Genomic DNA, 57,671 nt, shown 5'->3' with positions numbered 1-57,671 from the left:
AAGGCAAATTTGGAAGATGCGAACTTGAGCGGTGCTTTAGTCGATCGCGCCACTATGGATGGTGCTAACCTGAAAAATGCCATCTTTACTGAAGCAACTTTGACCCGCAGCCGTTTTTATGATGCTGATGTCACTGGTGCTGATTTTACCGATGCTTTAATTGACCGCTATCAAGTGTCGCTGCTGTGTGAAAGAGCCGATGGCGTAAATCCAGTTACGGGTATGTCAACGCGAGATAGTTTGGGTTGTAGGTGAAGAATCTCCGCGTTGAGCATAAAAACAGAGACATTTTTGCGAAAAAATGGAAAATACAAATTCTTTATTAAAATATGTACTATTCGCTATCGATTTGATTTTAATTTGGGATTTGGTCAGAGATAAAAAGATACAAATTTATGAGCAAACACAAAATAAGCTTAAGTTTATTGTTCAACCGAAGTTACTTAGATTTATTGGGTTCTTTATTGGACAAATAGGTATAATTTATTTATATGCTATTTTTATGTTTATACCTGTCACCCAACTTGATTGTAACCGTGTTTTACAAAATATAGATACTTCAAATATTGAGCAAAAGTCATCAAAAATTATATGTCAACTGATAGAATTTGATTTTTTTGGTCATCCAAAAAGCCAAAAACAAATTTCTGGATTAATTGAAAGTCGTTTAGAAAAACAAACTAAAACTGATACAGAGGGAAAAATAATATATAAATATCAAGTTCAGTTATTAACTAAAACAGAAAGCCTTCCGTTTAGACGAACTACTTACAGTGATTATTTTTCTGAAGAAGCGGAGTTTATCATATTAAAAATTAAGAATTTCTTAGTACAACCTTTAGAAAAAAGTTTAGTAGTTAAGCAAGATGATACTTTAGTCGGCTACGCTGCAATTGGCATAACCATATTTTGGCTATTATTAGGTTTATTAATTATAGCGTCAGGTTCATTTATCGACTTTAATTTTGATAAAGAGTCAAATAGCTTAAGTATCAGCCGCTATAAATGGTTTGGAATATTGGGAAAAGTAGTTTTGATGTATTCGTTGAATGAAATTGTTGATATTAAAGTTAAAAGCTTTAATTCTGGCGAAGATACTACAGATAATCGAGTTACCTTAATTTTAGAATCTGGTGAAAGCGTACTTTTGATTGGTTCCTATGATTCTGGGGGCTATAGTTCTGGGTTTAAAGAAAAACAAGAAATAGTTAAAATAATCAAAAATTTTCTCGCTTCAAATTAGTACCTGCTTGTACGAATTCTGCCACTTTCTCAACATCAACTCTGCGATCGCATCCCAAAAAACGATCCTAAACTCTAAAGAAAATAAATTATTATATTGATTCAGGTGTTGATGTATTAGTCTATTATGATGCCTTCGGGGAACGGAGGAAAACTCTATTTATCCTGGCTCCCCTATTTAAAATTGAGTGAAATTGTCAAAAATCAGTAGCCTCTAATTATCAATGGGAATTTGAATTAAAAACTCCGTTCCTTCTCCTGGTTTAGACGAACATTTCATCTGACCATGATGTTTCTCAACTACTATTTGATGGCTAATAGACAATCCTAACCCCGTACCTTTACCAGGTGCTTTGGTAGTGAAGAAGGGATCGAATATATGCGATCGCACCTCTTCTGGAATCCCCAAACCATTATCAGCTATTTTAATTACAATCTGGTTCTGAACTACTTGCGTATTAATCCAGATAGTCAAAGGTATTCTCGGACACGTTTGTAATAATTTCAAATACCTTTGCTGTATAGTGTTAAATTTTTCCTCTAATGCATCAATACTGTTACTCAAAAGATTCATAAACACTTGATTTAATTGCGCGGGATAGCATTCGAGCAAAGGTAAATTATCATATTGTTTAATAATCTCAATGGCTGGGCGATCGTTATTATTTTTGAGGCGATGCCCTAAAATTAGCAAAGTACTATCCAACCCTTCATGAATATCTACTGGCTTTAATTCAGCCTCATCTGTACGAGAGAAGTTTCGTAGTGATAGCACAATATCACAAATCCGCTCTGTTCCCACTTTCATAGACTCAAGGGTTTTCGGTAAATCTTCGATGATAAAGTCCAAATCACTCTTGTCGATTTGCTCTTGGATAGTTGGAAATACTGAGGAGTTTTGACGGTAAAGTTTCACTACTTTTAGCAGTTCTTCGGTATATTCATCTAAATGGATAAGATTGCCAAAAATAAAACTGATAGGATTATTGATTTCATGTGCAACTCCAGCAAGTAGTTGTCCTAAACCTGCCATTTTTTCACCCTGAATTAACCTAGTCTGAGTTTGTTTTAATTCTTGCAGAGTTTGAGAAAGTTCTAAGGTTTGACGTTTAGTTTGCTCGAGTAATTCTGCTTGCTGAATCGCAATTCCTAATTGCACCCCAACTTGAGCCAGTAAATTAATTTCCTCTTCTTTCCAATAACGCGGCTGCGAATTTTGATAAGCAACTAATAATCCCCATAATTTTTCACCTTCCCGAATCGGCACAAAGGTTTCGTTACGTGGAAGTTCGTTATCGTCGTCTGTGTCCTCAAAAGTTTCTATAATCATTGGTTGGTCTTGTAAAACAGGTTTCCAACCATCTTTAAAGGAATCTGCCACAAATTTACCACTCCAATCCGGGTTAAAGCGGTAAATTGCAATTCGCTCGACTTCGAGCAACTCTCGTACAGCTTGAGTAGTGGTTCTAAAAATAGTTTTAATATCGAGTGACTGGCGGATTTTATCAATAGTTGCAGCCAGCAGTTCTTGACGTTCCATTGCTTTTTCCCGTTCAGTGGCTTCTGCTAACTGGACAACCTGCATTTGAACTTGCTTTAAATAAGAATCCTGTTTTAATGCGACTCCTAATTGTTCGGCGATTTGACTGGCAAATTCAATCTCAGAAGCTTGCCAGTAACGAGGAGCGGTGCATTGGTGAATACACAGCAATCCCCAAAGTTCACCTTTTTTCAATAGAGGTGCAACCATATTTGCCCGCACTTGAAATTTTTCTAAGATTTGGACGTAGCAACCGGGGAACTTTCCTTGATAAATGTCAGCGATCGCATTTACTCGACCTTGGGCGTAAAGGGGTGCAAAGTTTTCCCCAAAGCAATAGTCATAAACTTTTTCTGCCATTACCGAGTTACACTCAGGTACAAAATCCTCAGAAATAAATTCTCCTTCCCAATCTTTTTGCGGGTCAAAACGAAAGACTGCCACTCGGTCTGCTTGCAGCATTTGCCGGGCCTCGGTGACAGTAGTTTGGAAGATTGTATCTAAATCTAGAGACTCCCGAATTCGAGTAATTACACTAGTTAATGTCTTTTGTTGCTCTGCTTGGTACTGAGCGTATGCCAGCAACTTATGGTGTCGAACTGCTACACCAATTTGTGTGCCGATTTTGATCAGTGATTCGACTTCATAAGATTGCCACTCTCTAGGTGAAGCATTTTGGTAGGCAGCGATGATTCCCCAAAGTTGATCTCCTTGGAGAATAGGGGCAGTTGCAAAGGCTTTTGCCTGGAATTGCTCCAACAGAGTTATATGGCAGTTTGTTAATCCAGCTTGATAAATATCATTAACTATAAAAGTCTGGTTATTAACGTAACGCCCGCCTTGCGTCTGTTGTAAATAAGTATCAGCGATCGCAGGCTCAACCCCAACTAAGGGAGTCCAGCCTTCCGTAAATGATTCCGCAACAAAGTTACCACTCCAATCGGGATTGAAGCTAAAGATGGAAACTCGGTCAGCTTGCAACAGCTTGCGTATTTCTTGAGTTGTGGTTTTAAAGATAGTTTCAATATCAAGAGGCGAGCGAATTTCATCGACAATTTTAGCTATTACTTGGTCGCGCTGAACTGCTTGAGCCAATTTTGCAGCTTGCAATTTGACTTCATGGAGATGCTTTGCTTGTTGAATCGCAACAACAAGATGGTCAGCAATTTGACGAATAAACTCAATTTCCGATTCTTTCCATTCACGAGTCTCACTGCACTGATGAATGCAAAGCAATCCCCACAGTTCTTGCTTCCGCGATAGAGGGACAACGAGGTTGGCCTGTACCTGAAATTTACTCAAAATTGCCAGATGACAATCACTCAGTCCCGCCTTGTAAATATCTGGTACTGCTTGCACTCGACCTTGTTGATAACTGGCAGCAAATTGTTCTCCAAAGCAATGGTCGTAAACTTTTACTGCCATTGCTGAGTCCCAGCCAATTGCAACATCTTCAGAAACAAATTCTCCCTGCCAGTTTTGTTCGCGGTCGAACTGGAAGACTGCTACTCGGTCAGCATTAAGCAACTGACGCACTTGTGTAACAGTCGTTTGAAAAATTTTTTCTAAGTCAAGAGATTCCCGAATTCGGACAATTACACTCGCCAGAGCTTTTTGTTGCTCTAGTTGCTCTTGAAGTTGAGCGCTTGACAAAAGAAGTTGATTTTCTGTGAAATTTGAATTGGGTTCCATTGCTTTGGATTATCTAGTTTTTTATACAAGGGTTCCTCACACCAAAGTTCATGGGTTAAGAAGTGTCAACAATATGACAAACTGCAAAGTTTTACAGTCTTCAATTGGCCGCGTCCAGGATTCACCAATTTCAGATGGATAGCAACTTGTTGGGGTAGGGACGAATGGGCGCTTTGGGACTGAGTACTGGGTACTAGGGAATAAAATATGAGTAAAATTTGTTTGGGATGCAAATCTCGCTCGATATCCAGTCTCTAGTCTCCAATCCCCAATCCCTAATTCAACTATTTCCCAGAAGATGGTTATTGTTATAGTTCCCCTTTCTCGATCTATCCTTGTAATTGGTTAAAAAATAATTTTGGCTGGTACACAACAGAGGAAATGACTAAGTACACAATTTGGTCAATTCGCAGTCAATTGAGGGTTTAATTTGAAACACATAGGAGCGCAAAGTTTATTTGAGTATATTCACTACAAACTTAAGCAAGGCTGTCACTAAGTTATTGTTGTCGAGGCAAATCAGAAAATCGGTCTGACCCCTTTGAAATCGCGATTTAACTTACTTGTAATTCGCTGTATTATCGCAATCTCAGGAATTTAATTTTGAGCGTAGGCGTAGTCCGTCTTAGCCCGGATTTCTCACGCATAGTGTAGGCTTCAGGGGAAGAGGAGTGTGGGGAGTGTGGGGAGTGTGGGGAGTATGGGGGGTAAGACTTCTTCTCCATCCTCCCACACCTCCCACACCTCCCACACCCTTTGGATTTCTCAGAGAAATCCAGGTTAGGCATCGCTTTGCCTTTGTTCTTAGCGTAGGCATTTAAAATTACTAATTTGTCAAAATTTACCTGACAGACTGTGGAATTTCAGGTTAAATGTTTAAAAGTATGCACTCTGCAAGAGTTGTCGGGTATTATTCGTGACACAACAAGATCAAAAACCCTCTCGTTCTTTCGCTGGAATTGCTGGCATTGTTGCCGCAGCCACATTAATTAGTAAAGTCTTCGGTTTAGTGCGGCAGCAAGCGATCGCTGCCGCATTTGGTGTTGGTGCTGCTGCCACTGCCTATAGTTATGCCTATATTATCCCTGGCTTTCTATTGATATTACTTGGCGGTGTGAATGGGCCATTACACAGTGCAGTTGTCAGCGTTTTAGCCAAGCGGCGGCGAGAAGAAGCGGCTCCCCTAGTGGAAACCGTGACAACGCTGGTAGCTGGATCGCTGTTGGTGGTGACAGTGGCTCAAGTGTTATTTGCGGATGCGATCGTTGATTTAGTCGGTCATGGTTTGGAAGCGACAACTAGAGCGATCGCTATTCAACAACTCCGCATTATGGCACCAATGGCTTTATTTGCCGGTTTAATTGGCATTGGCTTCGGTACTCTCAATACAGCCAATCAATATTGGTTACTCTCCATTAGCCCTTTATTATCCAGTATTACCGTTGTTGGCGGTCTTGCGATCTTGGCGATGCAACTGGGCAAGGACATTATTAAACCGGAGTACGCATTAATTGGGGGAATGGTTTTAGCTTGGGGAACCTTGGCAGGAGCGATTCTCCAGTGGGTAGTGCAGCTAATTGTCCAGTGGCGGTTAGGATTGGGCACATTACGCCTGCGGTTTGATTTTAAATCTCCAGGCGTTCAAGAAGTAATTAAAATCATGACTCCGGCAACAGTTTCCTCTGGAATGATGCCAATTAATGTTGCCACTGACCTTTATTTTGCTAGTCCTATCCCTGGTGCAGCGGCAGGATTTAACTATGCCAATCTATTAGTCCAAACTCCCTTGGGGATTATTTCTAATATCATTTTACTGCCCTTATTACCGATATTTGCCAAACTTGCTGGCCCCGAAAATTGGCAGGATTTAAAATTACGGATTCGTCAAGGACTGCTACTCACTGCTTTTACCATGTTACCGCTAGGGGCACTGATGGTGTCGCTATCAGTACCCATTGTGCAGGTGGTATATGAGCGTGGGGCATTCAAACCAGAAGCTACAGAGCTAGTTTCATCTTTGCTAGTCGCTTATGGAATTGGGATGTTTGTCTATTTAGGGCGTGATGTTTTGGTGCGGGTATTTTATGCTTTAGGCGATGGACAGACACCTTTTCGCATCAGTATTTTTAACATCTTGCTCAACATCATATTAGATTGGTTTTTCGTTAAACCTTTTGGCGCTCCCGGTTTGGTATTAGCAACAGTGGGTGTAAACTGTAGCTCAATGTTAATGCTGTTATGGTTGCTCGATCGCAAACTCAATGGTTTACCTTGGCGCGAGTGGGGTTTGCCGATTCTGGGTTTGGCTGCTGGTAGCGTAGTTGCTGGGGTAGCAAGCTATGGGACATTGGTTGGTTCTCAGCACTTGTTAGGTAAAACGGGTTTACTGATTCTAGTGTTGCAGTTGTGTATATCTGGCTTCGTAGGGATTGCGGTGTTTGCTGCGATCGCTTCATTAATGAAAATACCAGAGGTGAATATTTTTATCTCTCGTCTACGTCAGCGCTTTTTGAAGAAATAACTGTTATTTAAATAGAATTCAGGAGTCAGAATTCAGCATGAACTTAGAGTCAGAGAAAGCGGATAGCGCAGCGTAAAGACAAGAGCGTGGTGGATCTGAATCTTCCACTTTCTTGTTCTGAATTCTGAATCTTGAACTCTGACTCCTAAATTCTGACTCCTGAATTCTTCAATAAAATATTTCAGTTGTTACACCCAGGTGGGTGAGAAATAATTCAACCACTTGGGTGAACCAGATGCGTGAGGTTACATTTTGTAAAAAAAGAGATTCTAGTACTAGAGAACATTGATTTTACTTAACTCTAGTGAGAATAATTCTATGAAATTTACAAAATTAGCTGCCTCTGCACTTGCTGTTGCTTCCATTGTCCTCTCAGCCGGCATTGCATCTGCTCAAACAGCAGGTACTAACGGTAACTACATCGGTGCTGGTGTTGCTGTTGGTGCAACCAGTGGCGGACAAGGAAACGATGAAGCCCAAATTGGTGGTAATATTCAAGGACGATACGCCGTACCCAATGCTCCGGTTTCACTGCGGGGTTCTGTATTGTATGGTGGCGATGCTGCTGCAATTATGCCCATAGTGACTTATGATGCGCCCATCGCCAAAAATACTAACGTTTACTTCGGTGGTGGTTATTCCTTTGTAACTGATGAAGGTCAAAAAACTCCATTGGGCAATCGGAATTCACCTGTAGTCACCCTTGGGGTTGAATCAGAAGTTAGCAAAAATGTCATTGCCTACGGCGATACTAAATGGGGTATTGACGCCTACAAAAATAGTGATGCTGATGCCGTCAGCTTCCAAGCTGGATTAGGCTATCGTTTCTAGTGATTACCACCTAGAAAACGGCTTATTCGGAAGCTAAAGCAATGATATTTTCCAGCCGTAATAGTAATTCATTCTTTCATGCCCAAGTATTAATACTTGGGCATGAATCATTTTTAGTGATTATTTTAATAAAAAATGATATTGGCTGATATTGCTACTTTATCTTAAAGTGAAGCAAATACATATACGTATAAGATATTACTCATGAAAAAGATTAATCACATTCCAGAAATAGTTGGTGAAACAACTGACGTAGAATCCTGGTTGATGCGAGCAGGGCTAAGATTTTCAGACTTAGGTGACGATGCTGCAAGTATTGCAATCCGTAGGCAATGGCGAGAGTATCAAGCCGCAGTTCATAGATGCTGTGTAACCCTACACCAACTACCATCAGGCGTTCAACTAAGCGGCGACTATGCCAACTTGAGAATACCTGGCGCGGCATTTACTAATTGTGCGATCGATCGCCCGTCGAGTCGTCCCCAGTCCTTAGACTAATTATCCTGTTGCACGCCGTTCACTACTGGCTTAATTTCCGAAAATGGATCGGTGCCGCCACCCCAGTTAAAATCACTAATTCGGATGCTGAAGCCGCCTAACTCCAGCACCGGATTGTAACGTAAGGTAATGCCATAGGTGCGACGGCTATATTCCAAAATGTAGTCGGTACTAGTTTCTTTACCAGTATCTAAGTTAACAGATGTTTGAAAGCCTAAGCGAAAAGGGCCGTAGATTTGCTGTGATATTCCAGCGGTCAATACTGTGTTATCAACGGAGCGATCGAACAAAAAGGGTGATAATCCGTTATTAAAGCCTTGAGAGTAACTGACATTAAAGGCGGTATAGTCGAAAAAAGGTCGGGAAAAATGACCAATTTGCCCTTGTAAGCCAATTGTACCAATTAGAGTGCTTTGGTTATCACCATTGCTGTAATAACTGGTAGTGCCTGTAAGGCTAGCGATCGCTTGCAAGTAAGGAACTACAGGGGTAGCAGTGTATCGTAATCCCTCAGTGGCAGTAGGTGGTAATGGTTTTCCCCGCCACAGCAACAGCCCTCTACTGAGAGTCGCACTGGCTTGTAAACGACCAAGTGAAATGCGATTGTTTTCTCGCACTGGTTCTAGCAAGTCTAGGCGATCGGTGTTGGCATCAATATACTGGGCACTTGCTTGGTAGTTGAGGTTGATGCCACTTTTTCCTAAAGGAATCACAGGAGAGGTAATAATACCGCCAAAACTGCTCTGGACAGTTTGAAAACCCAGAGTACCGTTGTAGAGACGATCGCGGTAGTTATATTGCACATTCAATGTGTGGGGAAGAGAAGTGCCTAATGTCTGGCGCAATCCTAAATTCACTCGCAAATTTTCTTCCACGTCATTCAAGTTAAAACTAGTTAACTCCGCAGTTCCCTGAATTATCCTCCGTGGATTCAAAACAGAATTTATCTTGGTCTTCACACCAAACAGTGCCCCTAAGTCACCCGTGCCTTCTTGCACAGCTCTCTGTAATAATAACTGGGGCGTGATCGTCCAGCGTGTCTGCTCTGTATCGATTACTGGAAATCCACGCTCAATGTACAAACCACCCCGATCTTCTCCATCGTAGCCGGGGGAGACTATTGCAGGTGAAGCGTCCCGCTCTCGACGGTCAATAGTACGCTCATTCAGCGGAATTGGTAAGGAGACTGTTTGATCCAATACCAAACGCTGCCCCTGTGTCCTGATGCGGTCTACCAAGGGTGATTCTCGCGTCAAAGTTACTGTATTTGCACGTAATTCCAATTCAGGCGGGGAAAAAGGATCGTTAGTGATGCGGACATTGTTTGCCTGCCAGCCTTGCGGATAAAAGTCAATTTGTTCAGCTTCAAACCTGAGCCGATTGACTGCACCCCCTGCTTTCGGTGGCGGGATGTTGCTGGCGTCTGACTGACCACCAATTGTCACATCAATTCCTCCAGGGCTGCTGACACCGGAAAGAGGTTGATTGGCTCTAATGCGATCGCTGGGCGGACGTTTTGAAACTCCACCAGCACTTACAGCCGTGGGTGAAAAAGCAAAATCTGTTTGTGCTGAAGGTACGTAAATTTCTCCTCTACCATTTTCCAGTTCCCCACGATCTTGAACGAAGTTATAGGTAAAGCGTTGTCCGCGCAGTATCTGATCGCCCCGTGTTAAGGTTACGTTGCCTTCTCCCGCAGCGATCATGTTGTCCAAATTGACTTGTAAGCGATCGGCATCCACCACCGCCCCATCAAATCGCACAATTACATTACCTACAGCTGTAATAATTCGCTGTTTCTCGTCATACTCTTGCCGATCTGAAGTGACTTCTACAGTTCTTGGCCCAGCTGGCGGTGGGGTAGCTGGCGCAGTTGTACCAGATGGTTGAGTTTGTGGCTGAGTGGTATTTACTTGTGGTGTAGGCGTTGGGACTTGGCTTTGTTGCTGGACTTGGGACTTAAATTCTACAGTGATGGGTACTGAGAGTTGGTTTGTGGGCTTACGAGATTTAAATGTTATAAAATTTTGTACTGATTGAGAACTCGGTGCTAGATCGGCAGCAGATACAGAGATATTGTCTTTTTTTAGAGACTGTTGTGCAGTAAAATCGCGTTGCTGTTTTTGTTGGGTTAACTTCTCAGCTAAAATTTCTGCTTTGGATTTGCCTAACTTGTTGCTGTTTGTGACAGTTGGGGCAATTTGAAGAGGGTGTTGAGATTGGGCGATAAGTGGGCTTGGAGAAACTCTATAGGTAAAGCTAGAAGAGTCCAAAAAGGTTGGTTTTGCTCCACCATTAGAGTTTGGATTTAGCGATCGCTGACTGAGTTTTTGAGAAGGTTCATCTTTCGCCTTTTGATCTGAAGCCTCCGCTCCGACTTTTCTTTGCATCTCCCGTTTACGCAGTGCTGACATCAAAAGTTCCGAGTGGCGGGGTTCGACGCTCGGACTTATCTTTGTGTCTTTTTTAACTTGGCGATTAGAGGTTGTAACCTCTTGCGTGGGATAACCAACAACCAGTGGCTGCCCCAAAAGCCCAGCAGTTGCAGAACCGGGGAGTGGGGAACTTTCTGGTGGAAATGTTTCTGGTGAATGAGGTACAGAAGAAGTTTTAGCAACTACCAAGTCATCTTGAGTTGAGTCGATCGGAGTTGACAATAAAGGATCGCTTTTAGTGTTACTCGAAATTGCCAACTGAGCCAAATTCTTGGGCTGCTTGGATTTGTCTGTCTTTTCGTGTATTCCAGTATCTACACCTGAAAGAAACTTTGTATGACTAGCAGATGAGGCGGGATTTACAGGTTGTAAAGATTCAACGATAGGAGGCGGATTAGGTGGCAGAACTGGATGAAGCATAAGTGAGCAAAATCGGGCTAACAAACAGCCAAATGACAAAGGGAAGGATTAAACATACATTTTGCCTTCCGACTGTCGCCTTCTGCTACCTACAGCAAGCTACTTGGAGGAAGAAACTTACTAAATTTTCGCTTAGTAAGTTTCCGTGGCGTTTAGTATTTTCCGCCTTCCAAAGTCGCGGATGATTTATCGCCCTCTTACTCTAAGTCCCGACGGCCGGGGTTACGAGCTGGATCGTTCGACAAAAATCCGAAGATGAAGATAGTTACGAAGAAGGCAACAACAATATAAACAGCGATTTTTAAAGTCAGCATAGAAATATCTCCAACGGGTAAAACAAAGAAGGCTTTTCTTTCAGTATCTGCAATGCAGAAAAGATAGCTACTTTATATTACCCAAATCTCGTCCCTTTTTTAGAGGACTCTGGGGACTCAGGACTAGCAATGTCTTCCCTAAGGTGATTGATAATGTACAAGATGTCAATTGTCTGACTTGTAGATGCCCTTAAGAAAGTAACTCAGAGACGTTTACCATTGTGACGTTGGCTGATGGCAAAGGTTTCCCAAAAAAGGCAACAGGTTACAGGGGATAGTTACTATTCCCCATGCCTTTCAGGAGTACTGAGTGGGGAATGGGAAGCAGAGGAGAAGTTGCAGTAAGTTTTTCCCCTCTGCACCTTTGCCCCTTTACCCCTCCGCTATTTCTCAACTTGAAGCTTTGCTATATCTTTGCCAATTCGGTTTTTGATTACTCGTGCAGGTATGCCAACAGCAACGGAAAAAGGAGGAATATCTCGATTAACAACTGCTCCCGCCCCAATAACACTGCCTTTGCCGATAGTAACGCCATCTAATACTGTTACTCCATGTCCTAGCCAACAATCATCCTCAATCACAATTCCCTTGCGAGTAACACCTTGGTATTTAATCAGCTCCATCGGATCGGCAAAATTATGATTATTGGCATATATCCCTGAATGGGCAGCAATCAAGCAGTGTTTACCAATTTTAATGTCTCCTGGCCCCTCAATAGACACATTAGGAGCAATGAAGGTGTCTTCATCAATATGTATACACGTATCTTCCAAAGACCCGATATCAACGTTACGCTCAATTGCGACTCTATTTCCTACATGAATTCTATTATTTTTGTGTCCTCTCGCATCCATCCGCACACCCTTGAAAATATAGACTCCTGCGCCTATCTCAATACAAGAAGTACCGTTAAATTCAACACCATTTTGAATATACACGGGGCTGCCTATTTGGGCAAAAATACTACGATATCCTAAATTACGCAACTTTGGGCCGAGAAGAAGTGTTGGAATATCTGCTAACACTGTAGTTACTAAAAGTTCTTGCACGCGCTGCAATTTGGAAAAATATTGCTCGTTCTGCATGGCTACATATCTCTTTAATCAATTGTTGTTGACAGTGTTTCAAGTTGTTTTGGCTGTATCCTAATCTTTTGCCAATACCAATAGGCTCCGTGTGTATTAATACATGAGCTAAGGTAGCAGTATCACCAAAATTCCCCAAGATTTTTAGATGGTTTTCCAACATTTGAAAAACCATAGTCTGGCTTTGACTATGCAAGCAATTCTTGAGGTTAGGTGTGTAGAATTACTCAAGTAATATGCACAATTACGTTAATTCGCTAGCAGATTTTGTACTATATGCACGTAAAACTTTGGCTTATTTTTCACAAAATCAATTAACAAAACAATTTCAGTGCATTGCCGGGTCAAAACTCAGACTTTTAAATTGTCTGATGGAAAATTTGCTGATTTAGATAGACTACTGTTTTGGTTCTCTGGCAAATTTGAACAGCTTGCTACTGCTAACAGCACTCCTAAAGTAAATAGGGATAGTGTTGTTTGTCTTGAAGCTATTTGCTCTCAAGCGGTTTTAGTCTTTTGAAACAACTCAGTTTCGCAAGCTATTTGGCAACAAAAAATACATTTAACTAGACTATATTCAAAGTTTAGATAAAATTTCTGCCTAGCATGACAATGTAATTATTGTTGGATTCTATGGGTATTTGTGCCCAAATAAAATCCAATTAGGGTGGATTATCTCCCACATCAGCCATCACATTGAAGTTAACCATCGGTGCAAACAAGTAAGCGCTTCCCCGACTGCTATGACGGCTTTCTTGCAACGAATTTCTAGAGTATGCTGCTCCAATCATGTTGCACACGGATGATTTACAGACTAGCCAATTCACGTTTGTAATGACATGAATGGTTTTTAATAACAATTGTTTTTAACGATAACACATTTTATTTTTAGTGGAACACTCTCATGAAATAAGTTTATTTACAGGGTTTATTGTTGATGAGAATGAAGGAAATAAGTTAACTTTTTTACTAGAGCGATGCCTGCGGTGGTCAAAGCCTAAGCTATTTGCAAATATTTTTATACACTTAGATAAAATTCATTGAGGAGGTAGATTTAAAAAATGCTGTCAGCGGTTATTGGCATTTTTGCCTATATTTATCTCATTACTGATAAAAGTAATTTTATAATTGAGCTTTCAACTTAGATTGATATCTACTATACTTGTGACACCCTCTTCGTTAAAAAGCTAAACTAGCTCAAAATATTGATTTTGTCCACATACTTACTATCTAAAATATTGTAAATCACCCATTCGGGTGAGCCAAAAGGGTGATGTGTGCTTGGTACTACTCGTTATAAATTTTATTTAAAGAAAGCTAAAACGGAGCTTAGTTTCGAGGATAAATCTACAAAAAAACATCTAATTTCCCAAATTGAGGTATCGGTTTTAACTCACATACTTGGTTCAAATTATGGCTTTAATTAAAGAAATTGTACAAGAAGCTCTAACTATCGGCTATCTAAGTGTTGTAGCCGAAGATCAACTGCGATCGCAACTTCAAAGTAATTATGACTCAGAAGACCTAGATGCCTGGATCATTTTACAGCGAGCTATTGCAGCAGGTGATGTTAAACAAGAGTCGCGCCGAAAAAAAGCTTCCCCATCTCCTAAAGCCAAGGAGACTTCATCAAGTATCAAACTAGCTTATCAAATGGCAGCGGAACTAGCTTATGCAGCAGCTGTAGCTCTGACAATGACAAAAAATACTAAAGATCAGCCTTCACTAGGTGCATAAAACAACACCTTTATAAGTTATTTTCCTGGTGTAGTGCAAATATTTCATACCAAGTAGTTAACGTAGCCGTAGCCCGCTACAGGCATCACTTTTGTTGATTAACTGCTTGGTAAGGCTTTCATCGGAATTATTTATGGGGTTGTGCTTCCGCCTCTTGGCTTGAGAGTGCTGTTAGCGGATAGCTAAGGTTTAGCCCGTGCTGAGTGTTGAGTAAAAATCCTAGTCTTTAGAAGATTTTCATGCTTGGCTTTTGAAACTCGTTTTATCGGGACTGTCTTCGTTTGATAGAGCAATTTTATTAAAAAATAATTAAAAAATTTCACTTTACTGGACACAGCTATGGGTAATTTTGACCCTCAGCCAAGAATCTCGAATTGATCCCCGGAAGCAATACTAAAATAAATATAAATTATTTCTTCGAAACTAAATTTTTTTAAGTGATATATACCAGTAAATGATTAAATCTTAATATACCAAGTACATGGCTCAGAGTCAGGCATAGAATTAGAAACACCTTGGTGTAAACTTTAGCAACGAGGTTAAAAATAATTCTCAATGCTTAACAAAGTCATCGCTTTTTCACAAACTACTGTATAAAGAATTGGCAACATTGGTAAAGAGAGTAAACAATAACCATAGCTAAACTTGGAGTTTTGCCAACTTATGCAGCCAATTCGTACATTTAACGTATCCCCTTCACTACCGCCGCGACTCGAACCACTACGGCGGTTGGCATATAACTTGCACTGGGATTGGAACGTTGATACTAAAGACTTATTTCGTCGCTTAGACTCTGACCTGTGGGAGTCTAGCCATCATAACCCAGTGTTAATGTTGGGTACAATCTCTCAATCGCGGCTTCTGGAAGTTGTCGAAGATGAAGGCTTTTTAGCGCAAATGGATCGAGCTGACCGTCAGTTAGACGATTATTTGCAAGAGCGCACCTGGTATCAGAAACAACGGGAGCAGAAACCCAAAGAATGCTACGCCTATTTTTCGGCGGAATTTGGACTTGTAGATTGTTTGCCCGTCTATTCTGGAGGCTTGGGCGTTCTGGCGGGGGATCACCTCAAATCTGCCAGTGACTTGGGTTTACCGCTTGTCGGTGTAGGTTTGCTCTATCAGCAAGGCTACTTTGCCCAGTATCTCAATGCCGATGGCTGGCAGCAAGAACGCTATCTGCTCAATGATTTCTATAATATGCCCTTGCATCTGGAGCGCAATGCCGATGGTTCTGAACTGCGGATTGCGGTAGATTATCCAGGACGCAAGGTATATGCCAGAGTTTGGCGCGTACAGGTAGGAACAGTACCTCTGTATCTGCTGGACACTAACATTGAACCGAACAACACTTACGACCACGACATCACAGATCAGCTGTACGGTGGCGACATCGATATGCGTATCCACCAGGAAATCATGCTGGGGATCGGTGGCGTGCAAATGCTCAAAGCTTTGGGGCTAAAAGTTACCGCTTACCACATGAATGAAGGCCATGCTGCCTTCTCTGCCCTAGAACGCATCCGCTTGCTGATTCAGGAAGAGGGACTGAATTATGTCCAAGCTAGACAGGTGGTCGCTTCCAGCAATATCTTTACCACCCACACGCCAGTACCGGCAGGAATTGACTTGTTCGCTCCTGAGAAAATGCTGCACTACTTGGGATATTACGCAGAGATATTTGGGTTGCCCAAAGAGCAATTTTTAGGACTGGGGCGCGAGAATACAGGCGATTTATCTGGGCCTTTCAGTATGGCGGTGCTGGCACTGAAAATGGCAACATTTTCTAACGGTGTCGCACAACTGCATGGTGTAGTGTCGCGGCAAATGTTCCAAGGCTTGTGGCAGAAAGTGCCAGTGGAGGAAGTGCCGATCGCCGCAATTACTAACGGTGTCCATGCTCGGAGTTGTGTGGCGAAATCGACTCAAGAATTGTACGATCGCTACCTCGGCCCAAATTGGTCATCAGCACCACCAGATAGCCCATTATGGGAGCGGATGGACGCCATACCGGATGAGGAATTGTGGCGCAATCACGAACGCTGCCGCTTAGATATGATTTTGTATGTGCGGGAGCATTTGGTCAAGCATTTGACCGATCGCGGCGCTTCTGCTTCCGAAATTGTCCAAGCCCAAGAAGTTTTAGATCCTTACGCTTTCACCATTGGCTTTGCTCGTCGGTTTGCCACCTACAAACGCGCCACCCTCTGGATGCGCGATTTGGATCGCATTAAGCGGCTTCTGTTGGCTAACAAAGACCGGAAAGTGCAATTCGTAATTGCTGGTAAGGCACATCCTAAAGATATCCCCGGTAAAGAACTGATCCGCGAGATCAATCACTTTATCCGCGAACAGCATTTAGAAAAACAGGTAGTGTTTGTTCCCAATTACGACATTCACATCTCCCGGTTGATGGTTGCGGGTTGCGATATCTGGTTGAACACACCGCGTCGTCCACGGGAAGCTTCTGGTACTAGTGGCATGAAAGCCGCCATGAATGGCTTGCCAAATTTAAGCGTACTAGATGGCTGGTGGGATGAAGCTGATTACGTCCGCACAGGCTGGGCGATTGGACATGGAGAGAATTACGACGATCCTAACTACCAAGATGAAGTAGAAGCAAATGCTCTCTACGAGTTGTTAGAGAAGGAAGTTGTGCCGTTATTTTATGAACATCGGGATACTGATGGTTTGCCCCGTCCTTGGGTTGCCAAAATGAAGGATGCAATTCGATTGAATTGTCCGTTCTTTAATACAGCGCGGATGGTAGGAGAATATGCTGGGAGAGCTTATTTTCCGGCTAGCGATCGCTATCATACCCTGACTGTTGATAAGTATGCCCCAGCTAAAGAACTAGCTGCTTGGAAAGAAAAATTGGGCGAACACTGGTTCAATATCAGAATCAAAGATGTTGATGTATCGGCAGCTTCAGACATTGAGGTTAACCAAACCGTTGCTGTCAAAGCCAAGGTTGACTTGGCAACTTTGAGCAATAATGATGTGCAGGTGGAGCTATATCAAGGTGCCATCGATGCCAATGGTGAGATTGTCAACGCTGTAACAGTGGTGATGGATTACCAAGGGGAAGATGGACAGCAATTGAGCATTTACACGGGTAATATCACTTATACCGCTTCTGGTTTACAAGGCTTGTCTTTGCGTGTATTGCCGAAAAATCCACACCTGGCTAATCCTTATGAACCAAGGTTGATTGCTTGGGCAGAATAAGAGTGCTGATTAATTTTTGAATAATCAAGATTAGGCGTTGCTGATTTAAGTTTAGCAACGCCTTTTGTTGTGCGATGCAGTCACGCCTCAAAAATAATTATTGCTTGCTATAATTCCTCGTAATTTTAAGGGAAATACAATTTGACTGGAATAATCATAAAAGTCAGCTTCTTAAGCTTTGATCGATCCGCACTTTGGAGCGACAAGTACTAATGTCTGCAAACGTGAATTTCTTGGTTTACAAACGTTATACCAATCTGTAATAGCTTTGATTTACGAGCAAAATATTAATAGTACGCAAAAAATATTTTTACGTAAATTTATCAGCAAATAATGTGAAGAATATGCAAAGATGCGTGCAGAAGCAAAAATATTTAAGTAAATACAGTATTATATGGTAAGTGTTTGGTTATTTAGATGTTCTCTATTTTCAAGCTAGACATCTAAACAGAATTGTCCACAAGGGGGGTATGAAAATCTCTTTCCGGATCAAAAGTTGAATATTTTCTCTTCTAGTAAGACTTAGACGCTGGCAGTAAACCAAATACCAAGTATAAATTCTAGGCATTCAATCATCAGATTCTTTCATCATCCTTGTTCAATGATTTTTACGGAACAAGGATGATTAATTTAGTCTGAAATGACTGATAATCCTAAATACACACGTTCATTAGTTTGTACAGCGCTTAAGGCTTAGATAGTTTTCAGATAGATTTAGATAGTGTCACGTAAAAGCCATTCTTTGGATGAATCTTTGATCAACACTAGTGTTAATTAAAGATGATGTATAAGTATGGCAAAAACTTAAAATCCCGGTTAATTTTTGTGCCCAAAAATAGCAATAAAGTCCATGTTGATAACGGAAGTTACTGAAAAGCTATATTTAGGTAGATAAAAGTTATGGCAAATATCATTGGAACCAACCGTAATGATAACCTACTGGGTACTTATGACGCGGACACAATTAAGGGTCTTGCAGGCAACGATACCATCACAGGTAACAGAGGCAACGACACCCTAACTGGTGGCGGTGGCAGTGATGAATTTGTTTATGAGTACACCACTAATGATATCATCACCGATTTTGGTGGCGTAGGTAAAGGAACACACCCAACAGCAGCAATCATTGCCGAAGTGGACACTCTAAATTTTCAGGGTGATGGCTTAACTGCCCAAAATATGATTTTGACCCAGAATGGCAACAATCTAGAAATCACCTTTGCAAACGACTTTCAAGAGGACGCTACTCCCAAAGTCATTCTGCAAAACTTTGCCTTGGAAAATCTGGATAACCTCAGCAAATCCACTGGAGCAAGTGTAAACTTGGGCAATATCCTGTTTGATGAGCAAACTACCATCACAGACAGCTTTGATGTTTTCAATGCCAACTCTACCCAAAGTACTATCTTCAATAAGAATACAGTCACCTTCCTTAACGACCTGAACAATAATGTTAACGGCTTTGATAACTCAGATGATGCGATCAATGGTCAGGGGGGTGATGACAAAATCGATGGCAAAAGTGGCAATGACTTACTGAGAGGTGGTGCGGGGAATGACACGCTCATTGGTGGTGCGGGGAATGACACGCTCGTTGGTAACACAGGCAATAACTCCCTCGCTTATGGTACTGGCGATGATAATTTGAATCTTAACAATTCAAAAGGCAACGATCTGCTCATTGGTGGCGATGGAAATGATTTTCTCTTTGCCTCTGGTGATTACAGCCCGGTCCGAGGAGGCTCAATTTTATTTGGCAATTCTATCTCTGGCAATAACACCCTCAATGGTGGCGCTGGTGACGATACCTTGAATGCTGGTTATTCAACAGGGAATAACACTCTCAACGGTGATATTGGTGATGATTATTTGAATGCTATTTATTCAACAGGTAATAATCTGCTTTCAGGTGGCGTTGGTAATGATTATCTGTCCGTTTCTGGCCTGGACGACTACGAATCTGGAAACTTTAGGAGAATTTATGGCACTGGCAATAACATTCTCAAGGGTGGTGCTGGTGAGGATACCTTAGATGCTAATTATACAACAGGCAAGAACACACTCATTGGTGGTGCTGGTGATGATTACTTAGATGCTAGTTATACAACAGGTAATAACACCCTCATTGCTGGTGCTGGTGATGATTACTTGAATGTTAACAATTCAGAAGGCAATAATCTGCTCTTTGGGGGTGATGGCAACGATATCCTTTCTGGAGGCACTAGTGGCTATGATCCCAACCATCACTTCACTAGTGGCAATAATACGATGGATGGGGGTAAAGGCAATGATTTGTTGTCTGCTGCTTACACCTTTGCTACCGAAGGAATCACAACGACTTTCAATGCTACTACTAAAACTGGATCGATTACAGCAGGCACAAATCGAGTTAGCTACAACAATATAGAACGATTAGATATCAGAGGTACAGCCTACGATGACAATATTGTGGGGAGCAATGGTAACGATACCCTCTCTGGGGGCAATGCTGGCAATGATACGATCGATGGCGGTAAAGGTGACGATGTGTTGTTCGCCGATTATACCTATGCTAGCGAAGGAATCACAACGAATTTCAATGCTACTACTAACACTGGGTCAATTACAACAGGCGCAAATCGGGTTAGCTACAACAATATCGAACGATTGTATATAGTAGGTACAGCCCACGATGACAATATTGTGGGGAACAGTGGGAACGATACCCTTTCCCTAGACTTAAGGGGTAATAGTACTGGCAATGATACGATCGATGGGGGTAAGGGGGACGATGTTTTGTTCGCCGATTATACCTATGCTAACCAAGGAATCACAACGAATTTCAATGCTACTACTAACACTGGATCAATTACAGCAGGCACAAATTGGTTTAGCTACAAGAATATCGAACGATTAGATATCAGAGGTACAGCCTACGATGACAATATTGTGGGGAATAGTGGGAACGATACCCTCTCTGCGGGTGGTGGCAAAGATACGATTGATGGGGGTAAGGGTGACGATTTGTTGTCCGTAAATTATAGCGGTACTTTCAAAGCAATGACTTCGACTTTCAATGCTACTACTAACACTGGGTCAATTACGACAGGTATCAATAGTGTTAGCTACAAGAATATCGAACGATTAAATATCTTAGGTACAGATGTCAATGACAACATTGTGGGGAGTAATGGCAACGATACGCTCTGTGGGGGCTACTTTGGTGGCAATGATACCCTAACAGGTGGGAACGGTACTGATACCTTTACTGTCTATAGTTACACCAAAGGTGTTGATACTATTGATGACTTCAACGCTACTAATGAATTGATTCAGCTATCGGCTTATGGGTTTGGAAGTCGGTCAATAGGTTCACTTTCAGCAAATAAATTTACAATCGGAACATCTGCAACCACTAGTGAAGAGCGATTTATTTACAACAGCGCTACAGGTGCATTGTTCTTTGACCAAGATGGTAGTGCATCTGGGTTTACTCAGGTACAATTTGCACAACTATCTGCTGGATTGTCACTAACGAACAACAATTTTGTGTTTTTTAATCCTGATTAGCGCTCTGCCATTACCAAGCGATACGGTTTGCAGAATTCTATTTTTAGTATCAGCAAGGACTCTAAAGCAGCATACGCGAAGCCTTTGCTCAAATTCTCTGAGGGATAACAATGTAGCCAGTGGTGCGATCGCCTAATACCAAATTACGTTGTTCTCCCCAATACCACCAATATGCGGCAACATAGGCGCAAATTAAGCTATCTAGTTTATCTTCGGTTGCTTTGAGGGCTGCGCCTGTGGTGGGGATTTTTGGAATAAACGAACCGCAGAGGCGCAGAGAACGCAGAGGAGGAGAGAAGGAGGGGAGAATATCGAGAAGATAATTTTGGAGTTTAATTAGTTCTAGGCGGCGCTCAGTGAGGCGTCCTTTTTTATATTTGAGGATGCGTTCTAAGTTGAATAGGTTAACAATTGCTGGGTGGGGGAAGACTTCTATTTGATATCTGCTGAGTTTTTGCGGTTCTATGGTGGGTGCATGTGCAAAGCCACGTGATTCTAATTCTAAGCCAAAGTTGACGGTGCGCTCTGCGAAGGGTAGGTTTTGATTAGCTGGGTAGCACCCCGCATGATATTTACCAAAGTATTTGTGGCTGAGTTTATCGGGGAGGCGACTCCCGGTAGCGTTGGGTATGAGGGTAGGTGCATCTACGGCAATAATGGCTGGTTCGTCTGCTTGGACGCTTTGATCGATCCAAATAAGGATGTCTGCAATGGCATCTTTGCGGTCTAAATCGAGTAATTGCAGTTGTCCATCTACCCATTCTAAACAGCACAATCCACTTGGTTGCGATCGCCAGCCTAAATCAATGCCAATAAATTTCATGGTAATAACACGAATTTGCGATTATTTTCGCATTTTCGGGCAACCATTTACCTAAATTTACTTGCTAAAAATCATGAGAAATAATCTTATAATCTTAAGCAGCTTGTCTTAATTTATTTTATCTGGCAATAATTTAATCAAGATTATTCCAATGAAAGTTTTATTTTTACATCCCAATTTTCCCTCACAATTTCGCAACCTAGCGATAGTTTTGGGTAAAGATCCTAATTGCCAAGTCGTCTTTGGAACAAATCGTCGGGAAGGAGAAATACCTGGCGTTTTTAAAGCTATTTATACTCCTTCTCGTGAAGCTGCGCCTCAAACTCACCACTACGTTCGCAACCTGGAAAATGCTGTTCTCACCGCGCAGGCTGTCTATCGCGTGGCAGAAAAATTAAAATCCGAGGGTTTCTTCCCAGATATAGTTTATGGTCATTCTGGTTGGGGGCCAACTTTATTTATGAAAGATGTTTTCCCCAAAGCAGAATTATTGTGTTATTTCGAGTGGTTTTATCACGCTCACGGTTCCGATGCAGATTTCGATCCCAACGATCCACTTAACGCTGATGATGAATGCCGCATCCGCGTGAAAAATGCACCGATTTTAACTGATTTATATAGCTGCGATCGCGGTCTTTCTCCAACTAATTGGCAGCGTCAGCAGTTTCCCAAAGAATATCATAGCAAACTCACTGTCATTCATGATGGTGTTGATACCAATTATTTTGTCCCCAAACCAGGCGCAAAGTTAGTTTTACCAAGAATAAATCTGGATCTTTCTCATGTGGAAGAGTTGGTAACTTATGTAGGACGGGGGATGGAACCTTATAGAGGTTTTCCGCAGTTTATGGAAACAGTGGCGCTACTTCAGCAGCGACGACCTAAGTGCCACGTGGTAGTTGTCGGAGAAGATCGGGTTGCTTATGGTAAAAATCTCCCCGATGGTCAGACTTATAAACAATTAATGCTAGAAAAATTATCTTTAGATTTATCGAGGCTGCACTTTACAGATAGGCTTCCTTACAATGAGTACCTTCAGGTTTTGCAAGCTTCTTCTGCCCATGTTTATTTAACCCGTCCTTTTGTATTATCCTGGTCAATGTTAGAAGTAATGGCAGCAGGATGTTTACTAATCGCTTCTAAGACTCAGCCAGTTTTAGAGGTAGTACAGGATGGGGTAAATGGACTGCTGGTAGATTTCTTTTCTCCCCAGAATATTGCTAATCGGGTTGAAGAGGCGCTGAATAATCCTCAAGAAATGAAAGCGATTCGTGCGAATGCGCGAGAGACTATTCTGAAGCGTTATGATTTGGCGAAACTATTACCACAGCATTTGCAATGGATGTTCGCTGGGAAAACTTCTGATAATTTGAAAAAGCGTCCAAGTTCTAAAGGATTTGGCAGAAATTAGTCATTGGTCATTAGTCACTTGTACTGAGCGTAGTCGAAGTATTGGTCATTTGCATAAATATTTTTTGCCTCAAGCAAAGGTGCAAATAAAAGCCTGAAAAACAAGACTTTTGCAAGAAGTATATTAATCATTAGTGATTATTGGTCAATAAAAAATGACAAATGACCAATACAACTCTTGGAGAGGCTGCACCAACGACTAAGCTTAGTACAAATAACAAATGACAAATGACTAATGACAAATAAATACAAAAGCGATATGTAAAATGCGAATTATTTTTACCATTGCCCATTTTTTCAAACCTAGCAATGAGGGTCGTCATGCTTCCCAACGCAAAGACCCGCAACCCCGTTTGGAGGCATTAACTAAAAGTATTATCGCTTTACATCAATTATTTGGCAAATCTCAAAGTATTATCAACATTGCTCAACGACTAGCTTTCCCTGCTAATCAGCCGCAGTCTCACGAACTAGATATTGTTATTTGTACAACTAAAGATAATCATCTTCTGAATCAGCTTCCCTTACCATCCCATTTATATAGGCATCATTCTAGCAATGCAGAACCTCTACTTTTGGGGTTTGAGTGTCAAGCTGTTCTGCAAAGTTGTCTCGGTCAGTATGATTATTACTGCTTTCTTGAAGATGACTTAATTATTCACGATCCTTGGTTTTTTATCAAATTAAACTGGTTTACCCAACAAACAAGTGATTTAAATTTGCTCCAGCCAAATCGTTATGAAGTCTCTCCCAAAGCTTTGGTTCACAAAGCTTATATTGATGGGGATTTGGCTTTACGAGTAACTGCTCCTTTTCAAAATTTGCAAGAGCAACAGGAACTCAATGGTGCAATTATGAATGCACCAATTACCTTTCGTCGTGCCCTCAATCCTCACGCAGGCTGCTACTTTTTAAATGCAAATCAAATGGCTCACTGGACTAATCAAACCTATTTTATTGACCGAGATATTAGTTTTGTTGGGCCTTTAGAAAGTGCTGCTACTTTAGGAATTATGAAAACATTCCGAATTTACAAGACCTCACCGGAGCAAGCAAACTTTTTGGAGATTCAGCACTTTGGAACTGGATTTCTGGGGCTAATTGGCGGACAGGTGGGTTTGGCTGAAAGGTAAATCGAATGTAAATCAAAAGTACATAAACTACTTTGATGAAGAGCAAAAGCTTTCATTACGGCGTTTTGCAGTTTAGTATTTCTATTGCCGTGTTATGTAAACGTAACCTTTTGCAATGCGATTGCATCGACTGACAATGCGATTGCATCGACTGACAATGCGATTGCATCGACTGACAATGCGATTGCATCGACTAACAATGCCATTGCATCGACTTTTTATTTACAACAGATTACAGTCAAGCTTTACAATGCCCACTCTATAAGTCGAAAGTAGGGGCGCAAGGTCTTCATTGGTGTCAACTTAAGCTGAAAGCCTCTTCAAATCTTGTTTTTATGCTCCTGGTGGCTCTGCCGCTAGTAAGGGAGGCGGAGCTTCTAGGACAGCATTCCTAGTCGGAGCAGGGGAACGAGACAATATGTAAAAGCTGGTTCTAGGCTGGCTTTCACGTTAAGTTGACACCAATGCAAGGCCTTGCGCCCCTACAAATATAGAAATAATTTGGGATAATTTATTTTTTGCAAGTCCCGAAGTTATCGTTTTCCTTGAAGAATTTCTATAGCAATCGGAGTTGAGTTAAAATCTCTCATCCCATAACGGCGAGTTGACCTGGAAAATGTCAAAATTAAATGAGTTTTGCGTAGGCGCAAGAAACTTGTCGCCAGACATCGCCACTTGACATAGCGCGGATTTGAGATAACTAAGTTGGAATTTATGGGCAAGCAACGTGTTCTTTCTGGAGTTCAACCAACCGGCAATTACCATCTAGGTAACTACTTGGGAGCCATTCGCAACTGGGTAGAAGGTCAGAGCGAATACGAAAATTACCTTTTTGTGGCTGATTTGCACGCGATTACAGTGCCACACGACCCAAAACAGTTGGCAGCTGATACCTACACTCTTGCTGCTCTCTATTTAGCTTGTGGTCTTGATTTAAATCACTCCACTATCTTTGTACAATCCCACGTTTCGGCCCACAGTGAACTCACTTGGTTGCTCAACTGCATTACACCTCTAAACTGGCTGCAAGATATGATCCAGTTCAAAGAAAAGGCCGTCAAGCAGGGAGAAAATGTGAGTGCAGGCTTATTGGATTACCCTGTGCTGATGGCAGCAGATATTTTGCTTTATCAAGCGGATAAAGTGCCAGTGGGTGAAGACCAAAAGCAACATTTGGAATTGACACGGGATATTGCAGCTCGATTAAATCACCAATTTGGTAAACCAGAACAACCAGTTTTGAAGTTACCAGACCCTTTGATTCGTAAGGAAGGGGCAAGGGTGATGAGTTTAGCTGACGGTACACGCAAAATGTCGAAGTCCGATCCTTCGGAGTTAAGCCGAATCAGTTTGCTAGATTCGCCGGAACAGATTCAATACAAAATTAAGCGTTGCAAAACCGATCCGATTCGTGGGCTGACTTTCGACGATCCAGCGCGTCCAGAGTGTAATAATTTGTTAACGCTCTATACATTGCTTGCTGGGAAGAAAAAGGAAGATGTGGCAGTTGAGTGTCAGGATATGGGCTGGGGACAGTTCAAGCCATTGTTGACAGATACAATTATTGAGTCCCTGAAACCAATTCAAGAAAAATATCACTCAATAACGGCGGATAAAAGCTATTTGGAGTCTGTGTTGCGGGATGGAGGGGAAAAAGCTAGAGCGATCGCAAATCAAACTTTATCACAAGTCAAAACTGCTTTAGGCTACTCTCTACCTCTATAAGTTTTCCCCTTTGGGTGTGATTTGTTATACCATTTAATAAATTGAACAGCTTAATGTTATGCATCACACCCACAGCCCCACAGGTTTAAATGACTTTCGCAGAGCTGTACGAGCAGGTGAATTTCTAGTTACCGCCGAGGTAGCGCCGCCAAAGGGGGGAGATCCAGCGCACATGATTCAAATGGCGGCGACTCTTAAGGGGAGAGTTCATGCCGTCAATGTAACTGATGGTAGCCGCGCCGTGTTAAGGATGTCTTCATTAATGGCGTCGGTGATTTTGTCACAGAATGGTATAGAGCCGATTTGTCAAATTGCCTGCCGCGATCGCAACCGCATTGGTTTACAAGCTGATTTAATGGGCGCTCATGCTTTAGGCATAAATAACATTTTAGCTTTGACTGGCGATCCAGTAAAAGCGGGCGATCATCCAGATGCCAAAGCAGTGTTTGACTTAGAAGCTGTGCGACTGCTGCAACTGATTCGGAAGATGAATCAAGGCGTTGATTGCAATGAAAAACCCTTGACTGATGGAGCATTAGATTTATTTGTTGGTGCAGCAGTAGATCCGCAATGTAAAAGTTGGTCGGGTTTACAAAGTCGATTTGAACGCAAAATCGAAGCTGGAGCGCAGTTTTTTCAAAGTCAGTTGATTACCGATTTTGAGCGGCTAGAAAAGTTTATGGATACGATTGCTGCTGGTTATAAAAAACCAATTTTGGCAGGAATCTTTCTGTTGAAATCGGCAAAAAATGCCCAGTTTATTAATAGATGTGTTCCGGGTGTGGATATTCCCCAACATATTATTGATCGATTGGCAAAAGCCAAAGATCCTTTTGAGGAAGGGATAAAAATTGCCGCCGAGCAAGTGCAGATAGCGCGGCAATTATGCCAAGGAGTTCACATGATGGCAGTAAAGCGTGAAGATGCGATCGCGCCAATTTTAGATTTGGCTGGGATTGCCCCAGTGAATCAATTGGTATCTATGTAAATTAGAGAATGAATCTTTTATTAAGGCAGATAGTTATTTCTATCTGCTTTTTTTATGCTGAAATAGGCGCGGTTACACTATTTTTGATAGACTTTCAATATCCAATGTTCCCTTGACTAAATCTCGGTGCAAACTGACAAAATATTTTATAACTTATTTCAAGCTTTTCCTAGCATATTTTTTGCGATAATTGGCGACACGACTGCCAATGTCAACGCCTATCAATTTGTTTCAGTCGAGCTAAAAGAAACTGCTTTTAGGATTGATGGGGTATTCATCCCCACAAGTGAAACCACAAACCAACCATTTTACTTTGTTGAAGTTCAGTTTCAATTAGACTCAACTTTTTATAGACGCTTCTTTGCCGAAATCTTCCTTTACTTGCGTCAAAACGAATCAGTCAATTTTTGGCGTGCTGTTGTCATCTATCCACAACGAAGTTTAGATCCAAACGATCGTCTACCGTATGAGTTGCTGCTAGACAGTTCACAAGTACAACGTATTTATCTAGATGAATTAGATACGAGGGAGAACTCACTTCAAGTTGCGATCGTTAAATTAATTATCGAAAGAGAAGAGACAGCCGTTAACAAAGGTAGAGAATTGATTTTACAAGCAAGGCAACAACTGGCAGATGAATCTACCAGCAAGCAAATTGTAGAATTGATAGAGACTATTCTGTTGTACAAATTTACCCGCTTAAGTCGAGAGGAGTTAGCAGAAATGTTGGGTATAGACGACGAATTCAAAAAAACACGGATGTATCAATCAATCAAGGAAGAAGGTTGCCAAGAAGGTCGCCAAGAAGGTCGCCAGGAAGCTAAGTTAGAAGCTATTCCCCGATTGTTGGCATTGGGATTGAGTGTAGAACAAGTGGCGGTGGCTCTCGATTTAACCGTGGCGCAAGTAGAGCAAGCAGCCCAGAATTAGTCTATCTGATAGTGGGCAGTGCTTGCCTCTAATTTAATCAGCAAGTGTGACGCCGAATAGCTTGTTTTAGACATCGCCTCTTTTTGTTTTAGCTAAACCAGAAGCGATGTCTACAACGGGCTTACGCCTACGAACTCAAAACCTGGGTTACATCTTACCGTGTTGCAGCACTTGTTGTAGATGTTGGCGAATCTCTTGTGCGTGTTCAATATCAGATTGCCGCAATTTTTGGAACAACTCTACACAAGGTTGAGAACCTACTTGTTCTGCATCTTTGATGTAGGTATCGTAAGCTTTAACAGCTTCAGCCTTGTTGTGCAAAACGGTGACAAAATCATACTCCAAGTCGCTAATCGCTGTTTGAGATTGTCCGTTACTTGTATTTGTAGCCATTGCTTGAACCTCTTTTAGTATTTCTAATTAACGTTATATTCACCCTTCAAGAGCGATTCATCTTCCAAAAAGAGTATATTTCAATACGTCGGAAGTACCTTGCAAAAATGATTTCCTGATACAGCCTCACACAAAGGAGTGGGGAGTGGAGAAAAAGTATTTTCCCCACTCCCCAGTACAGACGTGATTAATCGCGTCTCTCCCACTCCCCATTTTCATAACAATTTATCCAAGCGGTTGATTCTCATCACATTGACGTGAATACTGTAATTCCAGCTCGTTTTGCCGTTCTCTACCTCCCCTATACACAACCGGGCAAAACTTAGTGTTAGCGCTCATACAATCCATGTGTGGCGTTTTAGCACAGACTACGAGTAGTCCACCCAGAACAAACAACAAACCACAAATTGCAAGCGTATTAACCCAAGAAATTTCCAGCGCTCCGTGAACTACTACCTCTCGCAGCAAAGATACTATTGTTACCTCAACTGCTACTCCTACAGAGATACTATGTTCTTGCAAATAGACCATTAATAGTCGAAATAACTCGACTAAAATCAACACAAATAGTATTTTTGCAGTCACATGTTTATAGTCTAGTGGCTGCGTGAGGGCAATAGCTATCCCCCACAATTGGATTAGCATGACGGCGAACAAACCCAAACACAAAACAATCACAATTAAGTCTTGAAAGGCTTCCATGTTCCGAACAATTGATTGCCGATCGAGCCAGCGATCGCTAAATAAAAATCGACTTTTCTGGCGCTTTTGCATGTACATTTTTCCAATCGGGACGAGTTCAGACAACACCAGCGAGTCAACCCAATAGTTTTATGTTATGCAATATTAAGTTTTTCTGCCTCAGCGAGGTTGGTAATTTAAATTTTGTGCTTGTTGCAACAATTGCTCGGCATTTTTCGCCCATTGGGGATTTTTTTGAGCATTGTATAAATCTCTAGCAAATTGCAATACTTGTACTGCATCGCCATATTGCTGTAACTGGATAAAAACTAACCCAGCACCATAATAAGCGTTGGGATAGTTAGAGTTAGCTTCGGCTGATTTTCTAAAAGCCTCTAATGCTTCTTGTAATTTACTTTGTTGAAAAAAAATTGAGCCGAGATTGTAGTAAGCTTCTGGATACTTGGGATTAATTTTTAATGCCTGATAAAATGCACTTCTGGCTTGATCGAGTTTACCTTTTTGAAGATAGCACATCCCTATATGGTAAGGAGGTTCTGGTGCATTTTTGCTATATTCTACGGCTTTTTTAAAAGATGCGATCGCTTGTTCGCAATCTCGTTGCTGTTCTCGTACTAACCCCAAGTTATAGTGGGCAAATCCGAGTTTGGGATCGAGTTCTAAGGCGCGTTGCAAGTAATCGTTAGCTAACTTTAAATTATTGCCTTCTAACAACGCTCCGCCTAAATTAGCAAAAGCTGGAGCAAATTTCGGATCGGCTTGCGTCGCTCGATAAAATGCATCCGCAGAGGGTTGTAATTGTCCCGTTTGTCGGTATGCTAACCCCAGATTATAGTACGCTGGTGCCAATGCCGGATCTAATTTAGCTGCTTGTTTAAAAGCTGCGATCGCATCTTGTACCCTTCCCGCCTGAATTGCCTGTAAGCCTTGGTTTAACCAGTCTACGGCAGTTTTAGGATTAGATTGGGCCAACTTTGAGGCGACAGGAGGAGATAGAGCAAGAGAGGGGAAGGAAATGCTAACAACAAGCAAAGTCAAACTTACTAACCCTGCCATGCGATATTTAAAGAATGATAATCTCATTGATTTTCTGATTCGCAACACTCTCAGTTAAATTTACTTGATAAAAAGTTTTTTACAAAAGTTTTTGATTCGGTATAAAAATTTGTGAGACTTAATTTTTCTTAAGCTAAATCTTACGACAGGCTACAATTTTTTTAACTTTCGATTAAAGGGAGGATAATAACGAATTAAAGAAGGGGTAATTTTGACTCCAGAGAACCATTTTTTTATCCCTTAATATATACAGAATCATGCGGTTATGAATGAATTACCGCAAGGGAGGTTTTATGAACGAAAAAGTAAAATCGGGTTCGCGGAACGTTGCAATTGTTGGGCCTTATTTAAGTGGAAAAACCACTTTACTAGAAAGCTTGTTATTTGTCACAGGGGCAATTTCTCGCAAAGGGAGTGTTAAGGACAGCAATACAGTGGGAGATAGTGCTGCCGAGTCGCGCGATCGCCACATGAGTGTAGAAGTTAGCGCCGCTAGCACTGAGTATAACGGCATTCGTTTCACATTTATTGATTGTCCGGGAAGCGTAGAATTTGCCCAAGAGACGTACAATGCTTTAATCGGAGTTGATGCAGCAATTGTAGTTTGCGAACCCATCCGCGATCGCGTTCTCACCCTTGCCCCTCTATTTAAATTCCTAGACGATTGGGAAATTCCCCACCTCGTCTTCGTCAACAAAATGGATCGGGCAAATATTCACGTCTTAGAAACGTTACACGCCCTGAAAGCAGTATCTAGCCGTCCTTTGGTAGCGCATCAATATCCCATCATGAATGGGGAACAACTCACCGGCTTTATCGATATGGTGAGCGAACAGGCATATCAATATCATCCAGGCGCACCTGCCGATCCCATTCCCTTACCCGAAAGTTTAAAAGAAGAAGAACATACAGCACGGACAGAAATGCTCGAAGCTTTAGCAAATTTTGACGACCATTTACTCGAAGAACTTTTAGAAGACATCGAACCACCCCAAGAGGAAATCCTCAAAGATTTAAAAATGGAATTAGGGGCAGATTTAGTAGTGCCCGTTTTCTTTGGTGTAGCAGAACAAGATTATGGTGTTAGACCTCTATTAGAAGCCTTGTTACGAGAAGCCCCCGAACCAGAAAGCACAGCAGAACGTCGTTTAAAAAACATAAAAGGTGATACAGCTTTAGCGCAGGTATTAAAAACTTACTACACTCCCCAAGGTGGCAAACTGTCTTTGGTGCGTGTTTGGCGGGGCAAATTAACTGATGGCATCGTCCTCAATGGCATTCGCACTGGTGGAATTTACCGCCTCATGGGACAACAACAGCAATCAGTTAACCAAGTTAGTGCTGGTGAAATTGTCGCTTTGAGCCGTTTAGAAGGAATCAAGACAGGCGATACAATCTCTATAGAACAGCAGTCGGCAATAAAATTACCCAAAGCTGTAGAGTTGGAACCAGTGTATGCTCTCGCCATTACACCAGAAAAGCGCAACGATGAAGTTAAACTCAGCAGTGCTATTACCAAGTTATTAGAAGAAGACTGCTCACTTGCTTGGGAACAACACGGCGATACCCACGAAGTTATTCTTTGGGGTCAAGGCGAGATTCATTTACAAGTCGCCTTAGACAGACTGCGCCGCAAATATAACTTGCCAATGACAACGCACTTACCACAAGTGCCTTACAAAGAAACCATCCGCAAAACAGTGGCTTCAGTTCATGGACGCTACAAACACCAAAGCGGTGGTCACGGACAGTTTGGTGATGTTTTTCTCGAAATCAAGCCCCTACCACGCGGTACAGGTTTTAACTTTAATGAAACCATTGTCGGCGGCGTGGTTCCGAAACAGTACATTCCTGGCGTAGAAATGGGCGTGCGGGAATTTTTGACACACGGGCCTTTGGGCTTCCCAATAGTGGATTTGGCGGTAACTCTGACTAATGGTTCTTATCACAACGTTGATAGTTCCGAACAAGCTTTTAAACAAGCTGCCCGATTGGCAATGCAAACGGGGATACCCCAAGCAGAACCTACCTTGTTAGAACCAATTCTGCGGGTAGAAGTGACTACACCGAGCGAATTTACCTCCAAAGTGCTGCAACTGTTGAGTGGTAGACGGGGGCAAATTTTAGGCTATGAGGGTAGAAACGATTGGCAAGGCTGGGATAATGTCTCTGCATACTTACCACAAGCAGAAATGCAGAATTTTATTGTAGAGCTGCGATCGCTCACCTTGGGCGTTGGTTCCTTCCACTGGGAATATGACCATCTCCAAGAAGTACCAGAAAAACTCGCCGAACGCGTCATTCACAGCAATGGTAATGGTGGTAACGGCAACGGCAAGTAATCTTCAGTTAAAAAACATTTTCTCTATTCAGAATCTTGGAGTGGCAACTTTCGCCACTCTTATTTCTTTTTTATAGTAGTGGTCTATCAAATTCATTATCATTGGCAAATAGTTCAGGATTTATCAACCAACGATAGCTAAGTAAAACTCAAAGTTAATCTTCGTCAATTTCGCTACAAAATTGTCAAAATTTTGCCTACTTAAACAATTTACTAAATAGAAAAATTAAGTGTATTTACCAATGCAACTTATCGGATAAACTTTATTAAAATGCAAATAATATGATTGACTTAAATATAACAAACTATGGATATTACAAAACTAACCTGGACAAAAAACATTAAAGCCTTCTATCCAACAAAACAAGAAAGATGGGCTTACAATAAAGTGAGTAATATTTTTGAATTACATTGGCGAAACAAAAATAAACAAGACGAAAAAAACGCCAATAAACCAGCAGAAGGGGAACTAATTCTTTTAAGACAGCTTGGTAGAGTGACTCATATCGTCAAAATACTTGATAGTCAATTTAGTTATCTTCAAACAAATGCTGAGAATGAATTTAATATTTATCGCCATGTTGAAGTTGTTTGGATAACTGATAATTGGGATAATCCCCCAAGTACTGATGAATTCTTCGAGCCTAAAATCCAATTTCCAATGGGTGGAACTGCATATAAGCTAGAACGTATAAAAGCATTTAAACAACGTTGGGATGAGCAAGGCTTGCTTGAATTTCAAAAGCACGTTCAAAAAGAATTAAAGATTGGCTAAAATTGTTATCCTTAAAAAAAAGGAGCCTAAGTTAGGCTCCTTAATTAAAAAAGTGGTAAAAGAATTGTGACTACTTAACAGTCACCTTACCGCCAGCTTCTTCGATGCGCTTCTTAGCATCTTCAGCGGCATCCTTAGCAATACCTTCTTTAACTGCCTTGGGCGCAGCTTCCACCAAGTCTTTAGCTTCTTTCAGGCCCAAACCGGTCAATTCGCGGACAATCTTCAGCACAGCAATCTTCTTATCAGCTGGGACTGATTCGAGAATTACTTCAAACTCGGTTTGCTCAACAGCTTCTTCAGCAGGAGCAGCACCACCAGCGCCAGGCATCATCATCATGCCGCCAACAGGTGCAGCAGCACTTACGCCAAAAGCTTCTTCAATTTGCTTAACTAACTCAGAAGCTTCCAACAAAGAAAGGGTTTTTAGTTGTTCTAAAATTTGATCGGTTGCAGCAGACATTGATATAACTCCTGTAATTTTGATTATTTATTAGTCATTAGTCATTAGCTTTTGACTGTTGACTGATGAACCATGAAGTCTATTCAGCAGCAGTTTCTGTGCTGCTATCAGCTTCAGCAACAGCTTCGGTGCTGCTATCAGCTTCAGCAACAGTTTCGGTGCTACCACCACTTTGCTCTTGTTCAGACACAGCCTGCAAAGCACGAGCCAGTGAACCAGGAACTTCGTTGATACCCACAGCAATCTTGGTAGCCAAGGCGTTGATAGCCCCAGCAATTTGAGCGATGAGTTGTTCCTTAGATGGCAAGTCTCCCAGTACCTTGACATCAGGTTCTTTAAGTAGGCGACCTTCCAATACACCACCACGAAGTTCTGTCTTCTTGCTGACTTTTTGGAATTCTTGGTATGCCTTAATTGCCGATGAAAAATCTTCTTTTACCAGCAAAAAGGCGGAAGCACCGTTGAGCAATTCTGACAAAGGCTGCCATTTTTCATCATCTTTAATGGCAATGCCCATTAGAGTGTTCTTCGTCACCTTACAAACAGTGCCACTAGGACGCAGCCGCCGCCGTAAGTCTGTGATTTCCGAAACTGTTAGCCCCTGATAGTCAATTACCAGTGCCAGAGTTGACTGACTCAAAGTTTCTTTGAGGTCAGCTACTATCTCTTTTTTATTTTCTAGTGTTCTACCCATTCCAATCTCACCTCCTTAAAATAATCGGTGATTTCCCTTGTAAGTTTTTTCTCAACCTGAACCCAAACGACAAACCCCAGCTAATATAGCCGGGGTTGAGTACTAAAACTCCTGATGCCATAGTTATCACACCTTTATGGGTGGCAATTTTGACAATTAGAGTTTTAACCTCGGCAGGATATTTAAGTTATTAGCACCTGCTGTCTCCGGCTTTGCTTATTTAATTTTGTCATTTGTCCTTAGTCATTTGTCCTTTGCCTTTACAAATGACTAATGACTAAAAATTAAGCTGCTCCGCTAAGTTTCAAATCTCGTAGGGCGCTGATATCAACTTTAATTGATGGCCCCATTGTGGCTGACACATAAAATGTGCGCCAATAACGACCTTTAGCTCCTGAAGGACGGTTACGGTCAATCGTCTCTTGTAATGCCTTCAGGTTGACTAACAAATCTTCAGGCGAGAATGTTGTCTTACCAAACATAACATGGACAATGCCAGTTCGGTCAGCTCGGAATTCTAATTTACCAGCTTTGAATTCTGCGATCGCACCTGCTAAGTCAAATGTTACGGTTCCACCCTTGGGCGATGGCATCAAACCACGCGGACCAAGCAATTTACCCAGCTTTGCCACTTGTGGCATCACATCGGGTGTGGCAATCAGCTTGTCAAAATCCATTCTACCTTTCTGGATTTCGTCAATCAGTTCTTCCGATCCGACTATATCAGCACCAGCACTGCTTGCTTCGTTTACCTTTTCGCCTCTGGCTATCACCGCCACCCGAACGATTTGTCCTGTACCTTTGGGCAGTGCTACCGTTGTCCGCAACTGTTGGTCTGTATACTTGGGGTCAATTCCCAACCGGATATGCGCTTCCGCAGCTTCAGTAAATTTAGCTGTTGCTGTGTCTTTAAGAAGAGCTAAAGCCTCTAGGGGATGATAATCTTTTTCTTCTACTTTTGCTTGCAGACCCTGCAAACGACGCGATATTTTTGGCATTTGTTCTCCTGGGGTAATTCCGAAGCCTTGCCTCTCCCCCGATAATTTGTTATTTGTCCTTTGTCATTTGTCCTTTGTCATTTGCTAGTTTTTTACTAATGACTAATGACCAATGACCAATGACTAATCCGTAACTGTTACACCCATATTTTTAGCCGTTCCTGCCACAATCTTCATTGCCGCTTCGATATCGTTGGCATTGAGGTCGGGGAGTTTGGTTTGGGCTATTTCTTGCAATTGTGCTTTGGTTATTGACCCAACCTTCTTTTTGTTGGGTTCATTCGAGCCTTTTTCAACTTTCGCCGCCTTCCGAATCAGTACTGATGCGGGTGGCGTTTTGAGTACGAATGTAAAACTCCGGTCTTCAAAAACCGAGATTTCTACAGGTATCACCATTCCAGCTTGGTCTGCTGTTTTGGCGTTGTACTCTTTACAAAACATCATGATGTTGACACCATGTTGACCCAAGGCGGGACCAACTGGCGGTGCTGGGTTGGCTTTTCCAGCATTCAGGGCCAGTTTAATGACCGCCACTACTTTCTTCGCCATTTGTATTTAACTCTGTTTCTCTACCTGATTAAATTCCAATTCTACTGGTGTATCCCTGCCGAAAATTGAGAGCAAGGCTTTAAGTTTACTCCGTTCTGGAGAGACTTCAATTACCTCGCCTTCAAAGTCTTTAAATGGACCAGAAAGCACCATTATCTTATCACCAGTAGCCATGTCAATTTTGACAACAGCTTCTTGTTCGCTGGTTTGTTTGAATATACGTTCAACTTCTGAAGAACTTAGTGGTATGGGGTTGACATGACCGCGACCCTTGCTGCTACCACGTTTTTGTTCTGAACCGACAAAGTTAATTACATGAGAGGTGTTGCGTACCACCTGCCAAGTATCATCATCCATCATCATCCGCACCAACACATAACCAGGGAAAACTTTTTCTTCTGTATGCTGGCGACTGCCATCTTTGCGGATTTTAACCGCTGGCGTTTGCGGAATTTCTACCTGGATAATTTTGTCAGCTACATCAAAAGTTTGAATGCGTTGCTCTAAGTTAGTCTTTACACGCTTCTCACAGCCTGAAGCTACTTGTACTGCATACCAGCGTGCTTCTTTTGACGCTGCTTCTGCTGCTTCTGCTGCTTCTGCTGTTTCTTCTGACTGCAACATTGAGTTGCGTGGTTCATCTGTTGCAAAACTCATTAGAACACCTGTTTTGCTGCCCAAGCAAACAATCCATCGACCAAGTATATCAAAGATGCGGAGAGTGCCACCATTAACAACACAGCGGCGGATTCGCTCACTATCTGTTTCCGACTGGGCCAAACTACTTTTTCAAGTTCTTCTTTGGTTCCCTGTATGAAGTTGTTAAAGCTAAAACCATTTGTGGTTTCTGGCAATTCTGCTTCACTTTTTTTGGCCACGACCGTTATCCCCCGTTTCTTATACTAGATCCTGTTTAATTGTCATCTAGGTTTGCAGTTTCGACTCTATTTCACTTGCCGGAAGCAAAACAACTGCAAATACAATAAGTTTACCCGAAATTATTAGCGCTAACTGCTATATTAGCAGCAGCGTAATTATTTCGGGCTTTGTTTTTTTGCTCTTGAGCGCGCCCTGGAGGACTTGAACCCCCGACATCAGGTTTTGGAGACCTGCGTTCTACCAACTGAACTAAGAGCGCACAAGCTGTTTTTGATTCAGTGATTGCGCTGAACTAAATTTCAGTTTAACGCAATATGCGATTTATATCATACCTTAATTTTGTCGGGAAAACAAGTCAGCGGCAGATGCCGCTTGCAGCTTGAGATTTCTCCCATACTTTTGAAGGACGAATCACAAAGGGCGGTCAAACCGTTGCTTGATTCGGGTTGCTTTACCTACGCGATCGCGGAGATAATATAGTTTAGCACGACGGACTTTACCGCGACGTAACACCTTAATGCTGTCAATCCGGGGAGAATGCAACAGAAATACCCGCTCAACGCCCACGCCTTGAAAAACCTTACGAACTGTAATAGTTTCGTTGATGCCGCCATTGCGCTTGGCAATCACAACTCCCTCGTAGGGCTGCACGCGGTATTTTTCGCCTTCTTTAATTTTCACTCCCACTTTTACAGTGTCGCCCACATAAATGTCGGGCAGATTCGATTTTATCTGTTCCGCTTCAATGGAGCGGATAATCTCTTGAGCGTTCATAGTCTTTCTGTCTGCTTAAAAAAAACTCACGATCATCAATGATAAATCGATAATCCTATTTCAGTCTACTTGTTAGGATTGATAATTGTACTGATACAACAGCCTAAAGATCGAAGCTATATTGCAAAATGCCGTACTACAAAGGAAAAATTTATGAAATTTAGCATCGTCATCAGTACCTATAATCGCTTGAATTTGCTGAAAAGAGCAATTGATTCGGCTCGTAACCAAACAATCGAGTGCGAGGTGGTTGTTGCCGACGATTGTTCTTCTGATGACACCCAAACCTATCTCAAAAGCTTAGGCGACAAGGTTGTTTATCATCGTAACGAAGTAAACCAAGGTCATGCAGCAACGGTAAATGCTGGAGTTGCCAAAGCTAGCGGTGACTGGATTAAGTTTTTAGATGATGACGACTATTTAGCGCCTAACTGCATAGAAGAGATGGCAAAGGCGATCGCACTTCGTCCTGAAGCTGTAATCTGCTCTTGTGTGGCGGCTCAGGTGGATGGCAATGAAGTTGAACTCTCTCGCACTCCCCAAGTTGGCCCTGGTTTAGCTTTTTATATCCCACAAGCCGATATTCACTACGGGATGCTTTTAGAGCTTGTACCCTTTGGCACACCTGTACAAGTAGCTTGTCGACGTGACGCTTTCCTACAAAGTGGCGGTTGGGATTCCACACTCGATGCTAACTGTGATGACATCGATTCCTGGATTCGGATTGCTCAGTTTGGCGATGCTATTTTCTTCAACCAGTGTCTTGCTTACCGCACTATCTGGCCGGGTGCGTATAATCAGAAGTTTTCTTTGTCTCGGCGGTTGGCGACAAATATTTTAATGAAGGAGAAAATATACGCCTTGGTAAATGAGCAACATCGCTCAAAGATTCCTGTTTTTCAGGATATAAAAAATTACTTGAAACTCCATTGGATTTTAGTAGCACTGAAGCAAAAAAACCTCAAGAGTTTTCTTTCAATGATAGATATATCTATACTTTCTCCTCGGTCTTGGAAGTTTTTGCTAACTGCTATTTCATCACGCCGCTCTCAGGGAAACAATTCTCAGGTTCGTAAACTTGTATTGATTGAGTTTTACTATGATGTCTGGCAAAATTCCCAGGATAAAAGCGCCAGTTTTCAGAACTTAAGATTAGATTCTGTGCCACTGGTGGACTTGCCTGTGAGCGCTCAGTCGAACTCTGAGCGCTAAACGAGGACGTTACTACCAACTACGAGATTTGTCGCACTGAAATTATCCAAAGTCGCCAAGGTGTAAAAAGAAGAATAACCAAGGACTTTAACTTCTGTAGAAGTACCCGATTGCAAAAATTATATTTTGCCATCAGACCAGGTTATGTGTATATGAGGTGATAATTGTGGAATTTGATTAGCAGTGCGGAGTCTGTAAAGTTGCCATTTTGTCACCTCAAACTAAGGTTATGAGTTCAACTCAAACTGACTGAAGCTTTATCATTACCGGGCTTTCACACAATTATTAACAGTAATAATGAATTATTTGTTACCATTAATTTCCTTCTTTATCATCAAGCAAATTGCTATTTTTTAAGCAGTATACAAAAGCTTTTATTCTCTGTTTTGGCTGCCATGCTGTACTAGAGTTTCGATACTAAGTATTGGGAAATATAAAATTTAAGATAACAGATTCAGTCTTCAGAATTTTGAAGTTTTACCCCGATTTATCGAGCCGTTACTGAATAAGTCTTTAAGCTAAGTAACTGGTAATAAGCGCTCTTAATCAGTAGAAAGTGGTTAATTTTACGCACTACTGACTACTTTTGAGTTGTCGCTGAAGACCTCAATAATTATGTTGGTTGATTTATACTCGGTTGCTTATCTTTATTTTTTATATACATTTCAAAGATTATGCGAATCATACATATTTTGAACCACGTTCAAGAAATAGGTAACGGTATTGTGAATGTGGCTGTGGATCTGGCTTGTCTACAAGCAAAATCTGGTTATGAGGTAGCGGTTGTTTCTGCTGGTGGAGAATACGAGGCTTTACTAGATATTTTTGGTGTCAAACATTACTACCTAGATCAAAGCAGAAAACCGATAAATACGATCAAAGCAGCTATACGTTACCGAGCGATCGCAGCTGAATTTCAGCCGGATATTGTTCATGCTCACATGATGACGGGCATAATATTAGCACGGATTTTTAAGGGACGCAAATATACTTTAGTTTCTACAGTCCACAACGAATTTCAGCGTGCCAGCCTGCTGATGGGTTTAGCTGACAGAGTAATTGCTGTCAGTCAGGCTGTATGTGATTCTATGATTAAGCGTGGTATTCCAGAAAACAAGTTGCGGGTGGTATGTAACGGCACTTTAGGTAGTCCCCGCACTAGACAGATACAAGATTATCTACCTTTACCATTACAACATCCAGCGATCGCCACTGTAGCCGGAATGTATCAACGCAAGGGAATTGCTGAGTTAATTGCTGCCTTTGAACAAATTGCCTCAGATTTTCCCCAAGCTCATCTTTATTTGGTCGGAAATGGCCCTGAGAAACAGCTATTTGAGGCACAGGCACAAGCAACTTCTGTAAAGGAACGCATTCATTTTGAAGGCTTCCAAGCAGAACCTCAACGCTATTTGATATCTTGTGACATATTTGTGCTGGCTTCCCACCGCGACCCTTGCCCTTTGGTACTTTCGGAAGCTAGAGAAACTGGAACTGCGATCGTCGGCACTCAGGTAGACGGGATTCCTGAAGCTTTAGACAACGGGCGAGCAGGTCTTTTGGTACCAGCAAAAGATAGTCATGCTTTAGCTGGGGTTTTAGTGCAATTACTGAGTAATGCCGAGATGCTGCAAGAGTGGAAACAGCGGGCAAAGAAGAACCTAGAGAGGCTGAGTGTTGCCCGCGTCCATCAGGAAACAATGACAGTGTATCGTGAGTTAATTACAGAATGAAGGCATGGGGCACAAGAGGCAGAGGTGCAGAGGTGCAAAGGGGCAGAGGAGAAAACTTATTGCAACTTCTCCTCGGTAACAGAGCGCAGCCTCTCGTAGAGAAGTGCTGCTCTCCTGCTTCTTCCCCACTTCTAGTCCCCAATACCCTTAACAGAGCGATCGCTTTAATTTTAAAGCTACGCCTAAAGCGCCAAAAACCAGTACGCCCAAAACGTTAGTTGACTCAGGAACAGCCGTGTAATAAGAAGCCACCCTGATCGGCCCATCTTTATCTTCTTGGTCTGCTGGAATTGGTGGAATGATTCCAGCACCTGGCGCTAGATTAGGCAGGGTAGCGAATGGATTGTAAAACAGGGTTCCGTTTGGGATGACGCCACCACTAAAAGTGACAGTACTACCAGCAATGGTAATGTTTGTAAAAATATCCTTGAGATCGGGGTTAGCAGAGTTACCAATCTTCCCATCTCCATTAACATCTCCCCACTCCACTGTTTCATTATCAAATGGTGGAGTAGAATTCGGATTACTATAGGACAGGGTTTTTAAATCAAAGACCAAGCTATTTATATCGTATCCGGTAGCATTTAGAAAGTTATTAGCTACATCTGGAACACCATATTCTATTACTTCCCCTGGTAAAAACCCTGTAAGGGTTCTTGGTTTTTTTGCGTCGAGTACATCTTGATTTTTAGTCGTCACAATGGGTTCTACAAAAATGACGGCTCTTGCTGGTGTCCAAGACAAAAAACTAATTCCTGCTGCTCCGAGAGCAGACAAGGCTATTTTTGTGGCAATTCTAGTCATATTTGTGTCCTTGGGATATTGATTAACAGAGTGCTATACCACGTGGTTTAAATCAAACAGCAAAAACTCATTTTTAAACTGCTATCTATCTGCTAGATAAATAGTGGTTAATGTGTGTTTGCTCACTGAGTTGATATCTACTCATAGGTTGATTTATAAAGCAATTCTTGTAATGCTTTATCATGATAACTAGTAATTTCACGCAATCTTTATAAAAAATCCAAATTAGAACTTATGCATTGACAGATTAGACAATGTGTGGGTCATAAGTAATTACCCTGACTGCTAATGAACTGTGGTTTATTTTGTCTTAACGGGACGCTACAAAATAGCAGGTTTGAGATGAAATGGTTATAAGATTTAGAGACTATGGCAAACGGCTTGCTGATTTTGAGCAAGAAATTTTAGTACGCTGTCCCCAATGCGATCGCATTGCCAAGATATTGACTGTAAAATCTGAGCAATCAAGTCTCAGTTCCATCAAAAGAATTACCTGTCAGCACTGTAGCTATACAAAACAAAAGTCAAAGGATGGCAATCGAAAAGCTGCATTGCTACTGTGGCAGAACAATTACAGGGATAAAAGAAATTCCAGCGATGGAATACTAGACCATTTTTTTGGCTTGCCCCTGTGGCTCCAAATCTCTTGTTGCGGTCAGGTACTATGGGCATATAATGAAGCACATTTGAACTTCCTGGAAAGCTATGTTCGATCGAGGTTGCGAGAACGCTTGCCAGATAACTCATTAGGCTGGCACAATAGCAGTCTTGCCAGTCGCCTACCCCGATGGATCAAGCTGACGCAGCATCGGGAAAAAGTTTTACAGAAAATTCAACAGTTAAAGCACAAGTTGTAATCAAGGCTTTAATCTTGTTGATGAGCAAATTTATAACCGCCCCAGAGAGAAAGAGCGATCGCAACCACTAGCAAAATCGGTATGCTGTACCAAGGAAACTGAGACAAGGGTAGATGTGCAACTGCACGCAATCCAATGCTGGTGTAGGTTAGTGGCAAAAGGTAAACTACAACTTTGAGAGCAGATGGTAATGTAGCAGGGTCAAAGAACGTTGCTCCTAAGAAGGACATGGGGATAATGATAAAATTATTGTAAAGTCCGACTGATTCGAGCGATCGCACACTTAACCCTATAATCACCCCTAATCCAGCAAATACCGAACAATTCAGCGCCACTAACAGTAAAAATAGTGGGTTGAGAAAATTCCAGTTTCCTGTCAACAGCAGCGCTACCAAAATCACGGAACCGGAAGTCATCAAACCTCGCACGACTCCCGCCAGCATTTTACCGATGTACAAAGCTAAGGGGTTTATGGGAGTTAACAACAATTCCTCGAAGGTTTTGGTAAATAGTCTATCTCCACAAATTGAAAATGTCGTTCCAGCAAAGCTAACCGTCATCGACGACAGAGCCACCATTCCCGGTAATATAAATTCCAAATAGTTGTCATAATTACCACTAATTCCTGAACCGGGTTTGATGGAACTACCCAAACCCAAGCCAAAAGCTAAAATATATATCAGTGGCGATATTAAACCTGATGCAGCAACAGGTAAAATTCTCACGCGTAAATCTAACCAATCTCCCCAAAAAATAGTCAGACTATCAGCCAGAAAGATTTGAAGTTGCGAAGTTTTGAACCTCTTGCCCGAAGATAGCGCTCTTTGAGATGTCACTTGCTTTCAATTACTTATTAAAATTTCATTAAATGTTAATCTACATTATTTTACACATCAATTACTAGGGGTAACAAAAATATCTCATCCGAAAAATTGAAAAGTAACAACAAAAGTTAGATAGTTTAAGCATTCTGACTAGCTCAATTGTGAAAAGTAAATTAGCTATATCTGATAACAATTAAAAGTATTAAAATTTTGTCCCAATATCTAGATAAACTAGTATTTTTTTCATTTAACAAGAATATCGCAGAGAAAATCACAGGCAATTACAGTCAAGAATAGGCATACTGAAAGAGGGAGAAAAAACTTTAGACCACTCCCTCCCAAATCGGCGTGAAGGTGATTAAGCAACAATGAGACGTAAATCTACTGGTAGATCGGCTACTACTCCTAAACCCTCTATTTTCCAATCCCCTCTATTTAACTTCACCACCATCGCAATTATGGGAGGGGTGTTGATTTTGGGAATTGGGATTGGGATTGCTTTTAGTTCTACAACCACATTGGCTCCATCAAATGTAGCTTCTCGTGAATTTATAGACACCAAAGCACCGAATCCTGAAATTTGTGTGCAGTACGGAGCCAGCGCGATGGTGATGGACGCTAGACTGTTCGTCACTCTCAACCCCTTCAATGTCTATGTTGCCCAGCCTAGTATGCGTCCTGGATGCGTAATCCGACAAAATAACTGGGCGCTTTTAGAGCAACGTAAGTTGGTGACATCCGATCAGGTAAATGAGTGCAAAAATCGCCTGAACACCTTTGGCTTTACAGGTAACTTGGACAGTGATAAACCTGATATTAGATGTATATATCAGAATGAAGCTGCTCAAAACTTCTTTACCGCTCAACCGGGAGCAGTTGGAACACCTCAAGAAACGGATAGATTTTGATTTGGGTATTGGGTATAAGGGGCAGAGGGGCAGAGGGGCAGAGGGGAAAATACTTACTGCCACTGCTCCCCATATCCCCATATCCCCATTTCTCCAGTTCCCCAGTTCCCCAGTTCCTCTGCTCCCCAATCCCCACGATCGCATCTGTCAAATCAGATCATTCGTATTCTTCACGTATAATTGTCAAACCTAAAGCTTTGTAGGCACTCAGCATATTATTAGATACTGTAGGTGCTGTTACTAGGTAAGTCAGGGCATGAATAGACTCCACGAGATAAGGAGCAGCCGTGTCTAATTTTTCTGCTGTGACTAATCCTACTACCTCAGCCGATCCAGCAATCATCGCTCGTTTGACGTGGGCTTCGTCTAGGTTAGGTACACTAATCCCAACTTCTGGATGCAAACTGCAAACCCCCAACATGCACAAATCTGCACGAATCATCCGTAATGTCTCAATTGTGACAGTACCCACGTTCACCAAGGCTTTTTTGTAGAGTTGTCCACCTAACATCACAACTTCTATATGGGGATGTTCTGCTAAAGCAACTGCTATTGGCGGACTATTTGTGATCACTGTTGCGTGCAAATCTAGGGGCAAATGACGGGTTACTTGGAGAGTTGTCGTACCTCCATCTAAAATCACCACCTGTCCCGTACAAACTAATTTTGCTGCTGTGCGAGCGATCGCTTCCTTTTCTTTTGGCGCTTGCTTTTGGCGATCGGCATAACTAGCGGTGGCTGGAGATTTGAGGAGCGCTCCCCCATGAACGCGTTGCAATAGTCCCGTTACTGCCAGTTCTCGCAAGTCCCGCCGAATCGTATCCTCAGAAACCTTCAGAACAGCACTCAGTTCTGTCGAAAGTACCTTTTTATCACGACGCAGAATTTCTAAGATGAATTGTCGTCGTTCAGCAGTTAGCATAATTAATTTTCCTGAAATTGCGTTTTTGGACTTGAAATTGCGTGTTTGTGAGTTTATACTTATTGATATGCAAGTCTTTGTACGGTAATCCGTAACTTCAATTGAATTCAAGCACATTCATGCACAATTGAATTTATTGATTTTGGCATTTGATGAAATTACACAGTTCCACAACGGTTCCGAGTGGTTAACTTGAGCTTGGATAATTGTTGCCCAATCTGGGTTTTAACAATTTTTTTGTAGTGCGATCGCGCATTCGGTCTGTTCAAATTGTTTTTTATTCAATCAATAAACCATGACTACTATTAATACCCAATTTCCGATCGATCTCGGTGCTTACAAACCTTTAGCGCTCAATCCCGCAAATTCCAGCCTCACTGCTGAACAGCGAGAAACTTTAAAAGCGAATATTCAACTCTGTAGAGATGCGATCGTCTTTTTTACCGCGACTGGCGCTGCTAGCGGAGTCGGCGGTCATACTGGTGGGCCTTATGATACAGTGCCAGAGGTAATGATTCTCGATGCCTTTTTCCGGGGAGCATCGGAGCAATTTGTACCGATTTTCTTTGATGAAGCAGGACATCGAGTTGCCACTCAATATCTGATGGCAACATTGCATGGTGACTTACCTGCCGAGCAACTTTTACGTTATCGGCAAGCACATTCCAATTTACCGGGACACCCCGAACTAAAACTAACTCCTGGTGTGAAATTTAGTTCTGGGCGCTTGGGCCATATTTGGCCTTACATTAATGGTGTGGCAATGGCGAATCCAGGCAAGGCTGTTTTCTGTCTCGGTTCTGATGGTTCGCAGCAAGAAGGCAATGATGCCGAAGCTGCTCGCTTGGCTGTTGCTCAACATCTCAACGTCAAGCTGCTTATTGATGACAATGATGTAACGATCGCTGGACATCCTTCTAAATATTTACCTGGTTTCAGCGTAGCCAAAACCTTAGAAGGCCACGGTTTGAAGGTTCTTCAGGGAAACGGAGAAGACTTAGACGATTTATACCATCGTATTTGCGAAGCTGTGAATACTCCCGGAGCGATCGCTCTGATCAATAAACGCCCAATGTGTCCTGGTATTGAAGGCTTAGAAGGTTCCATTCATGGTCATGATGTAATTTCTGTAGATTTAGCAGTTAAGTATCTAGAATCTCGCGGACAAACTGCGGCTGTCGAATACCTTAAAAGTATTGAGAAACCCAAACAAACATATACGTTTCTGGGTTCTGGTGACAAATGGGGCGCTAACCGCAGTGTGTTTGGTGAAGCCGTGGTGGGTGTTCTTGGTCGCATGAGTGAGGCGGAGCGTAAAGAAAAAGTCATGGTCATTGATAGCGATCTAGAAGGCTCCTGCGGTTTGAAGACAATTCATGAAACATACCCAGAAATATTTATTTCTTCCGGGATTATGGAACGGAGCAACTTCTCTGCTGCGGCTGGATTCGGGATGGACGAGGGCAAGCAAGGTATTTTTGCGACCTTCAGCGCCTTTTTAGAAATGTGTATCTCAGAAATCACGATGGCACGGCTGAACTATTCCAATGTTCTGTGTCATTTTTCCCATGCGGGTATAGATGATATGGCAGATAACAGCTGCCACTTTGGTATAAATAATATGTTTGCCGACAATGGCTTGGATGATGGCTACCCAACACAGTTGTACTTTCCGGCAGATAATAATCAAATGACAGCTTGTGTAGAAGCTGTGTTTTTTGAGCCTGGACTGCGGTTTATTTTCTCCACCCGTTCCAAAGTCCCCAATATTCAGGACAGCAACGGCAATGACTTTTTTGGAAATGGCTACAAATTTGTTCCTGGTAAAGATGAGGTTATACGAGAAGGGACGCAAGGCTATATCATCAGTTTTGGCGATGCTCTCTACCGTGCCGTTGATGCTGTAGAGCGTCTTAAACAAGAAGGGCTAGACGTTGGTTTGATTAACAAAACAACTTTAAACACCATTGATGAAGAAATAATTACCAAAGTTGGTAACGCTCCTTTTGTGCTTGTAGTAGAACCCTTCAACCGTCGTACTGGCTTAGGCAGCCGTTTCGGTTCTTGGCTACTAGAGCGGGGTTTGACTCCCAAATATGCCCATCTTGGAACTTATAAAGAAGGTTGCGGTGGTTTGTGGGAACAGTACCCATATCAAGGTATCGATCCAGTCGGCATCATCAACAAGGTGAAGGAGTTAGTTGGAAAAAGGTAATTCATTTATTAGGGCATAGCAGGGGAGCAGGGGAGAAGTGGCAGTAAGTTTTTCCCCTCTGCCCCTCTGCCCCTCTGCTCCCCTGCTCCATGCCCCATGCCCAATTCCCTATTTTCATTTAGTTTTGGGTAAAGGCTGACCAAACTCGATTACCTGGGGTTCGGGATCGTTGGGGATTGTTGGAACAGGAAATTCCGATACCCCGAAAGGAGGAATGTTATTTAAATTACTAGGTTGATTTGAGAAAGAAGGAGGGGGAAGACTCAAAGCAGGTTGTTGAGAGGATGTATTTGGAGTTAAAGGAGGTACAGTCACAAAAGGCTGCCCTGAGTTAGTAGTAATTGTTGAGGGCAGTTCATTAGATGGAGGCGGAACTGTGAGTGAAGGGGATTGTGAGTTAGTAATTACGGGTAAGTTACTAGGCGGCTTTTGGAGTGTTTGAGGTTGTTTCTTGGCTGAAGGAGGGGAACTTCCTGATTTTATGGCAGTAGTTTTACCAGAAATAACCGGACGTAATACCCAGCGAGTGGAGTTTTTTCGAGAAACGGGTTGCAGTTGTACCTTTTTGGGATTAAAAACAGTCCCTGCTGCTAAATCTAGGACAATACGTGTATCATTTGCGTTGAGTTGAGAAATGCGAATGCTTTTGATTGCTCCAGAATAATTTTGTTGCGTGCTAACTTTGCCCAACTTAGTATTCGGTAAATCTACAACCAAACGAGAGGGTTGGGCTAAGTAGAAATAACGAGGGGTTGTGCCTGCTGAGAGAGTGATTTCGAGTTGCTGTGTCTTGGGAGAAAAACGCCAATTATTTAGCTTTGCCCCTGGTGTAGCAGCAGTAGTGAAAGTTCCGAGGGCGATCGCTGCATAAAAACTTAATATACTGATGCTAAATAACTGCTTGCCCCATTGGTAAGATTGCTTAGTTTTTAGTTCCCGATCCATTCTTTTTATTTGCTCCATAAAACCCATACAATGCACTTACATTGCTGTTTACTTCGCGCTTCCAATCCCGTAGACGCGATGAATCGCGTCTCTACCAATCCCCCAATTCAATTAGCTTTTTGAGGCACAGCAGTAAATTTCAGAGTTTGTGGAATACCATTTACGGTTAATTGACCTGTCATATTACCTTTATCCACAAGTTGCATTTGAATTGTGACTGAGGTTAGAGGATCGTTTTGGGGGCGAGGAATATTACAAAGGATTGATTTACCAACTTTTCCAGATAAATTTAATTGTTGATTTCTGAAGATGCCTGCCAGAGAGTGCTTTTCGTCAGTGTCGGCGTTAGCGTTTGCCGGTAATACAGAGGCATTTAAGTAAATACCTGACTGCTCAATGTTTAACGTCAGAGTATCCGATTTTTCACAGTTAGGCAAATTCTCCGCTAAGGTTAGACGATAGCGACCGTTAACTGGCGGAGGAGCCTTGAGTTTGTTTTCTCCGTAAACAGTGACAGTTTTAAACAACAGTAGCACTGAAATTATTGCTACTCCGTAAAAACTTAAAGATTTGAAGTTGAAATGATTCATGTTCTCAACTCCTAAGTGTTGGCTCTTGACTGCTAACATCAGGAAGCATGGAAGCCAGATGAGCGGTGACTTGACTGTAACGGCGAGCGATCAGCAGGGAAGAAGAACATTGAATGGCTAGTTGATCTGTATATCTTCCCAAGGTTTGACGCTCGATACCCCAAGTGCGGCTGGTGCCTGCAATTGTTAGGTCTACATTTTTTGAGGCTTCGACTACAGCTTGGATTGGCTCTGGAACTTGAACAATTTTGATTTCGATGCGATCGCGTACACTACTCGGTAATTGCTCCATCATCGTATTTAACTCGTAACTCAATTCATCCTTGAGGTGATTTTCGGGTACAACCTGCAAAACCTGTAATACACAAGTTTCACGGTTAATTAGCAGTCTTAGAGCCAGTGTTAATGCCAAATCATCATGAATATTTGCCGAATAAGGCACCAACAAGCTTTCTAAGCGATCGCTTCCTCTATCCACAAACACTGCAACATCGACTGGCGCAGTAGTGAGCATTTGACCAACTCTTCCACCTAAGCGGTTGCTACTAAAAGCTGGGCGATGCCATCCCACAAGAATTAAATCAACTTGTTTGAGTGCGGCAATCTGTGCGGTTTCCCTTGCGACATTACTAGATATGCGAATGATGGGATGCACATGAGAGCGTGTTTCTACTGGTTCGAGGGTATTAATCAATTCTTCTAGCTGCTGGCGGCGCTGGGCAATTAATCGGTCTGCTTCAACTGGCGTACTTTCAAAGGCATAATCTTCTTCAAATTCAATCAGGCTCAGAGGGTTAACAACAGCGGGGGATCGGGAGTTGAGCGCAATGTTTGCTGCCAACTGTACCAAGCCTTTTTGGCTACTCGGATTCGCCACTGGCACCAAAATTCGGTAAGGACGAATAAAAGTTTCGGCATCAGTAGCGCTGGTAGCCGTTTGTGCTTCTAACTCCGGTTCCACCACATCTAACCTGATCAGCTTCTTCGGATATGTCCATTCCAACAGTGGCGAGGTCATGAAGGTAGTTACCAATGCCATAATTACCAGCATGGTAAATATTAAGGGGGAAATTACCTTTAACTCTAAACCAATGTTTAGCACTATCAGTTCGGTTAAACCGCGAGTATTCATTAACCAACCGAGTGCCGAGGCTTCCCGTTTACTAATGCCACTGACACGCGCTGCTACATAAGTACCAACATACTTGCCTGCGATCGCCACTGCTAAAACCAACGCACACAAAAGCCACAATTCGGGACGGTTGAGCAAGCCAATCTGCGTTTTTAAACCACTGTAGGCAAAAAATATGGGCAGCAAGAAAATTAGGACAAAATCTTCCGTTTTTATTGCCAATTCTCGCACTAAATCTTCATTTTTGGGCATGGCTGCTCCCAGCAAAAATGCCCCAAAAATTAAGTGAATCCCAATTAGTTCGGTGATTAGTGCCGACGCAACTACTGCCATATAAATCCCAGCTAGCAGTAATTGGCTGAGTCTTCCCGCACGGAGGTAGTGTTTGGCAAGGCGTTGCAGGAACCAACGACCGACTGTCAACATCAAGCCGATGTAAACTATACTGGCGATAATTGTAGGTATAGCATCAGCAAAGTCACCAGTCCGTGCAACTGCGATCGCTACTGCTAATAGACACCAAGCTGTCACATCATCCACTGCTGCACAAGTTAACGCTAGGGTTCCTAAACGCGTTCCTTGTAAATTGTTTTCAGTAATGATTCGCGCCAACACTGGAAAGGCAGTAATCGACATCGCCGCCCCCAAAAATAATGCAAAGGCGGTGAATGATACACTTGCATTGGAAACTAGGGGATAAAGTATCACCGCTAGCAATGTTCCTAGAGAAAACGGCACCAAAATGCTGACATGAGAAGTTAAAACTGCTACTTCTAATTGTCCGCTGAGGTATTTGGGATTTAGTTCTAGCCCAATCAAAAACATGAAAAATATTAGTCCCACCTGAGACAAAACATTCAGAAAAGGAAAAGTTTCTGGTGGAAACAAGCTAACTGCTAGATGGGGAGCAACTAAACCAAATAAAGATGGGCCGAGCATAATTCCGGCGACAATTTCACCAATTACTAGCGGTTGCTTAATAGAACGAAATGCTAGACCTACTACCCGTGAAAGTCCAATAACAATCAGCACCTCAACCAGAACGAGAACAACTATGTGCATGGTTTCCTCAAAATTAACTATCTGGTTTCCCTAAGATAATTCTTTAAAAGACTGGAAAATGTCAAGCTTGTTAGATACAACAAAGAGTAATTTGTGCTTCCTTGTTATATTAATTATTGTTACGATGCAGTTGCAGCCGTTATGGGTAAGCAAGTTAGTAGTAAGGACTTGAGTCCTTAATTTTCTCAGCACTAAAGCGCTTACTAAAAACCCTCAAAACTAGCTGAGATATTGTACTAGATACTTAATTAATCTAATATGTAATTTTGCTTAAGTAGAAGATTTTTCATAGCTTGTACCGTGCAATAAAAAGGCAATCAGTGGTGATGCCATAAGAGTAGTAATGACCGCCATAATAACCATTATCGTGAATAAAGTTGGGGTAATTATACCTTGTTCCAGACCAATATTGAGGATGATTAACTCCATCAAACCACGAGCATTCATCAGAGCGCCGATTGTTGCAGATTCGCGCCAATTTTCTCCCGCCAATTTTGCAGCCAACATACAAGCAACACCTTTACCGAGAATTGCGATCGCAATAATTAATAGCGTCACTCCCCATAAAGTAGGTGTGTTTACCAATCCAATTTGAGTGTTTAATCCAGAGAAAACAAAAAAGATCGGTAACAAAAAAGAAGTAGTTAAAAATTCCGTATATTGGCGAATTTGTTGGGCAAATTCTCCGCGTGGTGTCACTGCTCCCAACACAAAAGCACCAAATATTGCATAGATACCTGTAACATCGGTAAACCATGCACAAAACATCAAAATTATCAACATTAAAGTCAAGGTTTGTCTGTTCACACCTTCGCGTTTTGTCATCCGTGTGAAGGCTTTCAGTAGAGGTTGTCCGAGAAAAATCGCAAATAGCACATAGCAAATGCCACCACCAATTGCTAATATGGCAATGCTCAGAGAATTTTTCACGCTGGCAAGCACGATCGCCAGCAAACACCAAGCAACTGCATCATCTACCGATGCTGCACCTAAAGCCAAAGTACCAAAGCGAGTTTGTGCAAGACCGCGTTCGTAAAGAATACGAGCTAACATTGGGAAAGCCGTAATTGTCATCGACGCACCCAGATACAAAGCGGCTGACCAAGGCATGACTTTTGGTTGAAAAAAATCGCCATTGTGATAAAACCAAAAAGATGCGATCGCTCCTAAAATAAAAGGAGTGATAATCCCAGCCGCAGATAGCAAACTTGCACTTTTAATATGATGTTTTAAGAGTTTGGTATTAAACTCTAAACCAATCAAAAACATATAAATTGCCAACCCAATCTGGCTGATAGCATACAAAATCGACATCGATGGATTGGGTATTTTGAGTCCGACAGCAGTGATGATAGGAAGCTTAGGAAATAGCCATTGCTGAAAATCTGGTGCAATCAATCCTAAAAGTGATGGCCCTAGCATTACACCTGCGATCATTTCGCAAACAACATCGGTTTGACCAAGATAGCGGCGTCCTAAAATCGTGACAATGCGACAAGTGGTTAAAATAACTGTGAGTTGCAGAAATAGCTGAATAACCAGATCAAAATTTGACATTGCACTTCCTTAATTTATGTCTCTGCATTGAAGAATCTCCCTAGACTCTAAAGTTTTCCTGTTTTACTCATATATGACTACTACATCAGCACAAATGCCAATTTTGTAAACATAAGATAGCTGTTTGTAATTTGATGAGATACAACAAGCAATACGTTGCTTTGGTTTCCAAAGTCATCTTGTTCTTAATAACGCACACAACTGTACGTCAATACAACATATTGCATCCAAACTAAAACCGCCATATATGATTTTTTATGATTTGTTAATTTTTGATTTATAGCCTTTTCTTATCTATTTGAGGCACAATCGATTGTAGGGACGCACAAATGTACGTCCCTAACCTACGGCTCAATTACCTGAAAATTGCTAGAATTTTTGATTAAATTAGTTTCGAGAATTTGAAATTTTACAACCACTCCCCGCCCCGGAAACGCCAACGAGGGAAGATAATTCGCATCAGGCTTTGGGAACTAATAAAAACTGCTAGCCACACGATGCTATAGTGCAATAAAAAAGTTTCTGGCGAAAGTTCTTCTTTCGGTAAAGGTATTGGCAAGAAGCCAATTAGCTTAACTCCACAAAATATAAATATTAATTCCCATATACCAGCTAAGAGTTGATAGGCTGCGGGCCAATCTCTATCCCAACGTGATTTTTGGAGATAGTTATAAAGTACATCCCAACCTAAGCCCAAAATGGCGACATAAGCAAGTATCCAAAAATAAACTGAGTTAGCACTAGGGCCAATCCAACCTATTGCAAATGGCAAAGATACGAGTACGCCGACAGTTGCCAGTAATAATAATCGAGTTTGCCAGCGACCAAATAAAGTTGGTGTCATAGGAGTGCTGAGTTAGCAGTTAGGAGTTAGGAGTTAGGAGTTATGAATAATATAGAGAAATTAGACTTTTTATAGATAGATTTTGACTCACTTCATTAAAAAATTAGGAAGATTGTGGTGCTTTTTGCGAGGATGGCAAATACGAGAATATCGGCTACCTCCAAAGCACCAACACATCTTCTATATTAATTATTAGGATGGTTTAAGGTGATAATCAAATTTAGAATGGTAAGCTGCATTAGCAAAATCCATTGTTCGGGTAGCGTCTCGTAGAGAAGGTATGGCATCCCAATTGATTACATCTTCTAACAAAGCTTGATAACCTAGTGTATTGGGATGGAGTCCATCTTCACTCAAGCGTTTGAGTCGCCAACTTTCACCCCGTTCCATCCATTGCTCAAAAATATCCAAATAGGGAATCTGCCGTTTGCTGCAAGCAATTCGAGTTGCTTCTTTGTAGCGGTACTGGTCGGCATGATTGTAGTAAAAACAATCTAAAAACGGCATTTTGGCTTCATCCACTGGCACCATGCCCACGAATAACACAGGACAAAGTTGCTGTGCTAAATCTAGCAGAGACGCAATTTCTTTTTCAAACAATGTAAAATCTGTGTAACTTCGACCATCGGGACGCGCCAACCGGGCTGAGTCATTCACGCCTACTGATAAAATAATCAAGTCGGGGACACGATTTCGCAGTTCACCCCGGTGGCGGAACTCAACTTCTAGTCTTTGGGCTACTTGTTGCGTGCGATCGCCTCTTACCCCTAAATTATAAAGAATATGACCGGCACTATCCGGCAACATCCACCATCGCCGTAGTTGCTCAATCCAGCCTCCTTTTTCTGGGTCGCCGAATCCATAAATTAAGCTGTCCCCCAGTGCGACAATCTTCATAGGCTGAAAGTGATTTGGTGGTACAGACAGCGGCATTGAGGAAGAAGCAAGAAATGTGTGCATTTAAAAACTATATTTTATATCTTTACAAGATTCTATACATTTCTATACCATAGATGGCTATCTTTAGTGTTCAAGCATCTATCTGACTTTTCACGGCATTTGGAAAACCTCACTTCTATTTCTCTCTCCTAATAAGGCTACGGTGTACACACAAGTCGAATTACCCCCCTTAATCCCCCCTTTACAAGGGGGGAAACAAGAAATCTAGTTCCCTCCCCTTTACAAGCTACGGTGTACACACAAGTCTTCTAGAGTTGCACCACAGCCTTTTGATCCCCCCAACCCCCCTTAAAAAGGGGGGCAAAAAGCTCTCAAAGTCCCCCTTTTTAAGGGGGATTTAGGGGGATCTACGACGATTTTGGTTTTCTAGAAAGATGTGTGTACACCGTAGCCTTTACAAGGGGAGGGTTAGGGTGGGGTAATTCGAGGACTAGTAGTGATTCGATAACTTGTGTGTACACCGTAGCCTAATAAGGAGAAAGACTTTGAATTTTCCCCCTTCCCGACACGGGAAGGGGGTTAGGGGGTTAGGTTTTTGGTGGATTTTTCCGCATAACGTGAAAAGTCAGAAGCATCTATGCGGTTCCAAGGTTAATATTGCCGCAGTTGAGCCTCAAAAGGTCAAAGTCGAGCCTCAGAAGGTCAACGTCGAGCCTCGGAAGGTCAAAGTTGAGCCTCGAAAGGTCAACGTTGAGCCTCAGAAGGTCAAAGTCGAGCCTCAGAAGGTCAAAGTTGAGCCTCAGAAGGTCAACGTTGAGCCTCAGAAGGTCAAAGTTGAGCCTCAGAAGGTCAAAGTCGAGCCTCAGAAGGTCAACGTCGAGCCTCAGAAGGTCAACGTCGAGCCTCGGAAGGTCAACGTTAAGCTTTGGAACTCGAAATGGCTAGGCGATCTCTACGACGGGTTACGCCTATGCCCACTTTTCAATTTATTGTAAAGATAATCGCTCTATCTTCTCTAAATTCACCCATCTGATTTTTCTAGAATCTGTAATAATTCCTCTCTTGTTTGTTTAGCGAGTTGAACGCTAGTTATAGTAGCCAGTGCGCCGCCTCCAGCTGTGAGGCTGGCTTCGGATACTTTGTTGAAATACAGCAAACCTACACCGCCTAATGTCATCATGGCAGAAGCAGCGGTGACACTCAAAGCAAGGTTGAATGTTAATTTTGCTTGGCGCAACAACTCATGCATAAATTCGCCTTTTATTGGATCATTATTATTTTGCATTGTTAAGTTCCTTAGCCTTTAGCTATAGAATTTGTTTGTATATCAGTATCTTAAATAGAGATAATGAGAGATTCCAGGGCAATTAGATTGAGTTAATCTTGATTATCTGCCCTTGAAATTAGGGCAATTAGAGTTATTTGCAAAACCTATCTGCCCTAGACAGCAAAATTCAAAATTGTTTATAGTTTTATTTGTTTTATTTCTATTTAAAAATCTATGATTCTTGATTCCAATAAAGTAAAGGCTAGCGAAACAGGGAAAACTCGGCTCAGAGAAGCCATGAAACAAGCAAAATTGACTCAAGAAGAACTAGGACAAAGAGCTAAAGTAAGTGTTGATACTATCAAACGTTTGCTTGGTACTAAACCTGCTTCTAATGGAGTTGAAAGATGGGCGGTGAAGAATATTGCTCAAGTTTTAAACATTAGCCCATTAGATATAGTTCACCATCAAGATTGGAATCAAAACCTGCAATCAACACAAGAGTTTGAACCGCTAATTAAAGAAAAGATTCGCTCGTTTTGTGGACGCAAATTTGTATTTGATGCTTTTGATGATTTTCTCAAAGAATATCCCAAGGGTTATTTTACAGTGATCGGTGATGCGGGGATGGGGAAAAGTGCTATAGCAGCAAAGTATGTTTATGAAAATAAAGCGATTTGTTACTTTAATGTTTTGCAAGAAAGAAACAATAGCCCAGAATTATTTCTGAAAAGTATTCGTCAACAGCTAACTAATCGCTACCAGTTAGAAAATACTGAAAATGATGAGTTATCAGCTTTATTAATTAAAGCGAGTGCCAAAATTTCTGATGGTGAACGGTTGGTAATTGTAATTGATGCGTTGGATGAAGTAGAACAAGAACCAGGGGCAGAAAATATTTTATATTTGCCTAAGACTCTGCCAGATAAAGTTTATTTTTTGCTGACGAGGCGACGTTATGAACCTAATAAAAAGCGTTTATATATTGAGGGTGTTAAACACCAAGAGTTAGATTTAACTGCAAGTAAATACGATCAATTAAATCGTGATGATATTCAAGCATATATCACCTTTATTCTGAACGATATATCTGACTATAAAGATGGCTTGAGAAATTGGATTCAAGAAAAAAATATTGCTGATGAGACTTTTGTTGAGCAAGTAGCAACTAAGAGTGACAACAATTTTATGTACCTGCGCTATGTCTTGCCAGGAATTGCTAAAGGTGACTATAAAGACCTGAGTTTAACGCAATTACCCGATGGTCTTCAGGATTATTATCAAGTTCATTGGGGACGTATGGGGATGGATGCAAAGCCCCAAGAAGTAAAAGTATTTATCCTGTTTATTTTAGTGGAGATTGGTACACCAATTACCTGGAAGATGATAGCAGATATTGCCAAACAGGAGGAATATGATGTGCAATCGGTTTTAGATGAGTGGGTTGAGTATTTGAAGCAGCAGGATATAAAAGGAGAAATCTGCCATAGCATCTATCACGCTAGTTTTTTAGACTTTTTGAAAGCAAAACGGGTTTTGGATTCCAAACGAAAGCTATTTCAAGAGGTTAATCAACGCATTGCAGACTACCTGATCGGGAAGATGGCGTGATATGGGAGAATTTGCTGACAAATTAGCGGCACAAAGTCCTGCTTTTCAACGTGCTTACTTGGGTAGTTTAGCGCCAAGCTTGGTAAAGTCGGGAAAATTAGAAAAGTATTACCAAACTCTGACTGATTTTGATTTCATTACTGCCAAGATTAACTATCCTGAGTTTGGGGTGCAGCCGCTAATTGACGATTATGATTTGATCGATGGTGAAGAGACATTAAATTACTCAGAATCCAACTCTGAGAAAGTCAAAAATCTCAAATTAGTTCAAGGAGCATTGAGACTATCAGCACATGTTTTTGTAACAGATAAGCAGCAATTAGCGAGTCAATTGCACGGAAGGTTACTAAATCAGCAAATGCCAGAGGAAATTCAGGCATTATTGGCACAAATAAAGCAAAGGACAACTACCCCTTGGCTGTGTCCCTTAACCCCTAGCTTAACTCCACCAGGAGGACGCTTACTCCGCACCCTCAAAGGTCATAGTGACTCGGTAAATGCCGTCGCCGTCACCCCCAATGGGCAACAGGTGATTTCTGCCTCATGGGACAACACCCTGAAAG

The 57,671-nt window shown here is 41.9% G+C and carries 49 protein-coding genes, 1 tRNA gene, 1 pseudogene and 1 other annotated feature (1 of these 52 running past the window's edge); of the genes and pseudogenes, 23 read left to right on the top strand and 28 right to left on the bottom strand.

The features are described 5' to 3' along the window. Both V7K84_RS18440 and V7K84_RS18435 read left to right on the top strand, forming a co-directional pair. Nucleotides 1-255 carry the 3' portion of a pentapeptide repeat-containing protein gene (locus V7K84_RS18440; protein ID WP_334840111.1) on the top strand. 252 nt of this gene lie to the left of the window's left edge, so the window shows 255 of its 507 coding nt (coding positions 253-507); its start codon lies off the left edge, out of view; it ends in the stop codon at nucleotides 253-255. 46 nt (nucleotides 256-301) lie between these two features. After that, complete coding sequence (locus tag V7K84_RS18435) at nucleotides 302-1,243, top strand: hypothetical protein (protein WP_334840109.1); 942 nt, start codon at nucleotides 302-304, stop codon at nucleotides 1,241-1,243. 213 nt (nucleotides 1,244-1,456) lie between these two features. On the opposite strand, the gene V7K84_RS18430 is transcribed toward V7K84_RS18435, so the two are convergent. Next, nucleotides 1,457-4,474 (bottom strand): GAF domain-containing sensor histidine kinase, encoded by a 3,018-nt coding sequence (locus tag V7K84_RS18430; RefSeq protein ID WP_334840107.1) that lies wholly within the window; start codon nucleotides 4,472-4,474, stop codon nucleotides 1,457-1,459. A gap of 625 nt (nucleotides 4,475-5,099) precedes the next feature. After that, nucleotides 5,100-5,291: a hypothetical protein gene (locus V7K84_RS18425; RefSeq protein ID WP_334840105.1), complete on the bottom strand. Its 192-nt coding sequence runs from the start codon at nucleotides 5,289-5,291 to the stop codon at nucleotides 5,100-5,102. A gap of 99 nt (nucleotides 5,292-5,390) precedes the next feature. On the opposite strand from V7K84_RS18425, the gene murJ reads away from it, so the two are divergent. From murJ to V7K84_RS18410, 3 genes are all read left to right on the top strand, one after another. Continuing rightward, nucleotides 5,391-6,995 carry a murein biosynthesis integral membrane protein MurJ gene (gene murJ / locus V7K84_RS18420; protein WP_334840103.1) on the top strand — a complete coding sequence of 535 codons (1,605 nt, stop codon included), beginning with the start codon at nucleotides 5,391-5,393 and terminating at the stop codon, nucleotides 6,993-6,995. A 318-nt stretch (nucleotides 6,996-7,313) separates the two neighbouring features. Continuing rightward, nucleotides 7,314-7,826 (top strand): outer membrane beta-barrel protein, encoded by a 513-nt coding sequence (locus V7K84_RS18415; RefSeq protein WP_334840102.1) that lies wholly within the window; start codon nucleotides 7,314-7,316, stop codon nucleotides 7,824-7,826. A 204-nt stretch (nucleotides 7,827-8,030) separates the two neighbouring features. Continuing rightward, entirely contained in the window at nucleotides 8,031-8,324 is a 294-nt protein-coding gene (locus V7K84_RS18410; RefSeq protein WP_334840101.1) for a hypothetical protein, read from the top strand. On the opposite strand, the gene V7K84_RS18405 is transcribed toward V7K84_RS18410, so the two are convergent. From V7K84_RS18405 to V7K84_RS18390, 4 genes are all read right to left on the bottom strand, one after another. Next, nucleotides 8,321-11,179: a DUF3769 domain-containing protein gene (locus V7K84_RS18405; protein ID WP_334840099.1), complete on the bottom strand. Its 2,859-nt coding sequence runs from the start codon at nucleotides 11,177-11,179 to the stop codon at nucleotides 8,321-8,323. The two genes, V7K84_RS18410 and V7K84_RS18405, sit on opposite strands and share 4 nt — an antisense overlap. Nucleotides 11,180-11,376: 197 nt before the next feature. Further along, a complete protein-coding gene (locus V7K84_RS18400) occupies nucleotides 11,377-11,493 on the bottom strand; it encodes a photosystem II reaction center protein I (protein WP_041566417.1) in 117 nt (38 codons plus the stop codon). A gap of 383 nt (nucleotides 11,494-11,876) precedes the next feature. Continuing rightward, complete coding sequence (locus V7K84_RS18395; RefSeq protein ID WP_334840097.1) at nucleotides 11,877-12,578, bottom strand: acyltransferase; 702 nt, start codon at nucleotides 12,576-12,578, stop codon at nucleotides 11,877-11,879. Nucleotides 12,579-13,240: 662 nt separating this feature from the next. After that, nucleotides 13,241-13,369, bottom strand: coding sequence for a hypothetical protein (locus V7K84_RS18390; RefSeq protein ID WP_256091202.1), 129 nt, complete (start codon nucleotides 13,367-13,369; stop codon nucleotides 13,241-13,243). Between the two features lie 622 nt (nucleotides 13,370-13,991). Between V7K84_RS18390 and V7K84_RS18385 the strand changes: the two genes are divergently transcribed. The 3 genes from V7K84_RS18385 (at nucleotide 13,992) to V7K84_RS18375 (ending at nucleotide 21,092) form a co-directional block, all read left to right on the top strand. Continuing rightward, the gene (locus V7K84_RS18385; RefSeq protein WP_334840095.1) at nucleotides 13,992-14,315 is read left to right on the top strand and encodes a hypothetical protein; all 324 of its coding nucleotides are present in this window, start codon (nucleotides 13,992-13,994) and stop codon (nucleotides 14,313-14,315) included. Nucleotides 14,316-14,978: 663 nt separating this feature from the next. Further along, entirely contained in the window at nucleotides 14,979-17,543 is a 2,565-nt protein-coding gene (glgP, locus tag V7K84_RS18380) for an alpha-glucan family phosphorylase (RefSeq protein ID WP_334840093.1), read from the top strand. 900 nt (nucleotides 17,544-18,443) lie between these two features. After that, the gene (locus V7K84_RS18375; protein WP_334840091.1) at nucleotides 18,444-21,092 is read left to right on the top strand and encodes a beta strand repeat-containing protein; all 2,649 of its coding nucleotides are present in this window, start codon (nucleotides 18,444-18,446) and stop codon (nucleotides 21,090-21,092) included. Between the two features lie 88 nt (nucleotides 21,093-21,180). Here V7K84_RS18375 and V7K84_RS18370 read toward each other — a convergent pair whose 3' ends face one another. Next, nucleotides 21,181-21,915 (bottom strand): DUF429 domain-containing protein, encoded by a 735-nt coding sequence (locus tag V7K84_RS18370; RefSeq protein ID WP_334840090.1) that lies wholly within the window; start codon nucleotides 21,913-21,915, stop codon nucleotides 21,181-21,183. 151 nt (nucleotides 21,916-22,066) lie between these two features. Between V7K84_RS18370 and V7K84_RS18365 the strand changes: the two genes are divergently transcribed. The 5 genes from V7K84_RS18365 to V7K84_RS18345 all read left to right on the top strand — a co-directional run bounded on the left by V7K84_RS18365 (nucleotide 22,067) and on the right by V7K84_RS18345 (nucleotide 28,101). Next, nucleotides 22,067-23,326, top strand: coding sequence for a glycosyltransferase family 4 protein (locus V7K84_RS18365; protein ID WP_334840089.1), 1,260 nt, complete (start codon nucleotides 22,067-22,069; stop codon nucleotides 23,324-23,326). A 265-nt stretch (nucleotides 23,327-23,591) separates the two neighbouring features. Further along, nucleotides 23,592-24,458: a calcium-binding protein gene (locus V7K84_RS18360; RefSeq protein WP_334840088.1), complete on the top strand. Its 867-nt coding sequence runs from the start codon at nucleotides 23,592-23,594 to the stop codon at nucleotides 24,456-24,458. A 714-nt stretch (nucleotides 24,459-25,172) separates the two neighbouring features. Next, the gene (trpS, locus tag V7K84_RS18355) at nucleotides 25,173-26,183 is read left to right on the top strand and encodes a tryptophan--tRNA ligase (protein WP_334840087.1); all 1,011 of its coding nucleotides are present in this window, start codon (nucleotides 25,173-25,175) and stop codon (nucleotides 26,181-26,183) included. A 58-nt stretch (nucleotides 26,184-26,241) separates the two neighbouring features. Further along, a complete protein-coding gene (locus V7K84_RS18350) occupies nucleotides 26,242-27,171 on the top strand; it encodes a methylenetetrahydrofolate reductase (RefSeq protein WP_334840085.1) in 930 nt (309 codons plus the stop codon). A 126-nt stretch (nucleotides 27,172-27,297) separates the two neighbouring features. Then, a complete protein-coding gene (locus V7K84_RS18345) occupies nucleotides 27,298-28,101 on the top strand; it encodes an Rpn family recombination-promoting nuclease/putative transposase (RefSeq protein WP_334840084.1) in 804 nt (267 codons plus the stop codon). A gap of 147 nt (nucleotides 28,102-28,248) precedes the next feature. Here V7K84_RS18345 and V7K84_RS18340 read toward each other — a convergent pair whose 3' ends face one another. The 3 genes from V7K84_RS18340 to V7K84_RS18330 form a co-directional block, all read right to left on the bottom strand. After that, nucleotides 28,249-28,494, bottom strand: coding sequence for a hypothetical protein (locus tag V7K84_RS18340; RefSeq protein WP_334840082.1), 246 nt, complete (start codon nucleotides 28,492-28,494; stop codon nucleotides 28,249-28,251). A gap of 225 nt (nucleotides 28,495-28,719) precedes the next feature. Next, nucleotides 28,720-29,274: a phosphate-starvation-inducible PsiE family protein gene (locus tag V7K84_RS18335; protein ID WP_190240812.1), complete on the bottom strand. Its 555-nt coding sequence runs from the start codon at nucleotides 29,272-29,274 to the stop codon at nucleotides 28,720-28,722. An 81-nt stretch (nucleotides 29,275-29,355) separates the two neighbouring features. Next, nucleotides 29,356-30,279 carry a tetratricopeptide repeat protein gene (locus V7K84_RS18330; protein ID WP_334840080.1) on the bottom strand — a complete coding sequence of 308 codons (924 nt, stop codon included), beginning with the start codon at nucleotides 30,277-30,279 and terminating at the stop codon, nucleotides 29,356-29,358. Between the two features lie 266 nt (nucleotides 30,280-30,545). On the opposite strand from V7K84_RS18330, the gene V7K84_RS18325 reads away from it, so the two are divergent. Together V7K84_RS18325 and V7K84_RS18320 are read left to right on the top strand one after the other, a co-directional pair. Next, nucleotides 30,546-32,594, top strand: a complete 2,049-nt coding sequence (locus V7K84_RS18325; protein ID WP_334840079.1) for an elongation factor G — start codon at nucleotides 30,546-30,548, stop codon at nucleotides 32,592-32,594. Nucleotides 32,595-32,900: 306 nt separating this feature from the next. Then, a complete protein-coding gene (locus V7K84_RS18320) occupies nucleotides 32,901-33,368 on the top strand; it encodes a hypothetical protein (RefSeq protein WP_334840078.1) in 468 nt (155 codons plus the stop codon). A gap of 70 nt (nucleotides 33,369-33,438) precedes the next feature. Here the strand turns inward: V7K84_RS18320 and rplL are convergent, their stop codons facing one another. From rplL to rplS, 8 genes are all read right to left on the bottom strand, one after another. After that, the gene (rplL, locus tag V7K84_RS18315) at nucleotides 33,439-33,831 is read right to left on the bottom strand and encodes a 50S ribosomal protein L7/L12 (RefSeq protein WP_334840076.1); all 393 of its coding nucleotides are present in this window, start codon (nucleotides 33,829-33,831) and stop codon (nucleotides 33,439-33,441) included. 79 nt (nucleotides 33,832-33,910) lie between these two features. Continuing rightward, on the bottom strand, nucleotides 33,911-34,525 hold the full coding sequence (rplJ, locus tag V7K84_RS18310) for a 50S ribosomal protein L10 (protein ID WP_334840074.1): 615 nt from the start codon (nucleotides 34,523-34,525) through the stop codon (nucleotides 33,911-33,913). Between the two features lie 59 nt (nucleotides 34,526-34,584). Continuing rightward, nucleotides 34,585-34,753 (bottom strand) — a sequence feature (ribosomal protein L10 leader region). Between the two features lie 56 nt (nucleotides 34,754-34,809). After that, the gene (gene rplA, locus V7K84_RS18305) at nucleotides 34,810-35,523 is read right to left on the bottom strand and encodes a 50S ribosomal protein L1 (protein WP_334840072.1); all 714 of its coding nucleotides are present in this window, start codon (nucleotides 35,521-35,523) and stop codon (nucleotides 34,810-34,812) included. A 123-nt stretch (nucleotides 35,524-35,646) separates the two neighbouring features. Continuing rightward, on the bottom strand, nucleotides 35,647-36,072 hold the full coding sequence (gene rplK, locus V7K84_RS18300) for a 50S ribosomal protein L11 (RefSeq protein WP_099102703.1): 426 nt from the start codon (nucleotides 36,070-36,072) through the stop codon (nucleotides 35,647-35,649). A 6-nt stretch (nucleotides 36,073-36,078) separates the two neighbouring features. After that, nucleotides 36,079-36,729 carry a transcription termination/antitermination protein NusG gene (nusG, locus tag V7K84_RS18295; RefSeq protein WP_094348919.1) on the bottom strand — a complete coding sequence of 217 codons (651 nt, stop codon included), beginning with the start codon at nucleotides 36,727-36,729 and terminating at the stop codon, nucleotides 36,079-36,081. Next, entirely contained in the window at nucleotides 36,729-36,950 is a 222-nt protein-coding gene (gene secE, locus V7K84_RS18290) for a preprotein translocase subunit SecE (protein WP_334840071.1), read from the bottom strand. The genes nusG and secE overlap by 1 nt, the downstream gene beginning before the upstream one ends. A 187-nt stretch (nucleotides 36,951-37,137) precedes the next feature. Continuing rightward, a tRNA-Trp gene (locus V7K84_RS18285) sits at nucleotides 37,138-37,210 on the bottom strand. 152 nt (nucleotides 37,211-37,362) lie between these two features. After that, entirely contained in the window at nucleotides 37,363-37,725 is a 363-nt protein-coding gene (rplS, locus tag V7K84_RS18280) for a 50S ribosomal protein L19 (RefSeq protein ID WP_094348921.1), read from the bottom strand. Nucleotides 37,726-37,878: 153 nt separating this feature from the next. Here rplS and V7K84_RS18275 point away from each other — a divergent pair, with 153 nt between their 5' ends. Both V7K84_RS18275 and V7K84_RS18270 read left to right on the top strand, forming a co-directional pair. Continuing rightward, nucleotides 37,879-38,937 (top strand): glycosyltransferase family 2 protein, encoded by a 1,059-nt coding sequence (locus tag V7K84_RS18275; RefSeq protein WP_334840069.1) that lies wholly within the window; start codon nucleotides 37,879-37,881, stop codon nucleotides 38,935-38,937. Nucleotides 38,938-39,611: 674 nt separating this feature from the next. Further along, nucleotides 39,612-40,670, top strand: a complete 1,059-nt coding sequence (locus V7K84_RS18270; protein ID WP_334840068.1) for a glycosyltransferase family 4 protein — start codon at nucleotides 39,612-39,614, stop codon at nucleotides 40,668-40,670. A 147-nt stretch (nucleotides 40,671-40,817) separates the two neighbouring features. On the opposite strand, the gene V7K84_RS18265 is transcribed toward V7K84_RS18270, so the two are convergent. After that, nucleotides 40,818-41,474 carry a hypothetical protein gene (locus tag V7K84_RS18265; RefSeq protein ID WP_334840066.1) on the bottom strand — a complete coding sequence of 219 codons (657 nt, stop codon included), beginning with the start codon at nucleotides 41,472-41,474 and terminating at the stop codon, nucleotides 40,818-40,820. Nucleotides 41,475-41,821: 347 nt separating this feature from the next. On the opposite strand from V7K84_RS18265, the gene V7K84_RS18260 reads away from it, so the two are divergent. After that, nucleotides 41,822-42,331 (top strand): hypothetical protein, encoded by a 510-nt coding sequence (locus V7K84_RS18260; RefSeq protein WP_334840065.1) that lies wholly within the window; start codon nucleotides 41,822-41,824, stop codon nucleotides 42,329-42,331. An 8-nt stretch (nucleotides 42,332-42,339) separates the two neighbouring features. On the opposite strand, the gene V7K84_RS18255 is transcribed toward V7K84_RS18260, so the two are convergent. Then, entirely contained in the window at nucleotides 42,340-43,167 is an 828-nt protein-coding gene (locus tag V7K84_RS18255; protein WP_334840064.1) for an ABC transporter permease, read from the bottom strand. A 356-nt stretch (nucleotides 43,168-43,523) separates the two neighbouring features. Between V7K84_RS18255 and V7K84_RS18250 the strand changes: the two genes are divergently transcribed. Continuing rightward, nucleotides 43,524-44,063, top strand: coding sequence for a DUF3172 domain-containing protein (locus V7K84_RS18250; protein ID WP_334840063.1), 540 nt, complete (start codon nucleotides 43,524-43,526; stop codon nucleotides 44,061-44,063). A gap of 157 nt (nucleotides 44,064-44,220) precedes the next feature. Here V7K84_RS18250 and V7K84_RS18245 read toward each other — a convergent pair whose 3' ends face one another. Continuing rightward, complete coding sequence (locus V7K84_RS18245) at nucleotides 44,221-44,985, bottom strand: DeoR/GlpR family DNA-binding transcription regulator (protein WP_334716857.1); 765 nt, start codon at nucleotides 44,983-44,985, stop codon at nucleotides 44,221-44,223. A 295-nt stretch (nucleotides 44,986-45,280) separates the two neighbouring features. On the opposite strand from V7K84_RS18245, the gene V7K84_RS18240 reads away from it, so the two are divergent. After that, a complete protein-coding gene (locus V7K84_RS18240) occupies nucleotides 45,281-47,200 on the top strand; it encodes a transketolase C-terminal domain-containing protein (RefSeq protein WP_334840061.1) in 1,920 nt (639 codons plus the stop codon). A 114-nt stretch (nucleotides 47,201-47,314) separates the two neighbouring features. Here V7K84_RS18240 and V7K84_RS18235 read toward each other — a convergent pair whose 3' ends face one another. The 6 genes from V7K84_RS18235 to V7K84_RS18210 form a co-directional block, all read right to left on the bottom strand. Beyond that, on the bottom strand, nucleotides 47,315-48,145 hold the full coding sequence (locus tag V7K84_RS18235; RefSeq protein ID WP_334840059.1) for an AMIN domain-containing protein: 831 nt from the start codon (nucleotides 48,143-48,145) through the stop codon (nucleotides 47,315-47,317). A 107-nt stretch (nucleotides 48,146-48,252) separates the two neighbouring features. Then, entirely contained in the window at nucleotides 48,253-48,735 is a 483-nt protein-coding gene (locus tag V7K84_RS18230; protein ID WP_334840057.1) for a hypothetical protein, read from the bottom strand. Between the two features lie 4 nt (nucleotides 48,736-48,739). Beyond that, entirely contained in the window at nucleotides 48,740-50,929 is a 2,190-nt protein-coding gene (locus V7K84_RS18225; RefSeq protein WP_334840055.1) for a cation:proton antiporter, read from the bottom strand. A gap of 270 nt (nucleotides 50,930-51,199) precedes the next feature. Next, complete coding sequence (locus tag V7K84_RS18220; protein ID WP_334840054.1) at nucleotides 51,200-52,486, bottom strand: cation:proton antiporter; 1,287 nt, start codon at nucleotides 52,484-52,486, stop codon at nucleotides 51,200-51,202. 409 nt (nucleotides 52,487-52,895) lie between these two features. After that, the gene (locus V7K84_RS18215) at nucleotides 52,896-53,330 is read right to left on the bottom strand and encodes a hypothetical protein (protein WP_334840052.1); all 435 of its coding nucleotides are present in this window, start codon (nucleotides 53,328-53,330) and stop codon (nucleotides 52,896-52,898) included. Between the two features lie 192 nt (nucleotides 53,331-53,522). After that, nucleotides 53,523-54,290: a GDSL-type esterase/lipase family protein gene (locus V7K84_RS18210; protein WP_334840050.1), complete on the bottom strand. Its 768-nt coding sequence runs from the start codon at nucleotides 54,288-54,290 to the stop codon at nucleotides 53,523-53,525. Between the two features lie 485 nt (nucleotides 54,291-54,775). Here V7K84_RS18210 and V7K84_RS18205 point away from each other — a divergent pair, with 485 nt between their 5' ends. Beyond that, nucleotides 54,776-55,225: a hypothetical protein gene (locus V7K84_RS18205; protein ID WP_334840048.1), complete on the top strand. Its 450-nt coding sequence runs from the start codon at nucleotides 54,776-54,778 to the stop codon at nucleotides 55,223-55,225. A gap of 26 nt (nucleotides 55,226-55,251) precedes the next feature. Here the strand turns inward: V7K84_RS18205 and V7K84_RS18200 are convergent, their stop codons facing one another. Beyond that, nucleotides 55,252-55,515, bottom strand: a complete 264-nt coding sequence (locus tag V7K84_RS18200; protein WP_334840047.1) for a TRADD-N-associated membrane domain-containing protein — start codon at nucleotides 55,513-55,515, stop codon at nucleotides 55,252-55,254. Nucleotides 55,516-55,731: 216 nt separating this feature from the next. Here V7K84_RS18200 and V7K84_RS18195 point away from each other — a divergent pair, with 216 nt between their 5' ends. Both V7K84_RS18195 and V7K84_RS18190 read left to right on the top strand, forming a co-directional pair. Next, nucleotides 55,732-57,108, top strand: coding sequence for a helix-turn-helix domain-containing protein (locus V7K84_RS18195; protein ID WP_334840046.1), 1,377 nt, complete (start codon nucleotides 55,732-55,734; stop codon nucleotides 57,106-57,108). Between the two features lies 1 nt (nucleotide 57,109). Beyond that, nucleotides 57,110-57,671: pseudogene (locus V7K84_RS18190) on the top strand (hypothetical protein); the annotation flags it as partial.

The sequence above is a fragment of the Nostoc sp. genome (assembly GCF_036917315.1).
Classification (GTDB): domain Bacteria; phylum Cyanobacteriota; class Cyanobacteriia; order Cyanobacteriales; family Nostocaceae; genus Nostoc.
The sequence above is the reverse complement of the archived record's forward strand: the minus strand, read 5'-3'. Positions and strand labels throughout refer to the sequence as shown.

Excerpts from the sequence above, each read along its gene's own strand:
- V7K84_RS18405 (WP_334840099.1), bottom strand. The coding sequence starts at position 11,179 with ATGCTTCATCCAGTTCTGCCACCTAATCCGCCTCCTATCGTTGAATCT.
- V7K84_RS18195 (WP_334840046.1), top strand. The coding sequence starts at position 55,732 with ATGATTCTTGATTCCAATAAAGTAAAGGCTAGCGAAACAGGGAAAACT.
- V7K84_RS18200 (WP_334840047.1), bottom strand. The coding sequence starts at position 55,515 with ATGCAAAATAATAATGATCCAATAAAAGGCGAATTTATGCATGAGTTG.
- V7K84_RS18390 (WP_256091202.1), bottom strand. The coding sequence starts at position 13,369 with ATGATTGGAGCAGCATACTCTAGAAATTCGTTGCAAGAAAGCCGTCAT.
- V7K84_RS18245 (WP_334716857.1), bottom strand. The coding sequence starts at position 44,985 with ATGCTAACTGCTGAACGACGACAATTCATCTTAGAAATTCTGCGTCGT.
- V7K84_RS18425 (WP_334840105.1), bottom strand. The coding sequence starts at position 5,291 with ATGCCTACGCTAAGAACAAAGGCAAAGCGATGCCTAACCTGGATTTCT.
- V7K84_RS18365 (WP_334840089.1), top strand. The coding sequence starts at position 22,067 with ATGAAAGTTTTATTTTTACATCCCAATTTTCCCTCACAATTTCGCAAC.
- rplA (WP_334840072.1), bottom strand. The coding sequence starts at position 35,523 with ATGCCAAAAATATCGCGTCGTTTGCAGGGTCTGCAAGCAAAAGTAGAA.
- V7K84_RS18335 (WP_190240812.1), bottom strand. The coding sequence starts at position 29,274 with ATGTACATGCAAAAGCGCCAGAAAAGTCGATTTTTATTTAGCGATCGC.
- V7K84_RS18400 (WP_041566417.1), bottom strand. The coding sequence starts at position 11,493 with ATGCTGACTTTAAAAATCGCTGTTTATATTGTTGTTGCCTTCTTCGTA.
- V7K84_RS18320 (WP_334840078.1), top strand. The coding sequence starts at position 32,901 with ATGGATATTACAAAACTAACCTGGACAAAAAACATTAAAGCCTTCTAT.
- V7K84_RS18350 (WP_334840085.1), top strand. The coding sequence starts at position 26,242 with ATGCATCACACCCACAGCCCCACAGGTTTAAATGACTTTCGCAGAGCT.
- V7K84_RS18275 (WP_334840069.1), top strand. The coding sequence starts at position 37,879 with ATGAAATTTAGCATCGTCATCAGTACCTATAATCGCTTGAATTTGCTG.
- V7K84_RS18395 (WP_334840097.1), bottom strand. The coding sequence starts at position 12,578 with ATGCAGAACGAGCAATATTTTTCCAAATTGCAGCGCGTGCAAGAACTT.
- V7K84_RS18235 (WP_334840059.1), bottom strand. The coding sequence starts at position 48,145 with ATGGATCGGGAACTAAAAACTAAGCAATCTTACCAATGGGGCAAGCAG.
- V7K84_RS18270 (WP_334840068.1), top strand. The coding sequence starts at position 39,612 with ATGCGAATCATACATATTTTGAACCACGTTCAAGAAATAGGTAACGGT.
- V7K84_RS18360 (WP_334840088.1), top strand. The coding sequence starts at position 23,592 with ATGCGAATTATTTTTACCATTGCCCATTTTTTCAAACCTAGCAATGAG.
- V7K84_RS18435 (WP_334840109.1), top strand. The coding sequence starts at position 302 with ATGGAAAATACAAATTCTTTATTAAAATATGTACTATTCGCTATCGAT.
- nusG (WP_094348919.1), bottom strand. The coding sequence starts at position 36,729 with ATGAGTTTTGCAACAGATGAACCACGCAACTCAATGTTGCAGTCAGAA.
- V7K84_RS18250 (WP_334840063.1), top strand. The coding sequence starts at position 43,524 with ATGAGACGTAAATCTACTGGTAGATCGGCTACTACTCCTAAACCCTCT.
- V7K84_RS18415 (WP_334840102.1), top strand. The coding sequence starts at position 7,314 with ATGAAATTTACAAAATTAGCTGCCTCTGCACTTGCTGTTGCTTCCATT.
- glgP (WP_334840093.1), top strand. The coding sequence starts at position 14,979 with ATGCAGCCAATTCGTACATTTAACGTATCCCCTTCACTACCGCCGCGA.
- V7K84_RS18225 (WP_334840055.1), bottom strand. The coding sequence starts at position 50,929 with ATGCACATAGTTGTTCTCGTTCTGGTTGAGGTGCTGATTGTTATTGGA.
- V7K84_RS18265 (WP_334840066.1), bottom strand. The coding sequence starts at position 41,474 with ATGACTAGAATTGCCACAAAAATAGCCTTGTCTGCTCTCGGAGCAGCA.
- V7K84_RS18370 (WP_334840090.1), bottom strand. The coding sequence starts at position 21,915 with ATGAAATTTATTGGCATTGATTTAGGCTGGCGATCGCAACCAAGTGGA.
- rplL (WP_334840076.1), bottom strand. The coding sequence starts at position 33,831 with ATGTCTGCTGCAACCGATCAAATTTTAGAACAACTAAAAACCCTTTCT.
- V7K84_RS18340 (WP_334840082.1), bottom strand. The coding sequence starts at position 28,494 with ATGGCTACAAATACAAGTAACGGACAATCTCAAACAGCGATTAGCGAC.
- V7K84_RS18430 (WP_334840107.1), bottom strand. The coding sequence starts at position 4,474 with ATGGAACCCAATTCAAATTTCACAGAAAATCAACTTCTTTTGTCAAGC.
- V7K84_RS18215 (WP_334840052.1), bottom strand. The coding sequence starts at position 53,330 with ATGACACCAACTTTATTTGGTCGCTGGCAAACTCGATTATTATTACTG.
- V7K84_RS18330 (WP_334840080.1), bottom strand. The coding sequence starts at position 30,279 with ATGAGATTATCATTCTTTAAATATCGCATGGCAGGGTTAGTAAGTTTG.
- V7K84_RS18220 (WP_334840054.1), bottom strand. The coding sequence starts at position 52,486 with ATGTCAAATTTTGATCTGGTTATTCAGCTATTTCTGCAACTCACAGTT.
- trpS (WP_334840087.1), top strand. The coding sequence starts at position 25,173 with ATGGGCAAGCAACGTGTTCTTTCTGGAGTTCAACCAACCGGCAATTAC.
- rplS (WP_094348921.1), bottom strand. The coding sequence starts at position 37,725 with ATGAACGCTCAAGAGATTATCCGCTCCATTGAAGCGGAACAGATAAAA.
- V7K84_RS18230 (WP_334840057.1), bottom strand. The coding sequence starts at position 48,735 with ATGAATCATTTCAACTTCAAATCTTTAAGTTTTTACGGAGTAGCAATA.
- V7K84_RS18210 (WP_334840050.1), bottom strand. The coding sequence starts at position 54,290 with ATGCACACATTTCTTGCTTCTTCCTCAATGCCGCTGTCTGTACCACCA.
- V7K84_RS18385 (WP_334840095.1), top strand. The coding sequence starts at position 13,992 with ATGGCTTTAATTAAAGAAATTGTACAAGAAGCTCTAACTATCGGCTAT.
- V7K84_RS18260 (WP_334840065.1), top strand. The coding sequence starts at position 41,822 with ATGGTTATAAGATTTAGAGACTATGGCAAACGGCTTGCTGATTTTGAG.
- V7K84_RS18240 (WP_334840061.1), top strand. The coding sequence starts at position 45,281 with ATGACTACTATTAATACCCAATTTCCGATCGATCTCGGTGCTTACAAA.
- rplK (WP_099102703.1), bottom strand. The coding sequence starts at position 36,072 with ATGGCGAAGAAAGTAGTGGCGGTCATTAAACTGGCCCTGAATGCTGGA.
- V7K84_RS18325 (WP_334840079.1), top strand. The coding sequence starts at position 30,546 with ATGAACGAAAAAGTAAAATCGGGTTCGCGGAACGTTGCAATTGTTGGG.
- rplJ (WP_334840074.1), bottom strand. The coding sequence starts at position 34,525 with ATGGGTAGAACACTAGAAAATAAAAAAGAGATAGTAGCTGACCTCAAA.
- V7K84_RS18410 (WP_334840101.1), top strand. The coding sequence starts at position 8,031 with ATGAAAAAGATTAATCACATTCCAGAAATAGTTGGTGAAACAACTGAC.
- V7K84_RS18375 (WP_334840091.1), top strand. The coding sequence starts at position 18,444 with ATGGCAAATATCATTGGAACCAACCGTAATGATAACCTACTGGGTACT.